General features: G+C 64.7%; 47 protein-coding genes and 1 pseudogene (2 of these 48 running past the window's edge). 23 read left to right on the top strand and 25 right to left on the bottom strand.

Going from position 1 to position 57,671, the window contains the following annotated elements; translation table 11 throughout:
- Positions 1–323: the 3' end of a tetratricopeptide repeat protein gene (locus LZC95_17480; protein ID WXA98611.1), read on the top strand. 1,270 nt of this gene lie to the left of the window's left edge; only the last 323 of its 1,593 coding nucleotides appear in the window; its start codon lies beyond the left edge, outside the window; it ends in the stop codon at positions 321–323.
- On the opposite strand, the gene LZC95_17485 is transcribed toward LZC95_17480, so the two are convergent.
- The gene (locus LZC95_17485; protein ID WXA98612.1) at positions 320–1,624 is read right to left on the bottom strand and encodes a porin; all 1,305 of its coding nucleotides are present in this window, start codon (positions 1,622–1,624) and stop codon (positions 320–322) included. The genes LZC95_17480 and LZC95_17485 overlap by 4 nt on opposite strands.
- A gap of 151 nt (positions 1,625–1,775) precedes the next feature.
- Positions 1,776–2,264, bottom strand: a complete 489-nt coding sequence (locus LZC95_17490) for a hypothetical protein (protein ID WXA98613.1) — start codon at positions 2,262–2,264, stop codon at positions 1,776–1,778.
- A 279-nt stretch (positions 2,265–2,543) separates the two neighbouring features.
- Between LZC95_17490 and LZC95_17495 the strand changes: the two genes are divergently transcribed.
- Positions 2,544–5,309, top strand: a complete 2,766-nt coding sequence (locus LZC95_17495) for a winged helix-turn-helix domain-containing protein (GenBank protein WXA98614.1) — start codon at positions 2,544–2,546, stop codon at positions 5,307–5,309.
- Here LZC95_17495 and LZC95_17500 read toward each other — a convergent pair.
- Entirely contained in the window at positions 5,306–6,769 is a 1,464-nt protein-coding gene (locus tag LZC95_17500; GenBank protein WXA98615.1) for an MmgE/PrpD family protein, read from the bottom strand. The genes LZC95_17495 and LZC95_17500 overlap by 4 nt on opposite strands.
- Before the next feature lie 314 nt (positions 6,770–7,083).
- Here LZC95_17500 and LZC95_17505 point away from each other — a divergent pair, with 314 nt between their 5' ends.
- Together LZC95_17505 and LZC95_17510 are read left to right on the top strand one after the other, a co-directional pair.
- The gene (locus LZC95_17505; GenBank protein WXA98616.1) at positions 7,084–7,518 is read left to right on the top strand and encodes a hypothetical protein; all 435 of its coding nucleotides are present in this window, start codon (positions 7,084–7,086) and stop codon (positions 7,516–7,518) included.
- Between the two features lie 49 nt (positions 7,519–7,567).
- A complete protein-coding gene (locus LZC95_17510; GenBank protein WXA98617.1) occupies positions 7,568–8,719 on the top strand; it encodes a hypothetical protein in 1,152 nt (383 codons plus the stop codon).
- Here the strand turns inward: LZC95_17510 and LZC95_17515 are convergent.
- From LZC95_17515 to LZC95_17525, 3 genes are all read right to left on the bottom strand, one after another.
- Positions 8,716–10,467: a feruloyl-CoA synthase gene (locus LZC95_17515; protein WXA98618.1), complete on the bottom strand. Its 1,752-nt coding sequence runs from the start codon at positions 10,465–10,467 to the stop codon at positions 8,716–8,718. The genes LZC95_17510 and LZC95_17515 overlap by 4 nt on opposite strands.
- An 86-nt stretch (positions 10,468–10,553) precedes the next feature.
- Complete coding sequence (locus LZC95_17520; protein ID WXA98619.1) at positions 10,554–11,144, bottom strand: porin family protein; 591 nt, start codon at positions 11,142–11,144, stop codon at positions 10,554–10,556.
- A 340-nt stretch (positions 11,145–11,484) separates the two neighbouring features.
- Complete coding sequence (locus LZC95_17525; GenBank protein WXA98620.1) at positions 11,485–12,033, bottom strand: porin family protein; 549 nt, start codon at positions 12,031–12,033, stop codon at positions 11,485–11,487.
- A gap of 248 nt (positions 12,034–12,281) precedes the next feature.
- Between LZC95_17525 and LZC95_17530 the strand changes: the two genes are divergently transcribed.
- Positions 12,282–13,547, top strand: coding sequence for a winged helix DNA-binding domain-containing protein (locus LZC95_17530; protein WXA98621.1), 1,266 nt, complete (start codon positions 12,282–12,284; stop codon positions 13,545–13,547).
- Here the strand turns inward: LZC95_17530 and LZC95_17535 are convergent.
- From LZC95_17535 to LZC95_17545, 3 genes are read right to left on the bottom strand one after another with little or no spacing between them, the layout of a single operon-like run.
- The gene (locus tag LZC95_17535) at positions 13,503–14,432 is read right to left on the bottom strand and encodes a 1-phosphofructokinase family hexose kinase (protein WXA98622.1); all 930 of its coding nucleotides are present in this window, start codon (positions 14,430–14,432) and stop codon (positions 13,503–13,505) included. The genes LZC95_17530 and LZC95_17535 overlap by 45 nt on opposite strands.
- An 18-nt stretch (positions 14,433–14,450) precedes the next feature.
- Complete coding sequence (locus LZC95_17540) at positions 14,451–15,380, bottom strand: carbohydrate kinase family protein (GenBank protein ID WXA98623.1); 930 nt, start codon at positions 15,378–15,380, stop codon at positions 14,451–14,453.
- Between the two features lie 13 nt (positions 15,381–15,393).
- Complete coding sequence (locus LZC95_17545; GenBank protein WXA98624.1) at positions 15,394–16,656, bottom strand: hypothetical protein; 1,263 nt, start codon at positions 16,654–16,656, stop codon at positions 15,394–15,396.
- A 59-nt stretch (positions 16,657–16,715) separates the two neighbouring features.
- Here LZC95_17545 and LZC95_17550 point away from each other — a divergent pair, with 59 nt between their 5' ends.
- The 6 genes from LZC95_17550 to LZC95_17575 all read left to right on the top strand — a co-directional run bounded on the left by LZC95_17550 (position 16,716) and on the right by LZC95_17575 (position 23,223).
- Entirely contained in the window at positions 16,716–17,660 is a 945-nt protein-coding gene (locus LZC95_17550; protein ID WXA98625.1) for a hypothetical protein, read from the top strand.
- A 7-nt stretch (positions 17,661–17,667) separates the two neighbouring features.
- A complete protein-coding gene (locus LZC95_17555) occupies positions 17,668–18,882 on the top strand; it encodes an amidohydrolase (protein WXA98626.1) in 1,215 nt (404 codons plus the stop codon).
- A gap of 113 nt (positions 18,883–18,995) precedes the next feature.
- A complete protein-coding gene (locus LZC95_17560; GenBank protein WXA98627.1) occupies positions 18,996–19,757 on the top strand; it encodes a DeoR/GlpR family DNA-binding transcription regulator in 762 nt (253 codons plus the stop codon).
- A gap of 51 nt (positions 19,758–19,808) precedes the next feature.
- Entirely contained in the window at positions 19,809–20,018 is a 210-nt protein-coding gene (locus LZC95_17565) for a hypothetical protein (GenBank protein ID WXA98628.1), read from the top strand.
- 78 nt (positions 20,019–20,096) lie between these two features.
- Positions 20,097–21,704 (top strand): S8 family serine peptidase, encoded by a 1,608-nt coding sequence (locus tag LZC95_17570; GenBank protein WXA98629.1) that lies wholly within the window; start codon positions 20,097–20,099, stop codon positions 21,702–21,704.
- A 52-nt stretch (positions 21,705–21,756) separates the two neighbouring features.
- Positions 21,757–23,223 carry a S8 family serine peptidase gene (locus tag LZC95_17575; GenBank protein ID WXA98630.1) on the top strand — a complete coding sequence of 489 codons (1,467 nt, stop codon included), beginning with the start codon at positions 21,757–21,759 and terminating at the stop codon, positions 23,221–23,223.
- Between the two features lie 155 nt (positions 23,224–23,378).
- Here the strand turns inward: LZC95_17575 and lepA are convergent, their stop codons facing one another.
- Together lepA and LZC95_17585 are read right to left on the bottom strand one after the other, a co-directional pair.
- Entirely contained in the window at positions 23,379–25,181 is a 1,803-nt protein-coding gene (gene lepA / locus LZC95_17580; GenBank protein WXA98631.1) for a translation elongation factor 4, read from the bottom strand.
- Positions 25,182–25,511: 330 nt separating this feature from the next.
- A pseudogene (locus tag LZC95_17585) lies at positions 25,512–25,670 on the bottom strand (ribbon-helix-helix domain-containing protein).
- Between the two features lie 332 nt (positions 25,671–26,002).
- Between LZC95_17585 and LZC95_17590 the strand changes: the two are divergent.
- Positions 26,003–26,839 (top strand): hypothetical protein, encoded by an 837-nt coding sequence (locus LZC95_17590; GenBank protein WXA98632.1) that lies wholly within the window; start codon positions 26,003–26,005, stop codon positions 26,837–26,839.
- Positions 26,836–27,654: a hypothetical protein gene (locus LZC95_17595; protein WXA98633.1), complete on the top strand. Its 819-nt coding sequence runs from the start codon at positions 26,836–26,838 to the stop codon at positions 27,652–27,654. The genes LZC95_17590 and LZC95_17595 overlap by 4 nt, the downstream gene beginning before the upstream one ends.
- A gap of 3 nt (positions 27,655–27,657) precedes the next feature.
- Here the strand turns inward: LZC95_17595 and LZC95_17600 are convergent, their stop codons facing one another.
- A complete protein-coding gene (locus tag LZC95_17600; protein ID WXA98634.1) occupies positions 27,658–28,530 on the bottom strand; it encodes a LysR family transcriptional regulator in 873 nt (290 codons plus the stop codon).
- Positions 28,531–28,612: 82 nt separating this feature from the next.
- Here LZC95_17600 and LZC95_17605 point away from each other — a divergent pair, with 82 nt between their 5' ends.
- Positions 28,613–29,617: an NAD(P)-dependent alcohol dehydrogenase gene (locus LZC95_17605; GenBank protein ID WXA98635.1), complete on the top strand. Its 1,005-nt coding sequence runs from the start codon at positions 28,613–28,615 to the stop codon at positions 29,615–29,617.
- Between the two features lie 31 nt (positions 29,618–29,648).
- Here LZC95_17605 and LZC95_17610 read toward each other — a convergent pair whose 3' ends face one another.
- On the bottom strand, positions 29,649–30,002 hold the full coding sequence (locus tag LZC95_17610) for a cupin (protein WXA98636.1): 354 nt from the start codon (positions 30,000–30,002) through the stop codon (positions 29,649–29,651).
- Positions 30,003–30,032: 30 nt separating this feature from the next.
- On the opposite strand from LZC95_17610, the gene LZC95_17615 reads away from it, so the two are divergent.
- Complete coding sequence (locus LZC95_17615) at positions 30,033–31,613, top strand: pseudouridine synthase (protein ID WXA98637.1); 1,581 nt, start codon at positions 30,033–30,035, stop codon at positions 31,611–31,613.
- Between the two features lie 126 nt (positions 31,614–31,739).
- Here LZC95_17615 and LZC95_17620 read toward each other — a convergent pair whose 3' ends face one another.
- The 5 genes from LZC95_17620 to LZC95_17640 form a co-directional block, all read right to left on the bottom strand.
- Positions 31,740–34,079 (bottom strand): benzoate-CoA ligase family protein, encoded by a 2,340-nt coding sequence (locus tag LZC95_17620; GenBank protein WXA98638.1) that lies wholly within the window; start codon positions 34,077–34,079, stop codon positions 31,740–31,742.
- Positions 34,080–34,135: 56 nt separating this feature from the next.
- Complete coding sequence (locus LZC95_17625; protein ID WXA98639.1) at positions 34,136–37,135, bottom strand: prolyl oligopeptidase family serine peptidase; 3,000 nt, start codon at positions 37,133–37,135, stop codon at positions 34,136–34,138.
- A 35-nt stretch (positions 37,136–37,170) separates the two neighbouring features.
- Complete coding sequence (locus tag LZC95_17630) at positions 37,171–37,557, bottom strand: hypothetical protein (protein WXA98640.1); 387 nt, start codon at positions 37,555–37,557, stop codon at positions 37,171–37,173.
- An 89-nt stretch (positions 37,558–37,646) separates the two neighbouring features.
- Complete coding sequence (locus LZC95_17635; GenBank protein WXA98641.1) at positions 37,647–38,189, bottom strand: hypothetical protein; 543 nt, start codon at positions 38,187–38,189, stop codon at positions 37,647–37,649.
- A gap of 28 nt (positions 38,190–38,217) precedes the next feature.
- On the bottom strand, positions 38,218–38,625 hold the full coding sequence (locus LZC95_17640; GenBank protein WXA98642.1) for a hypothetical protein: 408 nt from the start codon (positions 38,623–38,625) through the stop codon (positions 38,218–38,220).
- A 61-nt stretch (positions 38,626–38,686) separates the two neighbouring features.
- Between LZC95_17640 and LZC95_17645 the strand changes: the two genes are divergently transcribed.
- The 3 genes from LZC95_17645 to LZC95_17655 all read left to right on the top strand — a co-directional run bounded on the left by LZC95_17645 (position 38,687) and on the right by LZC95_17655 (position 43,386).
- Positions 38,687–39,997: an aminopeptidase P N-terminal domain-containing protein gene (locus tag LZC95_17645; GenBank protein WXA98643.1), complete on the top strand. Its 1,311-nt coding sequence runs from the start codon at positions 38,687–38,689 to the stop codon at positions 39,995–39,997.
- A 58-nt stretch (positions 39,998–40,055) separates the two neighbouring features.
- A complete protein-coding gene (locus tag LZC95_17650) occupies positions 40,056–41,003 on the top strand; it encodes a tyrosine recombinase XerC (GenBank protein WXA98644.1) in 948 nt (315 codons plus the stop codon).
- Between the two features lie 91 nt (positions 41,004–41,094).
- Complete coding sequence (locus tag LZC95_17655; GenBank protein ID WXA98645.1) at positions 41,095–43,386, top strand: sulfatase-like hydrolase/transferase; 2,292 nt, start codon at positions 41,095–41,097, stop codon at positions 43,384–43,386.
- Here the strand turns inward: LZC95_17655 and LZC95_17660 are convergent.
- Both LZC95_17660 and LZC95_17665 read right to left on the bottom strand, forming a co-directional pair.
- Positions 43,383–44,057 carry an HAD-IA family hydrolase gene (locus LZC95_17660; protein ID WXB00349.1) on the bottom strand — a complete coding sequence of 225 codons (675 nt, stop codon included), beginning with the start codon at positions 44,055–44,057 and terminating at the stop codon, positions 43,383–43,385. The genes LZC95_17655 and LZC95_17660 overlap by 4 nt on opposite strands.
- A gap of 74 nt (positions 44,058–44,131) precedes the next feature.
- Positions 44,132–44,983 (bottom strand): RNA polymerase sigma factor, encoded by an 852-nt coding sequence (locus LZC95_17665; GenBank protein WXA98646.1) that lies wholly within the window; start codon positions 44,981–44,983, stop codon positions 44,132–44,134.
- A gap of 780 nt (positions 44,984–45,763) precedes the next feature.
- Here LZC95_17665 and LZC95_17670 point away from each other — a divergent pair.
- From LZC95_17670 to LZC95_17680, 3 genes are read left to right on the top strand one after another with little or no spacing between them, the layout of a single operon-like run.
- Positions 45,764–47,038, top strand: coding sequence for an adenylosuccinate synthase (locus LZC95_17670; GenBank protein ID WXA98647.1), 1,275 nt, complete (start codon positions 45,764–45,766; stop codon positions 47,036–47,038).
- Positions 47,039–47,050: 12 nt separating this feature from the next.
- A complete protein-coding gene (locus LZC95_17675) occupies positions 47,051–47,980 on the top strand; it encodes a hypothetical protein (protein ID WXA98648.1) in 930 nt (309 codons plus the stop codon).
- On the top strand, positions 47,977–48,990 hold the full coding sequence (locus LZC95_17680) for a tetratricopeptide repeat protein (protein ID WXA98649.1): 1,014 nt from the start codon (positions 47,977–47,979) through the stop codon (positions 48,988–48,990). Before LZC95_17675 ends, LZC95_17680 begins: the two co-directional genes overlap by 4 nt.
- Before the next feature lie 120 nt (positions 48,991–49,110).
- On the opposite strand, the gene LZC95_17685 is transcribed toward LZC95_17680, so the two are convergent.
- The 4 genes from LZC95_17685 to LZC95_17700 form a co-directional block, all read right to left on the bottom strand.
- Entirely contained in the window at positions 49,111–49,266 is a 156-nt protein-coding gene (locus LZC95_17685) for a hypothetical protein (protein ID WXA98650.1), read from the bottom strand.
- Positions 49,267–49,286: 20 nt separating this feature from the next.
- Positions 49,287–50,306: a tetratricopeptide repeat protein gene (locus LZC95_17690; protein WXA98651.1), complete on the bottom strand. Its 1,020-nt coding sequence runs from the start codon at positions 50,304–50,306 to the stop codon at positions 49,287–49,289.
- Between the two features lie 4 nt (positions 50,307–50,310).
- On the bottom strand, positions 50,311–52,179 hold the full coding sequence (locus LZC95_17695; GenBank protein WXA98652.1) for a protein kinase: 1,869 nt from the start codon (positions 52,177–52,179) through the stop codon (positions 50,311–50,313).
- 95 nt (positions 52,180–52,274) lie between these two features.
- A complete protein-coding gene (locus LZC95_17700) occupies positions 52,275–53,522 on the bottom strand; it encodes a serine/threonine protein kinase (protein WXA98653.1) in 1,248 nt (415 codons plus the stop codon).
- Between the two features lie 40 nt (positions 53,523–53,562).
- Between LZC95_17700 and LZC95_17705 the strand changes: the two genes are divergently transcribed.
- Both LZC95_17705 and LZC95_17710 read left to right on the top strand, forming a co-directional pair.
- Complete coding sequence (locus tag LZC95_17705; GenBank protein WXA98654.1) at positions 53,563–56,307, top strand: glucosidase; 2,745 nt, start codon at positions 53,563–53,565, stop codon at positions 56,305–56,307.
- On the top strand, positions 56,304–56,906 hold the full coding sequence (locus tag LZC95_17710) for a class I SAM-dependent methyltransferase (GenBank protein ID WXA98655.1): 603 nt from the start codon (positions 56,304–56,306) through the stop codon (positions 56,904–56,906). The genes LZC95_17705 and LZC95_17710 overlap by 4 nt, the downstream gene beginning before the upstream one ends.
- A gap of 82 nt (positions 56,907–56,988) precedes the next feature.
- Here the strand turns inward: LZC95_17710 and LZC95_17715 are convergent, their stop codons facing one another.
- Positions 56,989–57,671, bottom strand: partial view of a lysophospholipase gene (locus tag LZC95_17715; protein ID WXA98656.1) — the 3' portion only. Its footprint extends 274 nt past the window's final position; only the last 683 of its 957 coding nucleotides appear in the window; its start codon lies off the right edge, out of view — the gene reads right to left on this strand; it ends in the stop codon at positions 56,989–56,991.

Raw genomic sequence — 57,671 nt, forward strand, 5'->3', positions numbered from 1 at the left:
CGGTGCGCACGTTCAAGGTGCTGCTCGCGCGCGAGATCGGACGCTTCAAGACGGAGGACGCCGCGGGCGGCTTTGCGCTGACGATGCAACGCTCGCTGGACACGATGACGAATACACTGACTCGACTTGGTGCCGACCGCTGGTACAGCCCGGCGTGGTTGTTCCTACGAGCCTTCGAACGCGTGTTCGCGAGCATCTCGTCGGGAGCGCGGCAACTGCAGGAAACCCTCGCCGAGCGGGAGGCCGCGCTGGCCTACGGTTCGGCGTCGTTCGAGCGGGCCATCGACGACGACCATGACGTGAGAAGCTTGTTCGTCGGCTAAAAAAGAGAGAAGAGCGCCGTCGTCGTGATGCGGTGCATGGTTCCGATTCGAGAAGGCGCCGTGACGCTGCCGAACGTGTGCCGCTGCGAGAACGCGTACTCGAGGCCGAATTCGACCTGCTTGGTCAGGGTCAAGAACGTATTCAGGAACAGCTCTTCGATCCGCTGGTTCACGAAGGGATCGATCAGGGTACCGGTTGCTGGATCGACGGTGGGTTCATACGGCGCGGCCGCGGTGCTCGCGCCATTGTTCGCCATGAGCGTTTGGCTCCAGATGACGTTGGAGCGCAGTTGCGGATTCCATACATGCGTATAATTCACGTGGTATGCGAACGCATTCCACAGGACGAAGCTATCGCCCGTATTCGTCGCACCCTGTCCCGTTGTTCCCGCAGCAACGATGTACCTTCCGATACCGCGTCCACCTGCGACGGTGGTTCGGAACGTATCGTCGAAGATTTTGAGAGCAGCCGCTGCGCTCACACCCCATCCATACTTCGAATACGAATCCGCGTTCGGCGCCCCCGCGTCACGGTATTGCGTGGCAACGGCACCCACCGACGCGGTGCCCCAATCGCCGGCCATCGAGAAACGACCGATCACATCGGGGATCCGCTGCACTTTGCGGGTAAACGGCTGCTTCGTGCCCGGTCCATCGGTGATCCCGTTTTGATCGGTTCCGGGCGCGTTTTCGATGGCCAGCGCGAGGCTGGAACGGGCGGGAAGGGGGATGACGTAGCGGATCATCGGCTGGCGGATGGCCGCCGTGGAGCCCGGGCCAATCCAGTCCACGGTGTCGGGGAACGCGACGAGGTCGAGAAAGGTCGTCCACGTTTGGCCGACCAGCAAGGTTCCGTAGCGGCCGCTCAAGGTGCCATAGGCATGGCGCAATCGGAAGAGGACCGAATTGGTGAAGGTCTGGCTCGATAGCAGATTGCCGGACCAGAAATCCGCCTCGATGCGGCTCCCGATTTCGGCCCACCCGGTGTCCGTCATCGTCGAAATGCCCAGGCGGCTCGTGCGGGCCGTCATGTAGAGCTGCCCCGTTTTCTGCCCCTCGGCGCTCGAATTCAACGGAAGACGCGAGGTCGTCGTGCCGAAATCTTCCCCCGTCACGAACGGATTCCGGCTCTTGAAGTCGTACGTCACATCGAGCCGCGCGAAGCCCGATAGCGTGAGCCTCGTCGTCGTGCCCGGGATTCGGAATGTGCCGGGTGGCAACTCCTCGTCGGCCGCCGCGGGAGCGGAGACCGATACCGCCGCAATCATCACCAAGCGCGCAGCCGTCCGTCGAAGCTTCAAGACGAGCCCCCTTGTTCGAGTGGGATCCATCCATAAAGGAGATTTAGCCGGGCATCCAGCCGATTTCGACGAAATGAGCATTTTTGTGTCGACTATAATATTGTCGACAATCTTCAATAATCAGCTCAACCGTGTCCGCCCCCGATGGCGTTTACGGCTTCGGCGGCAGCGTGTAAACGGCATTCCCCTTGGCGTCGAGAAATTCGATCCGTGGAACGTCGTTGGCGTCGACCGCAAGGCGAATGCGTGGTTTTCCGTCTTTGCCGTTGAGCACGATCTTCGACTCACCGTGGTCCACGCTGAACGCGAGGCGCTCGTTTCCAGCGCCCGTTCGATTCGGACCCGATTCGGGATCGTTGACATACACGCCGGCAACATGGCCGTCTTCTTCGACGATGCACAAAGCCTCGCTGCCGCCATGGGCCGTGCCGGGTTTGGGCGGATAGTCCAAGCAGAAGGCGTTGTTCTTTTCGTGCATTCCCACCCCGCCCACCTCCTTGCCCGCGGCATTGTTGAAAAGCAGGGCCGCGCCGCCCACCTTGCGCCCCGCGCCGGGAGGATCGGCGAGCCTCGTGTCGGAGGTGAGCACCAATTGCGGTGTGCCTTTTTCGTCCACGATGCGAACCTGTCGCACGTCCATGCTGTCGGGGGCCTTGGCGGTAGGAGCACATGCAGTGAGAACAAGGGCGAAGAAAGAGAGGGAAGAAGTTTTCATGGCGGCTGCGGACTGCAATCGCCGTACCGCAATGAGAGGGCATTCTCGCGTCGGCGCATCGCTTGGTGTCCGGACAGGTGTCCGGTCATCCGTCCGTCGATCGGCTCGGCGTTCGAAGCAACGCCGCGGTCGGTTGGGACGGACACGATCGACTCCGCAGCCGTGCGGCGATAGAATCTTGGCGAGGGCCCCAGGGGAAAGGAATTGAGATCGATCGGCTATGCATTCGGTGCTTTCCGGCTTGCACTCGAATCGCGCACGCTGCACTTGCGCGATGAACAGGTTCGCCTCGGCGCGCGTGCATTCGACATTCTTCGCGTGCTGGTCGAGCGCGCAGGCACCGTCGTCTCGGCCGACGAGCTGATGGCGCTGGTCTGGCCGGACGTCGTCGTCGACGACACCAACCTGCGTGTTCAAATCGGCGCTCTTCGCAAGGTACTTGCGCGCGGAGAACAGGGGCAGCCAGCCATCGAAACGATGCCCCGGGGCTACTACTTCGCGCTGCCCGTCTCGCCGTTGCACACCGACGTGACGACGGCGGCTCCCCGTGAAGTGGGCACGCACAACCTCCCCGCGCAGCTCGCAACCACCGTTGGACGCGCGGACACGATCGAACTGCTCGCCGGCGCATGGGACGGGAAGCGTCTGATTACCATCACCGGCCCTGGCGGCATCGGTAAGACCACGGTGGCCATTGCGGTGGCGCATCGTTGCTTGCCGCGCTTTTCGGACGGCATCTGCTTCGTCGAATTCTCGTCGCTCTCCGATCCGGATCTCGTGGCCAGCGCCGTCGCCTCGGCGCTCGGCATCGGCCTGCTCCCCGACGAGCCGATCGCGGGTCTGCTCTCGCATTTCCGTGGCAAGCGCATGCTCCTTCTGCTCGACACGTGCGAGCACATCGTGGAGTCCTGCGCTGGGCTCGTGGAGTCCCTTTTGTCGGAGCTCCCCGAGTTGCGCATTCTCGCGACCAGCCGTGAAATTCTGCGCGCGGCAGGGGAGTGGGCGTACCGCCTGTCGTCGCTGCCGCACCCACTGCACACCGAAGGATTGAGCGCGACCGACGCCCTGTCGTACGCCGCTGTCGACCTCTTTGCTCAGCGCGCGCGGGCGAGCGCCGATGGGTTCGAGTTGCGAGATGCCGACGCTTCCAACGTGGCGGCGATCTGTCGCCGCCTCGACGGAATGCCGCTCGCCATCGAGTTTGCCGCCGCGCGCGTGGGGGAACTCGGTTTGCGCCAGATCGCCGCTCGCTTGGACGATCGATTCCGGGTGCTGACGCAGGGCCGGCGGACGGCGCTCCCGCGCCACAAGACGCTCGAGGCGACGTTGGCCTGGAGCTACGATCTTTTGCCGCCGGAAGAGCAGATGATGCTCCAGCAGCTTTCCGCCTTTCGCGGGCCCTTCATGGGGAACGCCGCCGCGGCCATCGCCGAGCCCGAATGGCCACGTTCCGAGGCCATGAATCATCTGTCCAACTTGTTCGCCAAATCGCTCGTGACCGCGGACATCGGCGGTGAAGCCCCTTTTTATCGATTGTTGGACACGACGCGCGCATTTGCAGCCGAGAAACTCGCGGCCGCGCCCGCCCGCGATACGGTTGCGCGGCGTCATGCGGAGTACATTCTCTCGGTGGTGCGGGAGGCGGAGATCGAGTGGGAGACCGCGGATCCCAAGGCCTGGACGGAGCGCCATCGATACCTGATTGACGATTTGCGTGGGGCGCTCGAGTGGGCCATGTCGGACCGTGGCGATCCTCTCCTCGGCGCTCGGATCCTCGCGCACTCCGCCGTGCTCTGGTTCTTTCTGGCGCTGCTGGACGAATTCGAGCGGCACCTGCAGAGCGCGTTCGCCGCGCACTCCGCGATGCTCGAGACCGATCCGCTCCTGGAGATCCGTCTGTGGGAAGCGTTCGCCTATACGGTGTTGCACGTCCGCGAGCGCAAATCGCGCCTGGTCGCAGCGGACGCTTTCCGAAGGGCACTCGGGACGGCGCGGCGGGAAGGGCTCGTCGATGCGCAGCTCCGGACGCTCTGGGGGTTGCAGATCTGCGTGGTGCACAGCGGCGACTACGCGAGCACCATGGACGTCTTGAAGGAATTCGACGCGCTGGCGACGAACCTCGGAAGTTCTCCCTTTACGCTCGTGGGCACGCGCATGGAGGCTTTGGTCCGACATTGCTCCGGCGATCATGCGACCGCACGCCTGCGCGCGAACGAATTGCTCGAGCACGCGGCCGTCGCATCGGGGGGAGTTCGCTACCGCGTGATTCAATTCGACACGCGGATCTCCGCCTATACGATCCTCGCCCGCGTCCGGTGGATCCAAGGCTTCCCCGAGGAAGCAAAGGAGTACGTTCGCGAAGCCGTTGCACGCGCACGCAGCGTCGGCCAAGCGCTTCCTCTCGGCTACATGCTCTCGCTCGCGGCGATTCCCGTTTCGTTCTGGACGGGTGATCGCGCCGCGGCCGAGCAGTACACGGCGGAGTTGTGCACCAGCGCGCTCAAGCACTCCCTCGCCACCTTCCATACGTGCGGCCTGGCGTACCAAGACATCTTGGACCGGAAACGCACCGGCCACGCCGAACGCCTCGAGGACACGGTCCTCTCAGAGACCGTCGCCACGGTGGACGAAGCGTTCGCCAGCGATACCGTCATCGCCCGCGCAGAGCAGGGCCTCGCCGCCTGGTGTGCGTCCGAGCTCCTACGGCTCCGAGCCATGCACATTCTGGAACGGGGCGGCACCGAGCAAGAGGCCGAAACCGTTCTCCTGGAGGCGATTCAGACCGCACAGCGCCAGCAGGCGCTCGCCTGGGAACTTCGCGCCACGATGTCCCTCGCCGAACTCTGGATGCGCCAAAGTCGACATGCCGAAGCGCAGGAGCGCCTCTCCGCAGTCCGTGCGCGCTTCACGGAGGGTTTCGACACGGCCGATTTGCGCCGAGCCGATGCACTGCTGCGACGAAATCGTTAAAGAGGCACGGCCGCCTTGGCGATCGCGCTGGCGCTCGGTAGTTTCTCGAGGTTCCAGCAGAGATCCACCAGTGTCCGAATTTGCGCCGGAGAGAGGCTCTCCTTGGCGAGATCGGTGAACTTGGATTCGATATCGCCATCCGTCATCGGGGCCTCCAAAGTCCCTTTGGCGTGCTGGATGGATTTGACCAACTGCCGACCGTCCTCGAGGACCATCGTCATCTCCACTTGCGATAGCTGGATATTCGTATCGATGACCGGAACGACGCGGCTGCGTAGCTGGACGATGGTTGGATCGTGGACGGCCCGATCGCTGAACTGCCTTTCACCCGCTGCACCTTCGACGATGGCGACGGCAACCGCATGGTAGATGCTAAATTTGCCTTCCAAACCCGTCGTAGGTGTCTTCTTCCCAGTCAACTCCAACACCAACGGGTTTACGCGAAGATGGACGCTCTGGACTCGACCCGCGTTGACCGAATATTGGTCACGCAATTGAATGGCGGCATCGATCGCCGGGTGCATCACGATCCCACAAGCGAAAGCCTTGTAGGTGTTCAACGTCGATTCGTAGTGTTTCCCCAGACCATCGATGATCTCTTTGTAATCATGTTTCGTCGAGATGGTGGTGGCCCAACCGCGTTTGGCCTCGATCATCTGATCCGAGCTGGTGAAATTTTTCGAAGCGAGAAATGCAGCAAACAGTCCGTTGCTGGCAGCTCGCCCTGGATTGAAGCTCTTGTTCATCGAGCCAAACGATTCTCTGAAGCCGACAGGCTGCGATGCGGCCAATCCCAGAGCCCAAATCATTTGTTGCTCGGACAAACCCAAAAGCTTCCCGGCGCTGGCCGCAGCCCCGAAAACACCTGCAGTCCCCGTGATATGCCAACCTCGATCATAATGATCCGGATAAACCGCGTTACCGATTCGGCATTCGGTTTCCACTCCGAGGACCAGCGCGTTCAAAAAGTTTCGACCATCGGTGGGTCGATGTTCCGCCAATGCGAGAATGGCAGACACGACCGGCCCAGCCGGGTGGATGATGGTCTTCGGATGCGTGTCGTCGTAGTCGAAGATATGCGAAGACACACCATTGATGAACGCGGCGTTCATGGCGTCAAAACGTTCTCTGCGGCCGAGAATCGACGCTTGCGGCGGTCCAGAAAAGGGTGCGAGGGCCTCAACGGCAATGTTCACCGTTTCATGACGAGATCCCCCTACGGCCACGCCTACCCAATTCAGCAACGTTCGCAAACCTTCCTTGCGGACATGGGCCGGCAAATCCTCGTAGCGGGCCGATACGATGTAGCGCGCCAGTATTTTGGTCACTTCCGGTGGGGTCGGAGCCGGCGCAGCCAAGTCGTTTTCCATGGACTTCACGGCTAAGTCCGGTGTCACGGCCCCCGCGACGACGGCGGTGGTCGCGGTGCGAAGAAATGTCCGTCGATCGAAAGTCGCCATGGCGATGCTCCTCCTGACCGTGGTCCGACATGAGGCACCCGTTCGATGTAGGGGCAATCATCATGGAAGTCCTTCCTTTCTCGAACCAACCGTGAGATCGTCCGCTTCGACGTCGCAGGCGGACTCGATATTCGAGATACCGAACTTGCCTATGACCATCGAACGAGCGGCGTGTACCTCGAGGAGGCTTCGTGTTTGGTGACATAATCGTACTTGGTGTTGGCCATAGTGGAACCTCGTTGTTGACGAAGATGCTCCACACACTCGGATGGCAAAAAAACGACGCCGACGAACCCTTTGCCGAAAGCGTCCGGATGCGTGAACTCAACAGCGACATCCTTGCAACGGGCTTCACGTCGAGCATCGAAGCCGCACAACGAGCCTATTTCGAGTCGCTGGAGCGGCCGTTCGCACTCAAAGACCCTCGGCTCGTCGAGACACTGTCTCATTGGATATCGGCGATCCACGAGTTGAACGAGACGCCAACGCTCGTGATGATCATGCGCGATCCCGCGGCCGTAGCCCAGAGCTACATCGATCGAGGTGAGCTGGTCGACGGACAGCCCGGAACTCGCGGTCGCACGGTTCCCGAATTGCTGGAACTTGCCGCCAAGCAATATGATCAATGGCCCTTTCGCAAAACAATTTTGCATTACGAAAAGTTGGTCGAAGCTGCGCTGATTGTGAAACGAGAGCGTAGGATGAGGCAGGATGGAGGACTCTGGCTTTCGTCGGCGTTCGATCCGTGATGTTCTGCCCGCAGATCGGCATTCCGCGGGCAGTTGGAACGGGCGCACCATGGGACCGCGAGACGCGTACGATCTACGGCCATCGCCCCTCGAGGAGCACTTTCGGGCTCGCTACGTCATCCCTTCACCCGAGGCACTGTTGGCGGCGAGCTCGGAGCTCCCGGTCAGGCATGACCGGCTCTGGGCCATCGTCCCCATGGCCGAGCAGCAGCCGGCGCTCGCGGAGACCGTCGCACGTGCCGCCCACTACTTGAGCAGCCGGCTGCCGCGCGGGCGCGTGCTTTTTCTCGACGGCGGCTCCTGTCGCGAAAATGTCGCGGCGGCACGCGCCGGAGGGGCGATCGTTCTCGAGCAGGACACGATCTTCGACGCGATCGACTGGGGAAGACTCCTTCCGATCCTGAACCTCCGGCGTCGGCCGGTGGGGCGATCGGGACAGGGATTCAACGTTTTCGCAGCCCACATCGCGCTCGCCGCCCTCGGCATGCGCGACGACGATCTCGTTTTCCAATGCGACGCCGACGTTCAGAATTACGAGGAGCTCGCGCCGCTGGAACGGCTCCTCTCCGCATGGTCGCTCGAAGCGAACGTCCGGCACGCCAAGCTCGCGCAACCCGGGCGCAACAACGAGATGACCATGGCCGCTCGTGCCATGCAGCAACTCTTCTATTGCCTCGAACTCTCCTGGGTGCCCTCCACCGTGAAGCAGCTCGCCCGCGACGTGTTCATGGCCCTGGCGCCAGACAAGTGGCTCACGTGTGGTCTCTACATCGTCACAGGCGCGGTCGTGCGGTCGAGACCCTTCGCATCGGGATATCTCGACGCGATGATGCAAGCAATTTGGGCGACGAGTGCCCGCGAATGTGGATGGCGGAACATCCGCTACGTCGAGTGTCCCGTACGCTGCCGAGACTCGGTCAATACGAGCACGAAGGAGACGCTCATCTTGAGCAGCGTCGCTTTGCACCTTCAAAGCATCGTGATGCACGGCATCGCACCGCACGAGTGGGATCCGGGTCTCATCACGCAGCTCAATTGCGGCATGATGCCCAGGCTCTGCGACATCCCGGAGATCGGTGATGCCGCGGGACCGGTGGCCATCCACCACATCGATCAGGACCGACTCATCCCATCCGTGGATGCGCTCTGCGAGGCGAAGATCATCGACCTGGCCCGCGTGAAACGGATCATCGATGGCTAGACGTCGCTGATGCGAAGAACCTCCGCACCGGCATCGGGGCGAAAGAGCAAGTCCACCAAGGCCGCGCGGCGATCCAGGACTGCGCGCTGGTTGATGTAGCCCTTGTCCGTGATTTCGCCCGCGTCGATGGACGGGGGTTCGTCGAGGAGCAAGGCGCATCGCACGATTTGGCTGGTTGCGCCGTCCGCGCGCTCATTGTGGGCGCGCAGGCCCTGCTCGATTTTGTCCCGCGAGGCTGCGGCCGCCGGAAAGAGAAGCACCGCGACGTAATCGCGATCGTGGCCCGCAATTACCGCGTCTTGAACCATGGGCGACAGCGCCGCAATCACGGCGAGGCGCAATGCACCGGTGTGCACCCAGGTGCCGCTGCTCAATTTGAAGTTCTCGCTCACGCGACCATCGAAGACGATGCCGCGGTTCGGATTGACGGGATCGGCGAGGCGCACGGCATCGCCCGTGAGGTAGAAGCCTTCGTCGTCCAGCAGAGCGCGAAAGCGGTCCATCTCGTGCAAATAGCCCGGTGTAACCTGGGGCCCTTTCACGCGCGCCTCCAGCTTGGTGCCATTGGGGGCCAGCTTCAAGGTGGTGCCCGGCGTGGGCACGCCGATGATGCCCGGGTCGTCGATGGGAAAATGCACCTGGGTGACGAGCGGCGAGGTTTCCGTTGCACCCCACGCGCTCACGAAGGGCACCGCCTCGCCCCGCGTCCGCTCTCCCAGTCGAACCAGCCTATCCCAAATGGGCCGCGGCAATGCCGCCGCGGCATAAAAGAGCAAATCGAGATCGCGAAAAAACGTCTCGGCGAGCGCGGCGTCGTTTTCCAAATAGGGCAAGAGCGCATCGAAGCCGCGCGGTACATTGAAATACAGGGTAGGGGAGACGTGGCGCAACACGTTCACCGTGTCCTCGATGCGGCCAGGAACGGGCTTGCCGCGATCGACCCACAGTGTGCCGCCATGCCACAGCACCAAATTGAAATTGTGATTGCCTCCAAAGGTGTGGCTCCAAGGAAGCCAATCGACGACCACCGGCGGCCGATCGCCCAAGAAGGGCCAACCCATGGCCAGCGCCTGCTGATTCGAGCACAGCATGCGATGCGTATTGATCACGCCCTTGGGCGCACCGGTCGAACCCGACGTAAAAAGAATCTTCGCCACATGGTCTGGACCCATGGCATTCAGCGCCGCATCGACATTCGCCGAACTCGAGCCTGCGGCCTCCAATAGGCCAGAAAATCCCACCGCCACGCGGGTCGTCGGATCGAGGGGCAGCGCGGCAATCGCGCGCGTGTACGCGTCGCCATCGGCGAACACCCAGCCGGGGCGCACCATCGCATGCAGCGCGCGCAGCTTCTCGTGATCGCGCGACATGAGCGAGTACGCTGCGGAGATCGGCACAACGGGAACGCCGACCACCATGGCCCCCAACGCCACCAAGGCATGGTCCACGGAGTTGTCCGATAGGATCATCACCGGTCGCGTGGGGCCAAGCCCGTCGTCCAGCATGAGGGCTCCGAGCCGTCGTGCCGTTCGATAGGCCTCCCCATAGGTCACTTCCCGGGTGCCGCCCTCCTTCGTGCGCTCGGCCAGAAATACGCGATCCGGCGCGCGCTCGGCCCACGCACGAAGCACCGCGCCCAGATGCGCCGGGTAGTCTCCCAGCGCGCCTTGGGCGAAAAGAAGCATGCTGCCGTCGGGGCGTTGCTCGATCGTGATCGCGGGATCGGCAAATCGGGGCGCACGAGCCATGGCGTCGATCCTAACGTCATCGCACGCCGCGCGTCACGTACGGCGAAGCGGCCCCTGCGGCCGCCTCGCCCTGAATTCGCGCCTCTCTAGAAGCGGTAGCCCACCGTACCGTAGACGCCAATCGCGTTCGCGTTTCCGCTGCCCGGCCCCAGATCGGTGAAAATGAAGGTGTAACGCGCGTCGATGCCGGCATAGAGCTGGTCGGTGACGTTGTAGAGGCCTTGCACACCCGGCCAGACCGAGAACTTCACCTTGTTGTCGTTCGTATCGAGGCCTTTGAGGTCGCCGCCGGCGATTCCGACGCCCGCGCCCACGTACGGACGAATGGTGAACTGCGCCACGTCGAAGTTGTAGCCAACCTCACCGCCGACGTTCATGACCTTGCCCCTGCTCTTGGTGCCTTCGAGCTCGCTACCCAAGTTGTATTGGAACATGCCGCCGAGATAAAGTTTCATCGGCAGGGTGTATCCGGCGCGCACGCCGAAGCCCGCGCCATAAAGATTGAAGCTATCCTTGGCATTGCTATCCAATGCATTGTTGAAGCCGTAGCCACCGAAGGCGGCCACGCTAATGGGATGATCGGTGCTCGGCGTCGGTGAAGTTTCCGCTGCGTTCGCGCTGGAGGCGGCCGCAACGAAGAAGGTACCTGACAAAAGCCCGACTAAGATTTTTCGCATGATTGAGAGATCCTTATGTGAATAAGTGCGTGCTGCGTTATGCACGGGCCATAATGCATTTTGCTTGCCGCAGCCCCGCGAGCCGCCAAAACAGCGTTTTTGGCGAAATTTTGCAGCCACCACCACTGCGTTCGCCGTTACGCGTCATCCAATCACTACGGCCGGCCACGTGAAGTGGAAGTCACACCTGTCTCTCTTCACGGAACATGCGCGGCGAATGGCGCGATCTGCTCGCACCCAGCGTGCGCCAGGCGGCGCGCCATCCCACCTCGCTGCTCCGTGTTTGCTCAATTCGAGCAACTATCCTGCGCGAAATGCCGATGCACGATGGCTGACGAGCTCAGAAGCGGTAGCCCACCACGGCGTAGCCGCCGAAGGCGTTCGCGTTTCCATCGCCCGTCCCGTCCTTCGTGAAGATGAACGTGTAGCGTATCTCCGTGCCCAAATAGATTTGATCCGTCGTGTTCCACAGGAGTTGCATGCCCGGCCAGATGGCGAAGTTGAAGCTATCGCCTTTGTCGTTGAGATTCAGGTCGCCGCGTGCAATGCCGGCGCCCAGGCCCAGGGACGGACGAACGGTGAACCTCCCCGCGTCGATATCGAAGCCAATCTCGGCACCGGGCGTCATTACGCGGCCGGTGTACTCGGTGTTCGGGTCGTATCTCCACGTGCCGCCCAAATTGTATTGAAACATGGCGCCCAAATAGAGCTTCATGGGCAGGGTGTATCCCGCACGCACGCCGAAGCCCACGCCATAGAGATTCAAACTGTCATTGGTATGGCTATCAAGAGCATTGTTGATGGCGTAACCACCTAAGACGGCCACGCTAATGGGATGTTTGGTGCTCGGCGAGGGCTCCCCGGCATACGCGCTCGATGCAGCGGCCATCAAAGAAACGCAAGACAAGAGCCCAACTAAGATCTTTCGCATGTTCGAAGTGTCCTTGTGTGAATAAGAGTCCGTTGCTCTATGCTGGGCCCCTAGTGCATATTGCTTGCCGCCAACGTGCGAGCGCGGGCGGGCCCCTCATACCCGGAAATGCGCGTGAAATCGGGGATGCGCTGTGGCCTCACCGTGGGGTGCGGCGCGAGATCGTCCCTGGATCGGATGTTCGCCTGTGCTACGAATGGCACGATATGCTCGCATTGAGCGCGCGGCAGGCGCGCAATCTCCACCTCGCTGCGCAAGGCCTGCTCGTACCGCCCCGCGGCCGTGCCACGAAGGCCGATGTACTGTCCGCCATCGCGCGCATGCAGCTTTTGCAGATCGACACCATCCACGTCGTCGCGCGCAGTCCGTACCTGGTTCTCTTTTCCCGGCTCGGCGACTACCAGCCCGCGTGGCTCGAGGCGCTCCTGGCGGAGGGGGCCATCTTCGAAACGTGGGCACACGAAGCGTGCTTCGCGCCCATCGACGACTACCTCTTGCACCGACGCCACGTCGACGGGCGCAACCATTGGGCACGCCGCAGCGCCCAGCGCATGCACGACAACCACCGCGAGGCCATGGACCGCCTGCTCGCCCACGTGCGCGAGCTCGGGCCGGTGAAGTCGTCCGATTTCGAACGCAAAGACAGCGGGGGCAAGGCCGCCAAACCGGGTTGGTGGGGTTGGAAGTCGGAGAAGCGCTGGCTCGAGGCCCTGTTCGTGCTGGGCGAATTGATGATCGCCCGCCGCGACAAATTCCAGCGTGTCTACGACTTGACCGAACGTGTCCTCTCCGTCGCCGCCCCTGGCCTCGATCCAGCTGCGATCCCCACCGAAGAAGCGATGCGCCGCGCCTTCATCGTCCGTGCCGTCCGCGCCCTCGGCGTCACCCAGGCGCGCTGGATCGCGGATTATTTCCGCCTCGGCCGCCGCCTCAAAGACGCGGAGCTCGATCCATTCGTCGAGGCCGGCGAACTCGCCCGCGTCGAGGTCGAAGGATGGACCAACCCCGGGTACGTGCATCATGCACATACCGATCTGCTCCAAAGCCCGCTCCGCGCGACCCACAGCACCCTGCTTTCGCCGTTCGACCCCGTCGTGTGGGACCGCGAGCGCGCCGCCGCCATGTTCGATTTCGATTACCGCATCGAATGTTACACTCCGGAGGAGAAACGCCAATACGGCTATTACGTATTACCCATCTTGCGCCGGGGTGTCCTCGTCGGTCGTCTCGATGCCAAAGCGCACCGCGCGGACGGCGTTTTCGAGGTGAAATCCGTGTACCTCGAAGGCGGACAACGCCCCAGCGAGGCCCTCACCCGAGACGTGGTCGCCGCCATTCAGTCCTGCGCCGATTGGCACCGCACGCCCAAGGTGCAAATTCGAAAAAGCGATCCCCGCGCCTGGGCCAAATCGCTCCGCGCCGAGCTCTCAGCGCGAAAACGGAAAGGTGCGGACCTTGACCAGGGGGAATAGCTTTTCCACGTCCTCGCGGCGGAAGAAGCCCGTCTCGCCGGTGAGCGCATTGGCCGCACCGCAGGCCACGCCGAGGCGGAACGTGGCCTCGAAGGACCAATCGCGTGCGAGGCCCACGGTCATCCCGCCCACCAGCGCATCGCCGGAACCCACGGGGTTGATGCACGCATCGATGTCCACGGAGGCGTGAAGGCACACGCCGTGGGAGAAGGCGAGGGCCCCTTGGTCGCCCAGCGACACGACGACCAGCGCAATACCCTCGTAGGCCATGCGCTGGGCGGCGGCGGCCGCGGCCTCGAGCCCGTCGATGGGCATGGAGAGCCATTTTTCCGCTTCGTCGCGATTCGGCTTCACCATGAAGGGGCCGGCCGCAATGGCATGCCGCAACGGTTCCCCGCTCGCATCCACGATGCAGCGCGTGCCCAGCGACTCCACCAGCTTCGCGTACGTCTGCTCGGAGATGCCCCGCGGAAGGCTGCCCGAGAGTACCGCCACCCGCGAAGCATCGGCCAGCTTGCGGAATGTCGCGAGCAGCTCGCCCTCGATCCGCGAATCGATCTCCGGGCCCGCTTCCAGAATTTCCGTGATGCGCCCGGACTGCTCGCGGATGGCGAAACACGTGCGGATCGGCTGCTCGATTTCGATGCCGTGAAAGGCGACGCCGCGCGCGCCAAGCCAGTCTTCGAAGGTGGTTCGGTAGGCCCGGTCGATCAAGCCCACCAAGGCAACGGGTTCGCCCAGGGCGGCCACGCTGGTGGCCACGTGCAAACCTTTGCCGCCGGGGTACGCCTGTACGCCGGTGGTTCGGTGGACCTTGCCGAGTGAAAGTTCCTCGAGCTCGATGAGCTCGTCCATCGACGTATTGAATCCACCGACCGTAATCACCGTCCCGTCCTCGTCTCGTCAGTCCGTTTCACGTCGTCTCAGCACGGCGAGCGCTTCGTCGCGTGTCGCCTGGGCCGCCGTGCCTCCGATGCCCAGTGTGGAAAGAGATGCACAAGCCGCGCCGAACCGCATGCTGTCGACGAGGCAATCGCCCGCCAACCACGCGTGGAGAAAGCCAGCGTTGAACGAATCGCCCGCGCCCGTCGTATCGACGGGCTGCACGGGAAAGGCCGGCACGCGCATCACCTCGCCGCGATGCAAGGTGATGGCCCCCTCCGCCCCGAGCTTGGCCACCGTTTTCGCGTGCACGTTCTCCATGACGTGCAGCGCCTCGACGACATCGTCGCGTCGCGCGATGCATCGAAGTTCCACCTCGTTCGGGAAGAAAAGATCCACCTCTCCCAACGTGGCCAGTAGATCGTCCGCCCAGTGTTCGCTCGGGTCGTAGCCTGGATCGAGCGACGTCGTCAGCCCGGCGCGGTGGGCTCGCTCGAACAACCCGCGGCAGCCGGGTCGAAGTTTTTGCTGGAGGTAGTACGACGAGACGTGAAGGTGCGCCGCGCCCTCGAAGGCATCGTCCCCGATGTCGTCGGCGCCAAGCTCGGCCGAGCTCCCCAAGAAGGTCACCAGCGCGCGATCGCTCGGTCCCGAGATGGCCACGGTCACACCGGTTTTCAGCCCTGGCTCCGCGACGATCCGCGCAATGTCGACGCCCGCGCGCCCCATCGTCTCCGTGCAGAACGAGCCCCACGCATCGTCGCCGACCTTGCCCGCGAAGGCGACCGGTGTTCCAAGCCGGGCGAGCCCCATCGCGCAGATCGCCGAGGCGCTGCCCAGCACCATGCCGAGATCGTCGACCACGACCTCTTTGCCTGGCGCCGGAAAAATCGGACACCCTCGGAGCACGAGGTCGACGTTGATCTCGCCCGCGACCAAGACCTTCTTCATGACAGGCCCCCTTTCACGACACACTCAGTGGAGGGCTATGGATCTGGAATTTCTCGACGACGCGGCGAATGACGTTGTCGGGTGAGGGCGCATCCGGGCGGAGGCCCAGCGCCCGGCACTGAAAGAAGGCGAGAAGCTGCCCCACCAAGGTATCGAGCACCGGCAGATCGCCGTCGTCGACCATGGGCATACCCGTGTCCACCACGACGTCTTGCGGGCCCACGATGGATTCGGGCACCTGGCTGCCCACGAGGACCTTGGCCAGGCCGAGGCCCTTGCTTCCGAGCTCCTCCAGGAGATCCATTTCGTACGCGCGCCCGATGGGATCCGACGACAGGAAACACACGAGCAACGTGTCGCGTTGCACCGCGCACATCGGTCCGTGGCGAAGACCCAGATATGTTTCACCAAAGGTGAAAACTTGGCCTCCTGTCATCTCGAGCATCTTGAGAGCCGACTCCCGCGCCGCGCCGAAGCGTGCGCCGCTACCTAGATAGATGGCCGAGCGGAACTCACTTCGTGCAACATTCGCGAGCGGGCTGCACTCGGTGAGAATGTCGGCCGCCACACGGGCCACCCGCTCCACGCGGCGAACGTACGACGCGGTGTCCTCCAGGCTCGTCAGGGCGTGGCCGGCAAGGAATAGATTGGTGAAGCTCGAGGTCATCACCAGGCTGCGGTCGTTCGTCTTTTTGTCGAGCACGACGCAGGTCACGCGTGCATCGGTTCGGTATTTCGTGGCGAGCGCGCCCTCCGCATTGCAGGTGTAAATCAAATGCCGCGCCCGCGGATGGGCCCGCAGAAAGTGGTCCACCAGCGCGGTGCTCTCGGGGCTGTCCCCGGAGCGCGCAAGCGAGACGACCAGCCCGGGGTGCGCGAAGAGCGATGCCTCCGACGGGTGCGTGAGCACATTGCCCGCCGGCACGGCGAGCGCGGGCACGCGAAAGGCCTGCTGGTACGTGGGTGCGAGGCATTGCGCAATGCAATGCGAGCTGCCCGAGCCCGTGAGGAAGAAGGATCCCGAGCCATCGCCTTCGCGAATGCCCACTTCGGAAAGCAGGCGCACGAGATCGGGCGCGCCCTGCGCCGCCGCCTTCGCCGTCTCGAGCCAGGTGATTGGCTGCTGCGCGATCTCGCGCAAGGTGTGGAAGTACCCCGCATCCTTCCGGTCGCCCTCCGAGGGCGAGAGAAGCGTGCCCAATTCCCGGGTACCCTTCAATTGGTTCAACCAATCATCCAATGACGGCGTCTCGCCTCGCAGCGCGCCAATTGACATGAGAAACTCCTCCTTGTAAGGAAACGAAAGGAAATCGAAAGCAAACGAAAAGTAACAAAATGAACCGACAAGAGCAACCAGTGCGTCCAAACCCCGATCACGGTGTCCGGACTCCGCGCCCCCGGCTCGAAAATCTTTCCCTTTCGCTCGGCAAGCGGGTGCGGCTTCATCGGCTGTTGTATGCCAGCGGGCCCAAGAATGGGAATTTGCTCGTCCTTCCCCTCGACCAAGGACTCGAGCATGGCCCGGCGGACTTCTTTCCCAATCCGGCTGCGCTGAATACCGATTACCCATTCCGCCTGGCAGTGGAGGGGAATTATTCGGCCATTGCCTTGGGCATTGGCCTGGCCGAGAAATACATGGAGCAGTACGCGGGGACGATTCCTCTCATCCTCAAGCTCAATGGCAAGACGAACATCGCCGACGATGCCGAGGCGGTGTCGCCCATGTTTGCCAATGTCGAAGATGCGGTGCGCCTGGGGGCCGATGCGGTGGGATATACGCTTTACATCGGCTCGCCACGGCAAGATCACGAGATTCTCCAGTTTCAGCGGGTTCGTCAGGATTGCGCGCGATTTGGAATGCCCATTGTGATGTGGGCCTATCCGCGCGGACGCGCCATCGATGCGAAGGGCGGAAAGGGAACCTTGTACGCCCAAGACTACGCCGCCCGCGTCGCCGAGGAACTAGGGGCCGACATCGTGAAACTGCATGAGCCGGAGGCGGACAACGAGCGCTCCCCGGAGCCGTACCGTTCGCTGCGCGAGGACACGGCGGAGCGGTTGCGCCGCGTCGTCCGTTCCGCTGGAAAGACGATGGTGCTCTTCTCGGGAGGGGAGAAAAACGACGATGATGACGCCGTGGTCAACAAGGTGAAGCTCTATATGGAAAGCGGCGCCACCGGCGTGATGTTCGGGCGCAACATGTGGCTGCGTCCTTACGATCGCGCGCTCGGTCTCACCCAGCGCGTGCAAACGATGATGAAATCTCGTTTCGGGGAGTGATCACGCAATGAATCGACGCCAGTGGTTGACCATGATGGGACTCGGGCTTCTGGGCTGTAGCTCTCGGAAAGGCGTCGGCGTTGGGGCGGCCGAAGCGACAGCGGCGGGTACCAGCACGCCGAAGCTCGCCCTGGAGGACTTTCGCCCCAAGAGCATGCTCCACGTCGCGCAGACGAAGGTGGCGAAGTCGAAGTTCCCGGTCATCGACGTGCATACGCACATCACGTGGTCCAAGACCATGCGTAAAGGCGTCGCCGTCGGCGAAGAGAACCAGTTCTTCTCGGAGCCGCGCGCGCTTCTCGAGGTGATGAACCGCAAGAACGTGCAGATGATGGTCAACCTCACCGGCGGCACCGGCAAGGGCCTCGAGGACACGATCCGAAAGCTCGATCGCACCTACGAAGGCCGCTTTGCCACGCTCACGGAGCCGTCGTACGGCCACTGGCTCGAGCCCAAGTATCCGCAGCTCCAAGCCGACGCCATCGAGCACGCGCGCAAGGCTGGCGCGAAAGGCGTCAAGGTGCTCAAGACCCTCGGCCTGTACTTGCGCGAGCAGATCGACAGCGGTCCGCTGGTCAAAATCGACGACCGCCGCTTCGACCCGATGTGGGAAGCTTGTGCCGCCAACAAGATGCCGGTGTGGATCCACATCTCCGATCCGGAAGCCTTTTTTCTCCCGACCGATCGAAATAACGAGCGCTACGAGGAGCTCTCGAACCACCCCGATTGGTCCTTTCACGGCAAGGATTTCCCCTCAAACGCCGAGCTTCTCGAGGCGCGAAACCGGGTGATTGCGCGACACCCGAAGACGCAATTTCTCCTCTTGCACGTAGGAAACGCTGCGGAAAATCTCGGTTATGTGTCGCGCTGCTTGGACCTCTATCCCAACACGATGGTGGAGATAGGGGCGCGCATCGGCGAACTTGGGCGCCAACCGCGGACATCTCGCAGGTTTTTCGACGCATATCAAGACCGTATCTTGTTCGGCACGGATGCCATTCCGCCACCGGCCGGCAACGAAGTGCCACAGCAGGTATTTGGCGACGAGCTCTATGAGATTTACTATCGGTTCCTCGAGACCGAAGATGAGTACTTCGATTATGCGCCGGCACCCGTACCGCCCCAAGGTCGCTGGGCCATCTATGGCCTCGGCCTTCCCGAGCCGATTCTCCGCAAGGTTTATCACGACAACGCCGCGCGCCTTTTGGGGCTGGTTGCATGACGCGCTCGTCTGAGGGGCCCAGGTCACAGTCAGGTGGCGGGGGTGGGGGCTCCTCAGGCTCGCGGTCGCAAGCGTCCAAGAACGCTGCGGCTGCTACGAACAACGCAAACCGTATGCTGGTCGAAGAACGCCGCCGCAAGATTCTGCAGATGCTCGACGAACAGGGCAGCGTCATGGTGGAGGAGCTCTCCGAGCGCTTCTCCGTCTCCACCGTGACCATCCGGGCCGATCTCGCCTCGCTCGAGCGCACGGGCAGGCTGGTGCGTTCGCACGGCGGCGCGGTCAAGCCGCAGGTTTACGACATGCCGCTCGGGGTCAAAGAGACCCTCCACCGCCGCGAAAAGGGCCGCATCGGCCAGGCCGCGGCGAAGATGATCCGCGACGGCGAAACGGTGCTGCTCGACTCCGGCACCAGCACCGCAGCCATTGCCCGCGAGGTGAAGGCGCTGCCGCTTCGCGCGCTCACCGTCATCACCAACGCGCTCAACATTGCGATGGAGCTCGCGGGGTTGCGGCACATCCGGGTCATCATGCTCGGGGGCATGCTGCGCGAGATGTCCTATTCCCTGGTGGGCCCCCATGCCGAGCAGATCCTCGAGCGCTTCCACGTCGACCGGCTCTTCCTTGGCGTCGACGGTGTCGACCCCGAGGTGGGCCTCACCACGCCGGACGTGCTGGAGGCCAAGCTCAATGCGCTCATGATTCGGGTCTCGCGGCAGGTCGTCGTCGTGGCCGATTCGAGCAAGTTCGGCCGGCGCAGCCTGTCCAAGATTGCCGACCTCGATGCCGTGCACAAAGTCATCACGGACCGGAAAATCTCGGCCGACATGGTTCGCGCGCTCAAGGCGGCCAACATCGAGGTCGTCATCGTTTAATCGCCCGCCTCATGGCTTGCGGTGCGACGCCTCCGCTCGCAAATTTGCGCCATGATGTTCGACCTTCGGCTCAGCGAAAGCGAAATGCGTCTGATGGCAAGCGCCCTCGACGAGCGCGTTCGTCAGCTGTTCGAAGAGCTCGTGCACACCGACGACCGCGCGCTCAAGCGCGAGCTCGCCCAGAAGCACGCCGACTTCGAACGACTCGCGGGACGTGTTCATCAATTGATCGATTCTCCACCGCTTCCCGCATCCGCATAGCTCTTCGCGTCATCGCGTCACGTTGAGCAAACCCAGCATGCACCCACCCACATCCCAGAGGAGAGGGGGCGCGGGGGGATGCTGCGTTGGGTTCGCTGGGCGTCGTTGGGGCTGATCTCTGCCTTGGGCGGCTTGCCCATCGCATGTTCCGAATCGGCCAAAACCGAAAAATCACGTGTGCCGTCGTCAGGGGAGCCGGAGGCGTTGGAGCAAGCCCTGGCCAAAGTCGTCGACACACCCTCACGCGATGCGTGCCCGTACGTACCGGGTACCGTGCGCTGCTATGCCAAGCTGCAAACGGATTCGGCGGGCAACGTCGTCGCCGCGGCCTCACCCCGCGGCTATGGTCCCGACGAATTGCGGCAGGCCTACCGCGTTCCATCGTCCGGAACACGCACCGGAACGATCGGCATCATCAATGCTTATGACTCACCCTCGGCCGAGTCGGATCTGGCCACCTACCGCGAGCAATACGGACTTCCGCCGTGCACGACGGAAAATGGCTGCTTCAAGAAGGTGAATCAAAACGGTGCACCGTCGCCGTTGCCGAAATCGGGCCATGCGGGCTGGGCCTCCGAGATCGCGCTCGATCTCGACATGGCGAGTGCGATGTGCCCGAGCTGCCGACTCTTGCTCGTCTTGGGCAATACGCCGACGCTGACGGATCTCGGCACCGCGGTCAACACGGCGGTGCGCTTGGGCGCGGACGTCGTTTCGAACAGCTACGGTGGGGTCGAGGCCGAGGAAGAAAACGACGCCAGCCCGGAGGAAATCCGCGACGCCGATCGGCTTTATTTTTCGAACCATCCCGGGGTTGGCATCTTTGCGGCCTCCGGCGACTGGGCCTACGGGCATGGCACGTCGTATCCCGCGTCGGGCAAGAACGTGATCGGTGTCGGAGGCACGCGCCTCGTGCGTTCTCTCAGCTTGCGCGGCTGGGCGGAGGTGGCGTGGTCGCAAACAGGTAGCGGATGCAGCACGCGCATTGCGAAACCGTTGTGGGCCAACGACGGCGATTGCCCGAACAAGACGGTGGCCGACGTTTCGGCCGTGTCCGATCCGGCGACCGGCGTCGCCGTTTACGACACGTTCGGTGGCGGCGACGCAGGATGGATGGTGATCGGCGGTACCAGCGCCGCGACGCCCATCGTGGCCGCCATCTTCCTCATGGCAGGGAAGGCGTCTGCGACGGGCGCCTTCGTCTGGCAGAACACGAGCCGCTTCTATGACGTGACCAGCGGCGACAACGGCAGCGGTACGCCCGAGGGCGGGATCTCCTGCATCGCTGGGGAAAACGGCTCGTACTTGTGCAACGCGAAGGTCGGCTTCGACGGCCCCACCGGCTGGGGATCGCCGAACACCAGGGCCCTTCTCGAGGCCACGATCGACGATGCGGGAGCGGTCCCCATCGAGGACGACGCCGGCCCCGCGGACAGCGGCACGGGCACGGATGCATCGATGGTTGATGCAAATGTCGTGATACCGCCATTGATGGACGCATCGTTCGGCCCGAGCAAAGCCGACGCGAGTTCGGCACACGGTGCCAGCTCGAGCACGGGCTACGGCGGTGGGAACTCGGGTTGCTCGGTTTCCACGGGCGCGGGCGAGCACGCGCCCACCGCGGGCGTTTTGTTTGCAATGACGGGTATCCTCGCGGCGCGGAGGCGGCGTAAACTGATGCGCTGAGATGTCGATTCAAGGCCCTTGGCTTCGGGCAACGTCATCGGCCTTCGCGGCGATGACCCTCACGGTTTCGCAGTTGGCTGCGGCCAATTCTCGCGATGTTTGTGCACCGTCGAGTGTTCCCGATACGGCGTGGTGTTTGGCCAAGGTGCAGACCGACGCCTATGGAGTGCGGCCCACGCTCGCCGGGCCAAGCGGACTTGGTCCCGCGGATCTTACGTCGGCGTACAGCGTTCCATCCAGCGGCACATCGACCGGCATCATCGCCGTCGTGGATGCGTACGACAATCCCAACGTCGAGTCCGATCTTGCAACGTACCGGTCCACCTTCGGACTTCCTCCCTGCACCACCGCCAATGGCTGTTTCAAAAAGGTGAATCAGCGCGGCGCCTCCTCGCCGTTGCCTGCTGCCGACAGCGGGTGGGCCACCGAGATGGCCATCGACACGCAGCTCGCCAGCGCCATGTGCCCGGCCTGCCGCATTCTGCTCGTCGAGGCGGACGGCGCATCGATGGCCAACCTCGGCGCGGCGGTGGTGATGGCGGTGCGCCTTGGCGCAAGCGTGGTGTCGAACAGCTGGGGAGGCGTCGAAAGCGCATCGTCGGCGGGCTACGATCGCGATTACTTCGCGCACGACGGCGTGACCATTTTCGCCAGCTCCGGTGACTTCGGTTACTCGCAAGGGGCACTGTATCCCGCCGCCGGCGCGCGGGTCATCGGGGTGGGCGGCACCACGTTGGCGCGTGCCTCCAATGCGCGCGGCTGGACGGAAACGGTATGGGGCGGGAGCGACACGGCTTCCGCCGGTACGGGCAGCGGCTGCAGCAGCTACATCGCGCGCCCATCCTGGGCCGATCCGGCGGCGAGCCCGCGATGCGCCATGAAAACGGTGAACGACGTTGCCGCCGTCGCGGATCCGAAGACCGGGGTGGCCATTTACAACACGTACGAGAGCACGGGCTGGGCCGTCTACGGCGGCACGAGCCTGGGCGCGCCCATCGTGGCGGCCATGTTCGTGCTCGCGGGCAAAGGTGCCGCGGGCGGTTCGCTGATCTGGAAAAACCGCGCCGCGTTCTACGACATCACCGCCGGCACCAACGCCAACGGCACGCCATCGGGCGGCGTCACCTGCGTCCCCGGCTCGGACAACCTGTGCAACGCCGTGGCCGGCTTCGACGCCCCGTCGGGGTGGGGCACACCCATCGCATCCGCATTGCGCGACGTCCCCTTCGACGGGGGCCCGCCACCCGACGCCGACCCCCCGCCCGATGCCGATCCCCCGGAGGAAGACGCGGGCCCCATTTCCGACGCCTCGCCCGATGCCCCCATCGATGCAGGCACCGACGCGGGCGCACCCGTCCCCAAGTCCGACGCCGGCAACGGCCGCGAACCCGCCCCCACGAACCCAACCGACGGCAGCAGCAGCGGCTGCACCATCGCCGACGCCAGCGCCGCAAGCGCCGGCACGAGCGCGCTAGCCCTCGCCCTGCTCCTCTTACGCCGCCGCCGCGCCTCCCGCTAACTCAGGAGAGAATTTACATGAAGGCGGGAAGGCGGGAAGGACTTACGGCGCTGGCGGCGCGGAACGCTTTCTTTGGGGTTTTCAATTTGCCCGCTGGCTGATTTGAAATCCCAAAAAACCTTCCCGCCTTCCCGCCTCCCTGTGAATCTTCTTCTTCAGTCGACCTTGAGGATCGCGAGGAAGGCCTTCTGGGGGATTTCCACGCTGCCGACTTGTTTCATGCGCTTTTTGCCCTCTTTTTGCTTCTCGAGGAGCTTGCGCTTGCGCGAGATGTCGCCGCCGTAGCACTTGGCGGTGACGTCTTTGCGGAGGGCGCGGACGGTTTCGCGGGCGATGATCTTGCCGCCGATGGCGGCTTGGATAGCCACCTCGTATTGCTGCTGCGGGACGAATTCCTTCAGCTTCTCGGCGAGGCCACGTCCGCGGACGGCGGCGCGCTCGCGGTGGACGATGATGGACAAGGCGTCGAGCGGATCGCCGTTGACCAGGATATCCACCTTCACCAAGGTGTCCGGGTTGTAGCCAATGAGCTCGTAGTCCATCGAGGCGTAGCCGCGGGAGATGCTCTTCAATTTGTCGTGGAAGTCGAAGAGAACCTCGCCGAACGGCAGCTCGTACGTCACGATGACGCGGTCCGAGCTGGAGTACGTCAGCGCCTTCTGCACGCCGCGCTTGTCGTGGCACAAGGCCAGCACGCCGCCGACGAACTCCGCCGGCACGTGGATGGACATCTTGACGATGGGCTCCTCGATGCGGTCGATGTACTGCGGCGACGGAAGCTTGGCCGGGTTCTCCACCCGCATCATCGATCCGTCGTTCTTGTACACGTTGTAGACGACGCTCGGTGCCGTGGTGATGAGGTCCAGGTTGAACTCGCGCTCGAGCCGCTCCTGGATGATCTCCATGTGCAGCAGCCCCAAAAAGCCGCAGCGGAAGCCGAACCCCAGCGCCTCCGACGAGTCGGGCTCGAAGGAGAACGCCGCATCGTTCATGTGCAGCTTCTCCAACGCATCGCGCAGATCCGGGTAGTCGGCGCTGTCGGTGGGGAAGACGCCGGCGAAGACCATGGGCTTCACGTCCTTGAAGCCGGGCAGGGGAACCTCGGCGGGCTTGCCCGCGAGCGTCACGGTGTCGCCCACCTTGGTGTCGTGCACGCTCTTGATGTTGCCCGCGAGGAAGCCGACTTCCCCGGGACCGATCTCGTCCAGCGCGACGGCGAAGGGCTGGAACGAGCCCACCTCGGTAACCTCGTAGTCGCGCTTGGTCGCCATGAAGCGAATTTTATCGCCGCGGCGGAGCGTGCCATCCACCACGCGCACCATGATCATGGCCCCGCGGTAGCTGTCGTACCAAGAGTCGAAGATGATGGCCCGCAGCGGCGCATCGGGATTTCCCTTGGGCGGCGGCACCTTCTGCACGATCTGCTCGAGGATCTCCGCCACACCCTCCCCGGTCTTGCCGCTGCAAGAGAGGGCGTCCGAGCAGTCGAGCCCGATGGTGTCCTCGATCTGCTGCTTGGTGCCGGCGACATCGGAGGAGGGAAGGTCAATCTTGTTGAGGACGGGAAGGACCTCGAGCCCCTGGTCGATGGCCAGGTACACGTTGGCCAAGGTCTGTGCCTCGACGCCCTGCGTGGAGTCGACGACCAGAACGGCGCCCTCGCACGCGGAAAGGCTGCGCGACACCTCGTAGTTGAAGTCGACGTGGCCGGGCGTGTCGATCAGATTGAGCTGGTAGTTCGTGCCGTCCTTCGCCGTGTATTTGAGGCGGACGTTCTGCGCCTTGATGGTGATCCCGCGCTCGCGCTCGATGTCCATCTTGTCGAGGAACTGCTCGCGCGCTTCACGTTGGGTGACGGCGCCCGTGACCTCCAGGATGCGGTCGGCCAGGGTCGATTTGCCGTGGTCGATGTGGGCGATGATCGAAAAATTGCGGATGAACTCTTGCGGCGTGGACATGGCGGGGAAAACTCGGCTCGCGTTCTGACACGTGCCTGTTACCTGACAGATGCGTCTAGGCCGGGATGGAAGTTGCGGCGCTTGCTATTTTTTGCTGCCAGCGGCGGCCTTCTCGTCCTGGCTTCGAACGCGCTCCGCAGGAACGGAGGGGACGTCGTCGACAGTGTCGAGTGCTTCTAGCTTACTTGCCGACAGGCGCTCGGCTTTTTCAGCACGAACCGCCGGCCGATCTTGAATGGCGGCGGGGGCGGGCGCAGGAGCGGGGGCGACCGGAGGGCGCGGAGAGAAATCGGCCGCGGCCGTCGGAGGCGGCGGGCCACCCAAAGGAAGCTGACCGGGCAGAAGGTGCGCGTAGTGACGCAGCACCAAATCGATGCCTTCGCGGATGTAAACGGCGACGGGGACCTTGGTCCGTTCGTGAAGGAGCTTGAGTTTGTCGTTCTGCTCCGGGGTCACGTAGATCGTCGTCGAGATTTTCTTCCGCGACATCGCCAGTGCCTCATCGAGAGCAAGAACGCCAAAAACCTTGAATCTTCACGTACTACGCGTTGCCATCCGCGAAAAAAGCAGCCCGCCCGCGAACCTCCAGTACTCGACGCGGATGCCTGCCGCCATCCCCTTGTTCGAAATCGAACCCCCGCCCCAGCGGCAGCAACATACACTACGTGAATATACGTGACAGTTCAAGGGCCCCGGTGCAGATGGTACGGATGAGCTTGGCGCACTCGGAAGCGAGGCCAGGATCTAGGGCGTCCCAAGCGCATCCGGACAGCCAGCTTGCTCGGGGGTCGATCCGCTCGGTATGGTGGGCCCGGGCCACAATGAGAGTTCGCTTTCTTCGATGGACCGGCGTTGCGGGAGGGGTTGGCGCTGGGGTCGCAGCTTTCACGGTCGCGCTGGCTGCTTGCGGCGGCGGCGATTCAGGGGTTTCCAACTCGAAACTCCCCGCAGGTGCGCGCTCGGAGGTCATCCAGCACGAGCCCTGCCCGGAGTCCGGGGCCAAGGTGACCCTGCTCGACGCCAACGGCGACGGCAAGCCGGACATTCGGCGGGTGGCCGACAACGGCACCGGCAAGGAAGTCTGCCGGGTGACGGACCTGAACTACGACGGCCGCCCCGACATGTTCCAGTACTTCGACAAAAATGGGCAGCTTCGCCGCCGGGAGGCCGATTACGACGGCGATGGCGTGGTCGAAGCGCTCGAGTACTACGAGAACGGCAAGCTGGTACGTCGTGAACTCGACATCTCCGGGCAGCACCGGCTCGACACGTGGGACTTCTTCGATGCGAGCGAAAAGCGCATCAAGCGTGAGCGCGACACCGACGGCGACGGCCGCGTCGACCAGTGGTGGACGTGGAGCGGCGACCAGGTGACCATCGCCTTCGACAAGAACAACGACGGCCAGCCCGATCCGAATGACACGATGACGTTGAACGCGTCGGGGGCCGCCGTTACGACGTCGGCCACCCTCGATGCGGGGGCGGGCGATGCCGGTCCTCCTCTAAGTACGGCGGCCGCCTTGGGCGCCGGTGTCGATGCCGGCGCCGCGTCAAAGCCGGTGAATCCGCAGGGAGCCGACACGCAGCTTCTCAACGCTGCGGGGGCCAAAGACGGAGGGGCACCGAAGGACGCTGGAAAAGGCGGAGGAAAGAAATGAAGTCGCGCACCTGGTTCGCAGGGATCGCGTTGGGCGTGGCATCGAGCGTGGGCCTCGTTGCGGCGGGTTGCGGCGGCTCCGGGCCTGCGCCACAAAGCGCCAAGGTGACGCCGGGCGGGTCGAAGGATCCGAGCCAGTGGCCCAAAGACGACCGCACCATGTGCGACTGGCGCAACAAGCCCGAGTTCGAGGTGAGCGAAACGGCGGGCACGGGCGCGCTGAAGCCGAACATCCGCCGCGTGTTCAAGACATTCGGGGAAGGGGAGACGCGCCACAAGACGCTGGTCTGCCGCGAGGTGGACACGAACCTCGACGGCATCAAAGACGACGTGCGCACCTTCAACGAGAAGGGCGAGGCGCTGAAGGAAGAAGCCGACACGGACTACGATGGCCGCGTCGATCTGTGGATGGCGTTCGTGGGTGGCCGCCTGGCCGAGGAGAACGTCGACTCGAACCACGACGGCAAGCCGGATATCTGGAAGGTCTACACGGACGGGCAGCTTTCGCGCATCAAGCGCGACCGGAACTACGACGGGAAGCCCGACATCTGGGAGATCTACGCGCGCGGAAAGCTCGAGCGCATGGGGCTCGACGAGACGGCCGACGGTCACGTCGATCGCTGGGATCGCGACGAGATGGTGCGCGTGCAGCTCGACGACGAAGAGCGCAAGGCGCGCGAAAAGCTGGGGCAAGGCGAACCCACGGCCGCCCCGGGGCAAGACGCGTTCATCAAGGACGCGGGCGCGCCCGCCGCCGATGCGGGCAAAGCGCCTGCGAAGACGGCGCCCGCGAAGGCCGCGCCCAAGAAGAAGTAGGCCTTACGTCGAGGCGAGCGTCCGTCCCAACCAAGCCAACAGGGCTTTGACGCGGGCGCTCGGGTACAGATCGGGGTGGGTTACGGCCCAGACCTCGGCCTCGAGCACGACCCGCGGAAGCACCTGCTCGAGGCCGAAAAAATGCTTCGTGAAGCACGCCGGCGCCATGGCGATGCCGTGGCCTGCGGCGCACGCGGCGAGTACGACGGTGGTGCTGTTCGAGCGCAACACGCACCGCGAGGCCGTCGCATGGTCGTGCATCCACCGCGAGGGCGGTGTGCGATCCAGCGACGCGTCGAACCCCACCCAGTCGTGCCCTGCGAGATCGCGAAGCTTGCGGGGCTGCCCTGCGCGGCGCAGGTACTCCGCGCTCGCGTAAAGATGCAACGCGAGCGCGCCCACCCGCCGCGCCACCAGCGAGGGCTCGCGCGGCCGAAAGAGACGCACCGCGACATCGGCCTCGTGCCGCGCCAAGTCCAAGGTGCGGTTCTCTGCGCAAAGCGAGATGCGGATGCCCGGGTGCTCGCGGCGGAACTCGACGAGCCGCGGCGCGAGCACGTAGCTGCTGAGCCCCTCGCTCGAGGTGATGCGCAGCACGCCCTCGAGGCGTGAATCCGCCCCGCCGAGCGCACCCTCGGCCGCGAGCACCTGCGCCTCCACCGCCTCCGCCCGAGGCGCCAGCGCCAACCCCGCCGGCGTGAGCACCAGCCCATTGGGCCCTCGCGCAAAGAGCCGTGCATCGAACCGCCGCTCCAGTGCGCGCATGCGCCGCCCGACTGTGGTCGCGTCCACGCGAAGCGCCGCCGCCGCGGCCGCGCGTGTTTTGTGCCGAGCAATGGCGAGGAAGAAGCGCAAATCGTCCCAGGATTCGGTCATGGTGAGCGTCGGGCATTTTTGCACGATGTGCGGGCGGAGACGTCATCTTTGCAGCACGGCGGGCGGGCGCACATTCCGGGGCATGAAAACCGTGATTTCCAATGCCCGCGGCTTCGACGGACTCACCCTCGAAGAGCGCTCCGTGCCCAAGCCCGATGCGCACCAGCTTTTGCTTCGCATGCGGGCCGTCTCCCTGAACTTCCGCGACATCGACGTGGTGCGTGGCGCGCACGGCAACCAGGACGCCCTCGTGCCATTGTCCGACGGCGTCGGCGAGGTGGTCGAAGTCGGCGCCAAGGTGTCGCGCTTTGCCGTGGGCAATCGCGTATCGCCTACGTTTTTCCCGGATTGGATCGATGGGCAGGCCACCGCGGAAGCACGCATGGGAAGGCTGGGATGGCCGCGCGACGGCGTCCTTTCCGAATACGTCGTGGTGGACGAGCACGCCGCGGTGCGTGCGCCGTCGAACTTGAGCGACGTGGAAGCGGCCACGTTGCCATGCGCGGCCGTGACGGCGTGGGATGCGCTCTTCGTTTCGGGTCGTGTGGTGCCCGGCGACACGGTGGTCGTTCAGGGCACGGGCGGCGTGTCACTGTTCGCGCTGCTGTTTGCCAAGATGGCGGGTGCGCAGGTCATCGTCACCTCGAGCCAGCGGGCCAAGCTCGATCGGGCCCTTGCGCTGGGCGCAGCCCATGGCATCGACTACCGAGCCGAACCGGAATGGGACAAGGCCGTGCTCGAGCTCACCGGCGGCCAAGGCGCCGACCACGTGGTGGACGTCGCCGGCGGAGAGGGCCTCACGCGCTCGATCCGCGCGGCGCGCGTGGGCGGTACGGTGAGCCTCGCCGGCTACGTGGCCGGACGAGTGGGCCAATTCGACTTGGGCACCGCATTCGTCCGCAAGACGACCTTGCATCCGCTGGGGGTGGGCAGCCGCCGAACCTTCGAAGCGCTGGCACGCGCCATCAAGGTGCATGACGTCCGCCCGGTGATCGACAGCGTTTTCCCGCTGGAGCGGACGCGTGAGGCGTTCGAGCGCCTCGCGAGCGGGGACGTCTTCGGCAAAGTGGCGATTTCGCTCGTGTAGCGACGGCGAGACGCGAAGGAGGCCGGTGAAGTTAGGGCTTGCTCGTGCCTTCGCGGCCGTAGCTGTCTTCCAATCGGACGACGTCGTCGAGGTCGTTGGTGGAGACTTCAACGACGTCGACGTCGGTCACCGCGACCATGCGGTGGATGGTCTTTGGCAGGCAGTGGTAGGTGTCAAGCTTCTTCATCCGGATGGTCTTGATGTCGGCGCCTTGGCCGATTTCCAGATCCATCTCGCCGTCTTGGATGAGAAAGGTCTCTTCCTTCCGATTGTGGTACTGACGCGACAGCCTCTGGCCGGCATTGATGTGCAGAATCTTGCCCACATAACGTTCGGCCTCGGCCCAGATGATTTCGTACCCCCACGGCTTTTCCACGCGACGCATGGTGGAAATTCATAAGAGAAAGCAGCTCGCATGGCTACCTACCGTCTTCAGAAAATCTTGGCGCGGGGCGGACTCGCCTCCCGGAGAAAGGCCGAAGAGCTGATTTCGGCGGGGCGGGTGCGCGTCAATGGCCGGATTGTCACCGAGCTGGGCGCGAAAGCCGACCCGATCCGGGACAAAATCGAGGTCGATGGCAAACGCGTGGTCGCCGAGCCCTTCGTTTACGTGGTGTTGCACAAGCCGCGGGGCGTGGTTTCCACGATGAGCGATCCCGAAGGTCGCCCCACCGTCAAAGACTACCTCGCGCGCGTGCCCGGCCGCGTCTATTCGGTGGGCCGGCTCGACTTCGCGACGAGCGGTGTGCTCCTTGCGACGAACGACGGCGATTTCTCCGACGCGCTTTTGCACCCGCGCAAGTCGGTGCCGAAGACGTACGTGGTGAAGGTTGCCGGCGAGATGCAAGAAGAGGATCTGGAGCGCTGGGCCAAGGGCGTGCGCCTCGACGACGGCATGACGCGCCCCGCGGATCTTTTGTTCCTCCGTCACGAAGACGGAAAAACTTGGTTCGAGCTGACCATCCGCGAGGGCCGCAATCAGCAAATCCGCCGCATGGGCGAGGCCACGGGCTTCCCTGTGATGCGTCTCGCGCGCATCTCCTTCGCGGGCATCACGAGCGAGAATCTCCGCCCCGGCGACTTCCGCCATCTCACGCGCGACGAGCTGATGGAACTGCGCAAAGAGCACGGCGTTCCGAAGAAGCTGCCGACCATGCCTGCCTCCGCGCTCGAGAACCGCAAGCGCCCCGCCCGCACCCCCATCACCGACCGCCACGGCCGCGCCGCCGCCGCCCCCCACCGCGAAGATCGCGCCCCCCGCCCCGAACGCGGCGGCCGCCCCCGCGATCGCGAAGACCGCTCCCCCCGCGGTTCCCGCTCCCCCGACGGCTCCCACGTCCGCGAAGCCATCGCCCGCACCTTCGAAAAGCCGTCTCGCCTCCCCACCGAGCACCCCCCGCGCGATCGCGCCACAAGAGAGCGCCCCTCCCGGGAGCGCCCCCCCACCGACCGCACCCCGCGCGATCGCGCCCCGCGCGAGCGCCCGACAAGGGAACCACGCCCCTCCACCGACCGCGCCCCGCGCGAGCGCACCTCGCGCGAGCGCCCGTTCAACGAACGCCCCGCAAGAGAGCACCACCAGCGCGAGCGCCCGACAAGGGAACCACGCCCCTCCACCGATCGCGCCCCGCGAGAGCGCCCGACAAGAGACCAACGCCCCTCCACCGATCGCGCCGCCCGCGAGCGCCCGACAAGAGACCAACGCCCCTCCACCGATCGCGCCGCCCGCGAGCGCCCGACAAGAGACCAACGCCCCTCCACCGATCGCGCCGCGCGCGAGCGCCCGTTCAACGACCGCGCCGCTAGAGAGCACCACCAGCGCGAGCGCCCGTCGAGCGACCGCCCGTCGAGAGAGCGCCCGTCGAGCGACCGCCCATCAAGAGAGCGCTCGTCAAGAGAGCGCCCACCGATGGAGCGCCGGCATCCTGCCGGCGGTCCGCCGGCTTCCAGCCGGCCTGCCCCCACCGAACCGCGTCCCCGCCGCCCCCGCCGATAATCAACGAATCGCGATCTTGTCGAACCGCCAAGACGCCGAGAGATTTGTGAATAAGGGGGTTCTCGGCGCCCCAGCACATCCATCTTGGCGTTCTTGGCGCCTTGGCGGTTAAACTCCCTCCCGAGACTAAGTCGTCCGCTCAATAAACCGCGCCATCGCCTCCAAGGTCACCTCCCTCTGATCCCGGTGCGGACTATGCCCGCAATCCGCAAGCACACGGCGCGTGACGGGCCCTTTGACCTTCCGCTCGATCGCATCGAGCTGCGCCAAAGTGCCATATTCGTCTTTCTCCCCCTGGAGCAACAGCACCGGTATCTCGATGTTCGGCAAACCCGACTCGATATTCCATTTGCGGAATTCCGGATCCAACCACGCCCGATTCCAGCCCCAAAAAGCACCATCGACATTGTCGCCATGGTGCTTCATGAGCCGCTCGCGCAAATCGCCCTTTTCGTATTGCGTTCGCGCTTCGCCGATACTGCGCACCGACACGTCTTCGCAAAAGACGTGAGGAGCCTCCAAAATCAGACCCACCACCCGACCTCGGGCCTCTCTGCTGGCGGCGTGCAACAACGCAATGGACCCGCCGTCGCTATGCCCGATCAAAATAGCCTTCTCGACCTGACAGGCATCGAGCACCTCCGGCAGCACCGCCGCCTCGTCGTGCATGTACGTCAGCGGGCGCGGAAGGGTCACCGGATCCGAGCCGCCGTAACCCCAGCGGCTGTACACGATACAATCGCGGGCCGTGCGCCGGGCCAAAGCCTCGGGGAAATCGCGCCAGAGCGAAATGCTGCCGAGTCCCTCGTGCAAAAACACCAGCACCGGCTGTTCGCTCGACCCTAGGGTGTGCCGCTCCACCTCGAGCCGATGGCCGCCCGCCACGATGGCGCTTCGCTTGGCACGCAGCCGGAAACGCTGGATCTTCCCCGTCGCCGTCTTGGGCAAATCTGGAACGAATTCGACCCAGCGCGGATACTTGTAAGGTGCAAGCTTGCTCTTCACGAAGTCCTTGAGCGCATTCTCCAATGCCTCGCTCGCGAGGTGCCCCTCGCGGAGCACCACGTAGGCCTTGGGCTTCACCAACCGATCGCCGTCCGTGTGGCCAACCACCGCCGCTTCGAGCACCGCGTCGTGTTGCGCCAGCGCCGATTCCACCTCGAAGGGAGACACCCAGATGCCCCCCACCTTGAGCATATCGTCCGAGCGCCCGAGGTACGTGAAATACCCCTCGGCATCGTGCACGTAGCGGTCGCCGGTGCGCGTCCACGGCCCATGGAACGTCGCGAGACTCAGCTCGCGCTGATTCCAATAGCCCATGGCCGCCGACGGTGCCTTCACCCAGAGCGAACCTTCCTCACCCGCAGGCACGGGCTGTCCGTCGTCGCCGAGCAGCTTGATCTCGTAGCCCGGAACCGGCTTGCCCGACGTGCCGTAGCGAACGTCGCCGGGTCGATTCGATAGGAAAATATGCAAAAGCTCGGTGGTTCCGATGCCGTCCAAAATATCGGTCCCCATGCGCTCGCGCCAAGCCTCGCCGACATGCTTCGGCAACGCCTCTCCCGCGGACACGCAGACGCGCAGCGCACGCGATGCGGCCTCCCGCGTGATGCCCCCTTGGGTCGTGTCGGCGAGCATCGATGCGAACAGCGTGGGCACCCCGCAGAAAATGGTCGGCTGGTGCTCGCGCAGCGTGCGCAGGACCGATGCGGGCGTGGGCCGCTCGGCCATGAGGATGGCCGTGGCGCCGACCGAAAGAGGGAAGGTGAGCGCGTTGCCCAGGCCATAGGCGAAAAAGAGCTTCGCCGCGGAAAAGACGACATCGTCCTCGCGAATGCCCAGCACACCTTGGGCGTAGAGCTTCGCCGTTTGCATCAGGTGCGCGTGCAAATGCATCGCCGCTTTCGGCGCGCCCGTCGAGCCCGAAGTGTAGAACCAAAAGCCTACGTCGTCCGGCGTCGTCGGGAACGCCTCGAGCTCGTCCGACACCGCTGCCAGGTGCGCCTCGAGCCGCTCATGCCCGATATTTCCCTCGGGAGCACGCGAGACGAGGACATGGTGCAGACAGGGCGCGCGCGCGATTGCCGTGTCGACCTTCGGCAGCAACGGCTCGCTGACCACCAGCGCACGCGCCCGGCTGTCGATGAGCATGTGCTCGTAATCGGCCGGGGTGAGAAGCGTGTTCACCGGAATGGGCACGATGCCCGCCTTGATCGCGCCGAGGAACATGACGGGAAAATCGGTCGTATCCTGAAGAAGCAACACGATGCGCTGCTCCGGCTCGATGCCCAGCGCCAGGAGCGCATTCCCCGCGCGGTTCACTTGCCGTGCGAGCTCGCCGTAGCTCAACGCCCCCCGGTCGTCGCGAAAGGCGATTCGGTCCTGTCGCCCTTCGGCGAGGTGCCGATCCACCAGATCCACGGCGGCATTGTATTGACGGGGAAACTCGATCGTGGGGACGCCCATGTTCGAGAGCATAGGCCCAATTTTCTCTCCGCTAACCCCTAATCCCCAACCCCTATCTAAGGCAGATACGGCGTTGCGTCATGCTCCGTGCGAGCCGCCGGGCGTACGATGCGCGCCAAAGGGTCCGCCGTATTGGCCGGAATGGACCAATCGTTGCGAAAGAAACCGGCCGCCAGGACGGCTCCGTTGTTCAAGAGAACTTGCCCCCGTGCTGGTGCGACCTTCTCGTCGTACACCACGAAATCCGGAATCAAGTCGGGCAGCGAAAGCGAGCGCCAGGTCCCCATCGCATCCGCACCCTCGACGACCACCACGTAGCGGTCCGCGCGTTTTGGATTGGGACGAATGAACGCCGCGCCGAGCTGGTTGCCCTTGAATACCTTGTCGCCCACCACCACCGTATCGCCATCGATGCGAATCGGGAAATCGGCCTCCAAGCTGCGAACCACGCGATTGGACTTGGCATTCCCCACCAAAAAGAGAGCCCGCGAATTGGCCAGCACTTCACCTTTCGCGAAGAACTCCGCATCGCTCATGATCGGGTAACGAACCTCCACGCCTCCGCTCACGCGCGCCCACGCACGGGCGACCTCTTCGTTCGCGCGCGTCTGCGTCGGATCCTCCGATCCGTATACGAAGAGCAGCGGCTCGTGAAACGCATCGCGCAATGGCCCGGTGATCTTGCCGCGTTTGAACACCGCATCGCTCGGCCGCTCGCGTTCGCCGGCCTTCCACGCAGCGCCCTCGCGATGCATCACCAGCGGATCCCCCGGGCCGAACGTCAATGTGCTGCCATCGATGGCCACCGTGATGGGCTTTTGCGCATCGACCAGCTTCTCATCGCGATCCAGCGACAGCGCGGCCACGCCCTTGGTCGTCGCCTCGAACGCCGTGCGGCTTTTCACCCGGGCTTCGACCTCGCCCCACACGTCGGGCGCCGTAAATTCCTGAATATGCAACCATGCATTCCCATTTTCGCGCAGCCGCATGGTGCGGAATCGAATCGATGCAGGATGCAGATTCTTCGTCTTGCTCAATAGCCAGTTCGCACCTTTGAAACTCTCGTACGTCGTGGCCCACACGTTGTGCCCCAATTTGGGGTGCTCGTGGATAATCGAATATTGGAGCTCTTCGTACCGTTGAATCAGCACGCCGCTGTTGATCTCGGGCCAATCGAGCGTGCCATGCACCACGAACAGCGGTAAATCCTTGCCATTGAAGGCCCACTCCGAATTGGACCGCTCCGCCGCCAGCGCGCGCTCCCAGGGTCGCAATGGCTTGCCCACGAAATCGCGGCGCACGAAATAGCTGTGGTATCCGCATAGCGGGGCCGCCGCGGCGAACATGTCCGGGTGCCGCAAGGCCAAGGCCGCCGAGCCGCTGCCGCCCATCGATGGCCCCGTGGCCGTGACCCGCGTTGGATCGATGGGATACAGCGACGTCACTTCGTCGATGGCCTGGAGTACGTCCACCATGCCCAGGTGGCGGTACATCGTATTGCCGTGGCCAGTGGGCGCCACCACGAAGGCTTCGAGTGGTGGAAATCCCATGTATGTCGGCGACGTCGCATGGCGGTCTTTCCACTCCGAATCGTGCTGCTGGTCGTCCAATCCGAAGAGCACGCGCAAAATAGCCATCGGTTTGCCATTGAGCCCGTGCATGATCACGATGAGTGGGTACTTCCGTGTCGTTCCTGGCTTGTAGCTCGGCGGAACGTAGAGGCCGTACTCGGACAGGTGCCCATCTTCCGGCGCAAGGTACGCGCGCCGCTGCGGGCCCGTGCGGCTCGCGTAGGGGTCGACCTTCTTGTCGAGCATGGTCACCGCGGCATCGAGCTCCGCGGCGTCCTCGCGCTGGATGTCCAGATCGTTGTCCCCACGCGAGGCGTAATTCGCCAGGCGATCGCGCAGGTGCGTCACGCTTTCCAACGTGCCGCGTTTCAGCCACGACGGCGGCACGAGAGGTTCCCCCGGGGTGGGCGCCGCTGCCAGCGATGCCAAGGTGCGGTCGGCGTGCGCAATCGCCTCGCGCACCACGTGCCGCGGCGCGAACGGCGTCCGCACCGTGCGTTCGCCCACCGTGGTCTCGAAGGTGAGATCCTGGTCCTCGAACTTCGCTTCTTCGGGACGGAGCACCGGCAACGTCACCACCATCTCGCCGAGCTCCGGCGCGAGCACCCCCGCCTGCACGTCGAACTGGCCAGGCAGAAGCCGCGTGCGAACGGGGAGGGGAACACCCAGCGGGGTTCCCTCCGGATAGCGCACGGTGAGGCGTGGATGGTACCCATCGCCACGCACGCCGCGGTCGATGGCCACGGACGACATTTTCGTGGCGAGCGCCCGCGTATCGTTCACCGTCGTTCCGGGCAACGTCACGTACGCACCCGCCGGGGGTGCGAGCTGCGCATCCACGAGGCGCACGTGCAGCGCCCAACCGCCGTCGCGCTGATGCAGCTTCATCGAGATCGGGTGATCGCCGGCGGTCAGATCGAGCGCCACCAGATCGTCGTCATCGCGCTCGGGACGCGGCTCGTCGTGCGCGAGCACCGTCTTGCCGTCGATGTTCACGCGGATGCCGTCGTCGGCGCCCACGAGCAAGTAGTAACGCCCCGCGCGCTCCACGTGCAGCGTGCCGCCTGCATACGCGATGACGTTGCCCTCGCGTGCGCCCAGCACTTTGAGCACATCGATGGGCCCATCCCCGCTCGAGCCCAAGGTCCATCGCGCGAAGCCCGCAACGCGCCCGAGCTCCGGCGCCAGCACTTTCTCGTCGACACCCGGCGGTGGCACCGCCAGCGCGTCGACACCAATCGGCGCCGGCGTCCCTTTGGGAACGAACGTCGCCGAACGGAACGGCCCTAGGAACAGCCATGCCCCGAGGCTGCCATCGGCCCCCGGGGCAATTCGCGTCGGTCCTGCAACCGGAGCCGTCGGCGCGGGATTCGCCGGCGCTGCTGCGCCAGCGGAGGCGCCGGACGGCTGCGCACGCGAGATGCCAAGCGGAGAGAAACCTGCGGCGCTCGTACCGATCGCCAGCAGGGCCACAAATGGGATCACGCGTGCCTTCAACAGCTTCAGCACAGTTAACTAAATCACTCGATCATGCCTTGTGCCAGCGTGCGAGGCTCATCGCGGAAAAGAACCTCCACCTTGCGGGGATCGAGAACACGTGTGACGACACCGTCCCCGAACTTCGCATGGCGGATCAAATCGCCTTCTTGGAACGTCTGCGCCACGTTGTAGCGGCGGAAGTCCGACACGCCGCGACCGGCAATGGCCTTCTCCCACGTCTGCTCGCGTGACACTTTGGCTTGCTCGGCGCGCGCAGCGCCCGACACGCGGGCGGGGCGGGGCGACGAGATACCGCTCGCTCGGCTGCGGACCGTCGGCTCGCCCTTGTCGCCTGGAGCACGCGGTCGAAAGTTGTGATGCGAGCCACACGTCGAACACTCGACCCTCACCGGTCGGGGCCCGACCATGGCGATGACTCGGTGGTTGAGCACGAGACGACATTTCGTGCAGTAACTATCAATTTCTCCTCCGGCCCGCGGTCCCTTCGTCATTCCCTTCATTCCTTTGAACGCGTGCGGCGCTCTCGCCGCTCCTCGCGCTTAACGTAGATGTCCGTCTTCACCTCGGGTTTGGGCAAATTGGCGATTGGGCCTTCCTCGCCCGAGGATTCGTCGTCTTCTGATGGCGCGTCGGAGTCTTCGCGCTTGTCACGACCGTTGTCGCGACCGTCGCGGCTCTCCCGAGCGCCGGTGTTGGGACGGAACCGAATCGTCGTGTTCACCTCGAACTGCAGCGACGTCAGGATCTTCTGCGCCTCGCCTGCCAAGTTCGTGTGCTCGAGGAAATCGCGGACCTCATTGGCCACGACCCGAACGACGCCGTTCTTCGTCTCGTCGATTTGAGCAAGCACGTAGCCCGCCATGCCTTTCGGCAGCTTGAGCTCGCTCATGATGTGCTTCACGGTGTCCGGAGCCTCGGCCGCCTTTTCGACGCCAATCTCCACGGCCCGCTTAATCAGATCAGGGATGACACCTTCGAGCCGGCGACGCCGGCTGCTGCCACCCCCCCCACCACGTTCGCCCTGATCATTCTCACCCATCGCTCACCCGCGACAGGGAGTAGCACCTCTACGCGGCGGAGAGAATGCGTGAGATGCCTTGGGCTGCGTGATCCATCGCCAACGTAGCTGCCGCGCCGCCTTCGCTGTGGCCGCGGGCACATAGAAAAACGTTCTGACCGGAGATCGTCAGCTCCCGCACCTCGACTTCGCTTCGCATCGCGAGAATGCGCGACATCGAGCCATCCTCTGTGCTGCTCTGGGTCTCCGGACGCGGGATGCGTGCAAAAAGAGGAGCGTACGCCGCGAGCTCTTCGCAGGCCGCCCATGAGCCAGCCCCGGCCACCACGACCCCCGAAGGATCGGCGAGCACGAGGGTTTCGAGGGAACCGTCGCTTCGCGCGTGAGAAAGCTGGTAGTGAAGGGCAATGAGCGGATCGGAGCTACGCTTACGGCGGCGGTCCTCGGTCTGGAGCATGGGGTGAGTTTCGTCTGTGGGTAGATGTGGGCCAACTTTTCAGAAGGGGCAGGAGACGTTGATGCGCGAGAATTTTCGTCGTCGCCGCGAGGACTTGTTCGACCGGATGACCCAGGAGCGGGGCGAGGACGCGGTGGCGGTGGTTCCCGCCGGGCAACCCCAATTGCGCAACAACGACACGGAGCACCCCTTTCGGCAGGACTCGGATTTTTACTACCTCACCGGTTTCGACGAGCCGGATGCCGTTCTGGTGATGGCCACGCGCGAGCGCAAGACGACGATGTTCGTGCGTCCGCGTGATCCCGAGCGCGAGACCTGGGATGGCCCGCGCGCCGGCGTCGAAGGCGCCAAGTCCGACTACGGCGCGGACGAGGCCTTTCCGTTGGCCGAGCTGGATGCCCATCTGATCAAACTGTTCCAGAATCAGCACCGTTTGTATTACCGCCTCGGGCGCAACCGCACCTTGGATGGCCGCATTTTCGCGGCAATCGAGCGCGGCATGATGCGCGGGCGCAGCCCGTTCTATTTTCCCAGCGAGATCGTGGACCTCGCCAGCTTGCTGCACGAGCAGCGCCTGGTGAAGAGCGAGGACGACCTCGCAAGCATGCGCAAGGCGCTGGCCATCACCGGCGAGGCCCACGTGAAGGCCATGGCGACGGCGCGGCCGGGGATGAACGAAGCGGAAATCGAGGGCGTGCTTCTCGAGACGTTTCGCCGGCGCGGGGCCAAGCGCGTGGCCTACCAGAGCATCGTGGGCTCGGGCCACAACGCGGCCATCCTCCATTACGTGGCGAACGATCGCGTCATGCAGGAAGGCGAGCTTTTGCTCATCGATGCCGGCTGCGAGTACGAATACTTCGCCAGCGATGTGACGCGTACCTTTCCGATCTCGGGCACCTTTTCGCGCGAGCAGCGGGCCATCTACGAGGTGGTGTTGGAGGCGCAGCTCGAGGCCATTTCGGCCTGCCGCGTGGGCGCGACGGTCGACGACGTGCACAAGAAAAGCGTGGCCGGCATCACACGGGGGCTGGTGAAGCTCGGGTTGCTCTCCGGCGAGCCGGAAAAGCTCATCGAGGAGGAGAAGCACAAGCCGTTCTTCATGCACCGCACCAGCCATTGGCTGGGCATGGACGTGCACGACGTGGGTTCCTACTTCGTCGGAGGCAAGCCGCGGCCGCTGGCCCCGGGCATGGTCCTCACCGTCGAACCAGGTATCTACCTATCGAAGGACTTCGCGAACGTCGGTCCCGAGTGGCGCTCCATCGGCGTGCGCATCGAGGACGACATCCTCGTCACCGAAAACGGTCCCGTGGTCCTGAGTGAAGCCATTCCCAAGATGCCCGAGGACGTGGAACGCGTTTGTAGGGGTTAGGGGTTAGGGAAGAAGGATTCTTTTAGCTTTTGGCGTCGAGGCGTACTCTCCAAACCCTATGGACATCGAGGACGCGCTGGACGGCTTCATCGCGCACCTTCGGGACGAGCGGCGCGCGTCGCCGCATACCGTGGCGGCGTACCGGCGTGACCTGAGCACCTTGGTGACGTTTTTCCGAGAGCGGCACGAAGGAAAGAAGGCGAACATCGAGGACGTCGACGTCTACCTCCTGCGCGGCTGGCTCGGGCAGCTGGCGCGTACGGTGACGCCCAACTCCATGTCGCGGAAGCTTGCGGCCCTGCGCACGTGGATGCGGTGGATGCGACGGCGCGGCATCCTCGAGAAGAGCCCCGCCGACGAATTGGCCAGCCCCAAGGTGCGCAAGCCGCTGCCGACCTTCGTCTCCGTCGATGCGGCCAAGCAGGTCGTCGAGTCGCCCGACGTCTCGGACGCCGCGGGCAAGCGCGATGCAGCGCTTCTCGAGTTGCTCTACGGCTCCGGCCTCCGTGTCAGCGAAGCCTCGGGCCTCACCCTGGACCAGCTGGATTTACCGGGCGCGACCGCGCGCGTCCTCGGCAAGGGCTCGAAAGAGCGGTACGTGCCGCTCGGCAGCAAATGCGTGGAGGCCCTCGCCGCGTACCTGGCCGTGCGTCGCGAACTACGGCACCGCCGCACGCAGTACATCGATCCGCACGCCGTGTTCGTCAGCACGCGCGGCGCGAGGCTCAACGTGCGCGCGATTGAACGCGCCGTTTCCAAGTACGGCGCCCTGGGCGCCGGGCGAGCCGATCTGTTCCCGCATGCCCTGCGCCACACCTGCGCCACGCATCTTCTCGAGGGCGGCGCCGACTTGCGCGCCATCCAAGAGATCCTGGGCCACTCGTCGCTTTCCACCACGCAGCGGTACACGCACGTGTCGATGGACCACTTGATGAAGGTCTACGATGCCGCGCATCCGCTCGCCCGTGCGCGGAAGGCGCTTCGCGGGAGCCAGGAAACCGACTGACTTTCCAGCCTGCCCTTACTTCCCAGTCGCGACTTTCGCACCGAGAATTCAAGACGGATACGAGATCCAAGTCTGCTAACAAGTCAAACCAATGCTTCTCGCTTGGTTCAAACGGCTCACCGTCGCGCTCGCGGGCGGGGCTGCTGCGGCCGTGCTGGTGGCGGCCATGGAGGCCCGATCGTGCGTCTCCGCGGGCACCGGCGCCAATGCTCCGCGCTACGCGGACCTGTTTTTCGCGGATGCGGCCGTCCTTTTGCCCGTCGCGCTGTTCGTGGCCGCGGGGCTTGGCGTGCTCATGTCCTTCCTCGAGCCGGATCGGCCGTACTCCTGGCGCGAGCACCTGGCGACCTTGCGCGCCCAGCCGGTGCTGATGCGCTCGCGCACGGCGGCCATCTCGCCGCTGGCGGTCTTCGTGGGCCTCTTCTGGATCGTGCTCATCGCCAATCTCGCGCGCCAGCTCTTTTCGCGTGGCGCCGCCCTCGAGGTGGGCATGGAGCTCGCGCTCGCGGGCATGGTCCTTCTCGCCGGCCTGGCATCGGTGGCGCTGTCGTTCGTGCCGCCGCTGCGACGGGTGCTGGCCACGGGGGCGGCGAAGCAACCATGGCTCATCGATCCGGTGGCCACCGGCGGGCTGGCGCTCCTCGTTTCCTTGGCGGTTCTGGCCGCCGGCATCTCGGCAGGTGACACCGGTGGGGAAGGAGGCGGCGCCCTGGGCATCTTCGGCGTGCTCAAACGCTCCGAACTGGACCTGCGTCCGGTCGTCGATCTTCTCGCCATCAGCGCGGGCGCCTACACCGCGCCCATCGCGCTCGCTCGGCGCAAGGTCAGCGCCCTTCGCTGGCTCGTCGCGGCCGTCGTGGCCTTCGCGCCGCTCGGTATCACCGTGCGCGAGGCGCGCGCCCTCAACGACGCGCCCCAGGTCACGCGCAGCATCGAGCGAAACGCGCCGCTCGGCAGCATCGCGCTCGCCGTCTCGCGCAAGGCCACCGATCGCGATCACGACGGCGCATCGGCCTACTTCGGCGGCGGCGACTGCGACGACCACGATCGCACACGATCACCGCTGGCCATCGACATCCCCGGCAACGGCATCGACGAGGACTGCTCCGGCAGCGACACCCCGCTGGCACCGCTGGCCTCGCCCGTGACCACACCGGCCAGCGCGGAGGCCACCAAGAGCGCCACCAAAACGGCGCTTCCCGAGGGCTTGAACCTCGTCTTCATCACCGTCGACACCTTGCGGCCCGATCTCGGATTCATGGGCTACGACAAGCCGGTCACGCCGAACTTGGACAAGCTGGCCGAAAAGGGCGTCATCTTCGACCACGCCTACTCCTTCGCCTCGTACACGGGAAAGAGCCTCGGCCCGCTTCTCATCGGCAAATACCCGAGCGAAACGCTTCGCAACGGCTCGCACTTCAACAGCTACGAGAAGGGCAACGTCTTCATCGCGGAGCGCTTCCAGCAGGCGCACATTCGTACCTTCGGCGCGGCGTCGCACTGGTACTTCACGCCGCGCAGCGGGCTCACTCAGGGCATGGACGAGTGGGATACGTCAGCCAAGCCCGCGACCGGGCAGGGCGACACCGACACGTCGGTCACCAGCAAGGAGCTGAGTGATGCGGCCCTCAAGCTTTTGGCCAAGCCGGAGAACACGTCAGGCCGCTTCTTCATGTGGCTTCACTACTTCGACCCGCACGCGCAGTACGCGGCGCACGAAGGCGCCCCCAATTTCGTGCCCGAGGGCACCAAGAGCCCGAGCAAGATCAACAAGGGCGCCTACGACGGCGAGGTGTGGTTCGTCGATCACCACATTGGGCGGGTACTCGATGCCATCGCCGCGCAGCCTTGGGGCAAGCGCACCGCCGTGGTGGTCACCTCCGATCACGGTGAAGCCTTCGGCGAGCACCATATGAACTGGCACGGTCACGAGATCTGGGAAGTGCTCGTTCGTGTGCCTCTTCTCGTCTACGTGCCGGGCCTCACACCGCACCACGTCCCGGTCAAGCGAGGTGCCATCGACGTGGTACCTACGCTGCTCGATATCATGCACGTCGAGGCGCCTTCGGGGGAGCTCTCGGGCCAGAGCATGTGGGACGATCTCACCGCAAAACCGGGGGCAACCTTCGCCGAGAGGGACGTGTATGTCGATATGCCCATCGGACCTTATACGGGCATGCGGCGGGCGATCATCCACGGACCGACGCCCGGGATGAAGTTGATTCACTTCGGTGGGAGCAACTACAGCCTCTTCGATCTGTCGTCCGATCCCGACGAAAAAGAGGATCTCGCCGACGACAAATCGAAGTTCCGCCCCATGCTCGAGGCCCTGCAAGCGCAGCGCGCCCGCATGAAGGAAATCGACGTCAAGCCCGAGCCCTAGCTCGAGACGCCGTCGCGCAAAAGCGCGGGGAGTTCGTGCAGCGACTTGAGAACGACGTCCGGACCCGCCGCGTAAAGGCGCGCCGGCGGCAAAAAGCCTTCGAGCACTGCGATGGTGGCGGCGCAGGCGGCCGCTTTTCCAGCGCCCACGTCTTGCGGGCCATCGCCGACCATCCAGGCCCGCGACGGCTCCACGTCCACCTCTTTCAGCGCCGAAAGCAAGGTGTATGGGTGCGGCTTGAGCGGACCATCTCCGCCGCCGCGAACGGTGTCGAACTCCGCGAGAATGCCCAGCGCCTCCAGGATGAGAAGCGTGGTTTCGCGCGGCTTGTTCGTCGCCAGAATGCGCTTCTTCCCGCTGGCCGCGTCGAGCGACTCGCGCGCGCCCGGAAGGAGCGTCGTGTGAACCACCGGGTTCGCACGGTAATACGTGTGAAATGCCTCGAGCGGCGACTCCAGCTCGGGTGCATCGGGCTTCACGCCGAACGCGCGCGAGAGCAATACGCGCGCGCCATCTCCGACGAAGCTCCGAATCACGCTGTCGGGCAAACGGGCCCGATCGTGCGTCTCGAGGGCGTGGTTGCAGGCCGCGGCAATGTCGGCCTGCGAATCAATCAACGTACCGTCCAGATCGAACAGGACGGCATCAGGGGCGGCGTATCGGCGAGCCATCACGCTCGAGCCTTTAGCACGCCGCCACCCCCCTTTCCCTCACTTCATGTGCCAGTGAATCGCGAGAAATCCGACTAAGCGGCGTTCTCGAGCGACGGGCCGCTGGCGGCCGGGGCCGGAACGGCCGGCTCGGAATCGGCGGTCTCGTTGACCGCGACGGTGCTGATGGGCGCCGCCTCGACGACTTCGGCCGATGCCACGGCCTCCATCGCAGCCGCCGCCGCTGCAGCGACCAACTCTTCTTGCGCCATCTCTTGCACCACTTCGGCGGCTTGCGCGGGTGCAGCTGCCGCCGGGCGGCTCACACGGGCGCGACGCGCACGCGCTGCCTCTTCACGGGCCTCCGCAGCGAGCGGCGTGGCCTCGAGCATGGTGCGCAGCCGCGAGCGGGCGCGGTGCAAGCGCGAACGAACCGCGCTCTCACTCAGCTCGAACCGGTCGGCGATTTCCTGCAGACCGAGATCCATGTGGTAGTGCGCGACGACGACGTTGCGGTAGTCCTCGGGCAGTTCTTCGAGGGCATTGCGCACGCGATGATCGCGCTCGCTGTTGGCCGCGCCGATGTCGCCGCGGGCAGCGAATTCGCCATCGTTGGACGCCGGCAGAGAGCCGAGCTCTTCGAGGTCGAGACCTTCGACCAGTCGGGCGCGGTGTCGGCGCTGCGATCGCATCATCATGAGGGCTTCGTTCGCGGTGACGCGAAAGAGCCATGTCGAGAAGCTCGAATCGCCTCGGAAGGAGCCGAGACGTCGGATGACTTGCATCAACGTTGCCTGTAGTAGATCGCGCCGATCCTCGTCGGCCACCGGATAGCGGAGAAGCTGCCGCTCGATGTGTGGCCGTAGCTCCTGTACAAGCGAGTTGAGGGCGCTCGTCTCGCCGTCGACGGCGCGCCGGAGAAGGGTGCGATCGATCGCAAATGCCATGGTCGTTCCTCGGAGTGGTGCGAGCCAAAGGCTCGTTAGGGACGGCACCGACGACGACGATCGCGTTGCGCGATTCCGTCGTCAGCACGGCGGAAGAGAATGCGAGTCCCGTGCCGAGGCGGCCTCGGGACTCCTCACCACTCCATGTAAGCGCGCACGCGCGTGCGCGGCTCCGACGCGAAATCGCGATCATTCTCGATGGATTCGCAATCGGCGTGCACCCGTCGTGGCCCTCCACGGCATCGCGCCCACGCGACACCACCCCTTAAGGCAACCCGACGTCGGCTTCGAAGCGTGAGAGTACGAGCTGAACGTCGCCTGCGATCGGCTTCGCTTCGTTGCGTCCCCGCCAACGTACTGTGCGTCAGCCGTAGAAACGCCCCCGTGCGCGTGTCGCCTTCCTGACGAAGGCGCGCATCGCCGCTGCGTCCGGCGCCCGCAAACACCGAAAAATATAGGTGTTTCACGAGGTGAACCTTTTTGTCGTTCGCGCTCGCGGACCCTCGATCCGCGTCTCACACGAACATCGTTGGCGGGTACAACAATGCCACACCCCGGCGAAATCGCCACGCACTTGCCCCTTTGCGGGGGGCCTCGCGGGATGCGATCACCTCGGTAGCACTGCTCGCGTCTGCCTGACCTGCCCCGTGCTTGGACGCCGCAGGGTGGATGCCCCTAAGCATCGTGAAGGGGTCATAACTCTTGGATGGCCCGGGAACGCGCGCGTTTCGCGTGTTGAACGCTCCCAAAGCGCGAGGGATGTTGGTAGGCTCCCGCGAAATGAGTGCTGTCGTTGTGGTTGGGGCGCAGTGGGGTGACGAGGGTAAGGGCAAAATCGTCGACATTTTCACCGAGCACGCCGAAGTCGTGGTGCGCTACGCAGGGGGTCCGAACGCGGGCCACACCCTGGTCGTAGGCGACGACAAAGTGATCGTGCGGCTGGTGCCGAGCGGCATCTTGCGGCCGCACACGCGCTGCGTTCTCGGGCAAGGCATGGCGATCGACCCGACTTCCCTCATCGGAGAGATCGACGAACTGCAGCGCCGCGGCTATGCGGCCGATGGGCAGCTAGTGGTCAGCGAGCGGGCTCATACGATCCTGCCGTACCACATCCTGGTCGACACGTTGCGCGAGCAACAAGCTGATGCCATCGGCACGACCAAGCGGGGTGTCGGTCCCTGTTACGAGGACAAGATGGCCCGCCGCGGCGTTCCGCTTGGGGCATTCCGCGATCGCGCCCGCACCGAGAAGCTCGTGCGTCGCGCGATGGAGGCCTGGCAGCCCACGGTCGCGGCGCTCGGTGGCGAGCTTCCGACCTTGGCGAAGGTGATGGAGGGCATCGACGCGGTTCGTGACCGCATCGTGCCGCTCCTGGTCGACGCCTCGGAGCTGCTGGAGGACGCTCTCCAGGCCGGCAAGAACGTGCTCTTCGAGGGCGCGCAGGGAGCCCTGCTGGACATCGACCACGGGACGTATCCCTACGTCACGTCGTCGAACTCGACGGCCGGCGGCGCGGCCACCGGTACGGGCGTCGGCCCGACCAGGCTTGGCAAGGTGATCGGCCTGGTCAAGGCGTACTCCACGCGCGTGGGCGGCGGACCGTTCCCCACGGAGCTCAACGACGAGACGGGTGAGCGCCTGCGAAAGATCGGGGCGGAGTTCGGCTCGGTCACCGGGCGGCCGCGCCGCACGGGCTGGCTCGACGCCTGCGCCGTCCGCTATGCGGCCCGCGTGAATGGGCTCGATGGCCTCGCGCTGACCAAGCTGGACGTGCTGACGGGCCTGCCGGAGATCAAGGTCTGCACGGGTTACCGCATCCGCGGCGTCGCGCGCACCTCCTTCCCGCTCGAGGACATCGAGTTGGCGGAGCCCATCTACGAGACGCTCCCCGGCTGGGGCCAGGACATCTCCGCGGCGCGCAGCATCGCGGACCTTCCGCCGGCGGCGCAGCGCTACATCGAATTCGTGGAGCGCGAGACCCGCTGCAAGGTGGTGCTCATCAGCGTCGGGCAGCGGCGGGACGAGACCATCCTCCTCGAAAAAATATTCGGCTAGTATTTGCTGGGCATGGCCCTGATCTCCGCCGCGGTTGCTCTCACCGTCGTCGCGCTTCACGCGCAGGCGGTGGGAAGCGTGCGCCCGCAGGAGTGCGGGGCCATCGAGGGGCCGCAGTCGGGGAACGTGTGGGAACGGGCGAAAACCCCGGAGCTGCGCAAGTACTGCGATCTGCTGGCCAGTGGCGCGTCGAAGCTGGCAGGCTTCGCGACCATGGCCCATGAGGTGATCGCCATCGCGAACGAGGCCGACACCTTGGTGCCCAAGCATTCGGCACCGGCGGTGCTCCGCGGGCGCGCCTACGCGAAGCTCGGGCGCTGGCTCGAGGCGTACAAAGAGATGAACGAGGCGCGCATCCGCGATCCGCGTGCGCTCGACGAGCCGGTCGCGCTGCTGACCTGGGCGCGGGTCACCGTGCGGGCCGGGCACGCGGACGAAGGCTACATCGCCTACCGCACGCTGCTTCCCCGCGCGGCGATGCTTCCGCTGGCCGAGCGGGGGCCGGCCTATGTGGAGGCGGGCTTCGTGTCCATGTCGCGGGGCCCTGCGGGGCTCGACGAGGCCATTTCCGTCTTTCGCCAGGCCCGGCGCGATGCGCAGGACACGGCGCAGGCGGTGGCCATTCTCGGGCTGGCGCTGGCGCTGGATCGCATGGGTGCCCGCGAGGAGGCTCGGGCGGTGCTGCTCGAGCGCCAGCTCGCCAACCCATGGCCGACGCTGTCCGATGCGCGTGCGCGTCAGCTTCTCGTGGGCCCCGGGGCCGAGCGTGAGACCGATGCGCTTGCGGCCATCGCGCTGGACGTCAGCGATCCCGCGAAGGCCAAGGCCTCGTGGCAGAAGTATGCCGACACCGCGGGCAGCAGTCCGTGGGTCGCCCACGCCCGAGCCCGCGCGCACGAGCCGGTGAAACGCATCGCGAACGTGGAGAAGAAGCCACGATGAAGCGCACCCTCGCTCTTGCGGTGGCCTTGTTCATGGCGCTCGGTTTCGGTGGCCGCCCGGCCCATGCCGATACGCCGCCCAATCCGTGGGACGTGGCGAAGAATCCGCAGATGCGCGGCACCTACGAGGTGCACGTGCGCGCGCGCGAGCGGATGATCCAGACCGAGTCGCTGCCGCTCGGCCGCCTCGAACGCGACAAGCGCTACGAGGAAGCTCGCGCCATCCTGGAGGAGGCCCACGCCGCGGAAAGCCCCGACGTGCGTCTGCGTTTCGATCTGGGCACGGTGTACGAGTCGCTCAACCGCCATGCGCAGGCGGCCGCCGTGCTGGAGAAGGCGCTGGCGATGGCGCCGGATCATCCTGCCGCCGAGGACGCGTGGCTGATGTTGGCGTACGCATACGCGCACGGCAACCAGCCGCTGAAGGAGCGCGAGGCGTACATCCGGTACCTACAGCGCGCGACCTACGGCTCCGGCCGGGTGACCGCCACCTTGAATCTCGCCGAGGCGGAGATGCGTCTCGGGCACCTCGAGGAGGCCATCGCCGGTTACCGGGAGGCCATTCAACTGGCCACCCTGGTACCCAGCGCAGGTGACACCGGGGTGCTCGCCGTGTGGGGCCTGGCCGTCGCCCTCGATCGACATGGCGACACGTCGGGCGCGATGGCCGAGGCCAAGTGGGCGACGGAGATCGACCATCGCCGTGTGATCGAGGACACCGTCAACGTCTTCTTCGTGCCGGAATACGAGCGCCTTTGGTACTTCGGCCTGCGCGAAATGGCACTGGGCCGCAACGGCAAGAACGCCCTCGAATCCGCGCTTCATTTCCGCCGCGCCGAGTCCATGTGGGCCGAATACGTCGACAAAGCCGATCCCGCCGACCCCTGGCGCGCCCGCGCCCGCATCCACCGCGACTCCGTTAAGAAAGAACGCGAAGAAGCCGAAAAGCGGATCAAACCGGGCAAAAAAGGCGCCGTCGAGCCCCTGCCGCACGACGAAGTGACGTTCTAAGAAGAATTCACAGGGAGACGGGGAGGCGGGGAGTTTTTGGGGTTTTCAATCGGCCCATTGAGCCAATGGAAAACCCAAAAAACTCTTCTTTCAGATCTCCCCGCCTCCCCGCCTCCCTGTTCAATTCTCTTCTTCGCCCTCGACGGCCTCGCCGTTTTCTTCCGTGTCGAGGCGCGAAGTGGTTGCGGAGCTGTCGGGGCCGGCGTCGCGGCGGGGTTTGAAGACGTCGTAGTCGTGGGTGCAGGCCGAGAGGAGGAGGGAGGCCGCTGCGACCATGATTGTAAGATGCATCTTTTTCAAAACGAGCCTCGCAACGAGATGCCCGTGGCGCCGAGGACCACTTGGGTGCGCGCGGCTGCCGGTGCTTGTGCGGAGCTGCCCTTTTTTGGCTGGCTCAGGACGAAGAGGGTGACGCCCGCGCCGGCGCCGAGGAGGCCGACCACCAAGCCGATGTTGGCGATGGTCTGCTGCGTTTTCCCTTTGCTGATGTCGTCGTTTTTCGACTCGGGGCAGGGGCCCTTGCCGCACGCATCTTCCAAGCTGCCGTAGGTACGGTTGTTCATCAGGCCGGCCACCACGAAGGTGATCAATCCGGCCGCGCCGACGCCGCCTGCGATGTATGCGCCGGTTCGCAGGCCCGAGCGATCATCGTGCGCCGCGGGGGCAGGGGCGGGGGCCTCCACCGTGGTCGATGTGCCGCTCTGCGCGTCGAGGCGCGTGTGCTCCGTCTGGCCGGCGGCCACCGTGACCGACGTGGTAACGGGCGCGCGGCCGGGGGTCTCCACCTCGATGGTGGTCGTGCCCGGGACGACGGGGGCGGGCTCGCTCCACCCCGCGCGGCGAATGCTGTCGCCGCCGATTTTTAGCGTGGTTTGCTCGGTGGGATTCTGCACGTCGACCACGACGAACCCGAGCTTGCTCGCCAGGGCATCGCGCTCGATGGTCGCCGCCTCGCCGGCCTTCTCGTAGCGGGTGTCGTCGCGGGCGAGCTCCTTCGCCTCGACGCGCGCCTTGTCGAATTCGACGTACGCGGCCACGAGATCGCCCTTCTGGCGCAGCGACCGCGCGAGAAAAAGTAGCGAATTTGGGCTCGCCACGATGTCGTGCGATGCGCGAAATTCCTCCGCCGCGCCCGCATAGTCGCGCGAATCGTAGAGCTTTCGCCCTTTGAGAAAGCGCGATTGGGCCTGCTCGCGCTGCACGGGCGTCGCCTTGCCGGGGTCCACGCCGGCGGCGAAGGCATCAGGGCTCGCGAGAAACGACGTCGTTAGGCTGAGGGAAAGGATGGCGGAGAGCCAAAACTGAGGAGAACGCATTCGGTTAGATCCCAAGCGGCACGTACGTGCTGCGCTTCGGGCGCGGCTTCGCAGCAGGTGCAGCACGGACGGCGGGCGGAGGCGGAGGGCTGGACTTCGGTGGCGCCGCGGCTTTGGGGGCCGCCGGCGCGGGTGCGGCATTGACCTTCGGTGACGCTGCGGCAGGCGCGACGGATGCTGCGGCCCGGCGCACCGGGGCAGCTGCCGCGGCACGCGCCGGAGAAGAAGGAGCAGAAGAAGTAGAAGGTGCGGCCGCCGTGGTGGCGGGCGGCGGTGGGGCAGCCGCGGGCTCGGGCGCCGGGGCAGGTGGCGGCGCGGCCGGCGTCGCAACGGCCAACGCCTTGGGCGCCGGCGCCGATTCCACGGGCTTGGCGGATGTCGCCGGCGTTTTGCCGGCGAGAGGCGCTTTCGCCGGGCGCAGAAGCAACGTCGTCGTGCACACGCTCACGAAGAGCAGGAGCGCCGCAAGGAACATCACGATGAGGATCTGCCGCTTTCGCCGCGGCGAGCGCGCCTGCAACTCCGTGATATCGCTCGGTCGCAGCGGGCTCGACTCCGGGGGCGCCGGCGTCCCATGGAGGGCCGGCGTCCCGCCGGCGAGAGGCGGGGCAGGGGTCATCCGCAGCGGCGCGTGATGGAGCGGCGGTGGCGGCGCGGCCATCACGTGCACCGGCGGCGGCGCCACAAAAGCAGGAGGGGCAGGAGGAGCAGGAGGAGGCGCGGGAGGAGCAGCAGGAGGCGCAGCCACGGGCGCAGGTTCCGGCGCCAACGAGGACCAGCGATCGTCGATGGACTCCAACTCCGCCGGGGGAGCCTCGGGCTCGATGATCTCCGCGAGTTCCTGCTCGAGATCGACCTCCTCCTCCAGTTCCTGCTCCACCGGTATGAGCGCAGGCTTCGTGGGCAGTGGCGGCGGCGCGGCCAGTGGCGGCGGCGCGACCATCTTTCTCGTCCCCGGCTTCCCCAAGATCCCCGCGACCTGCCGAGCTACCTCCGACGCCCCGGCGACCCGGTGCCCGGCCACATTGCGAATCGCCATAGCTAGATCAATGGCCGTTGCGTAGCGACGCTTGGGATCGACCGCCAGGGCGGCCGCCGCAATTTCGATGAGCGGTTCGGCCCACGCCACCGACGTGGTGGCCGCGGGGAGGTCGCCGGCGAGCTGCCGTGACAGCATTTCCGCGACCGTGGGCTGCGTGAAGAGGCGCTTTCCCGACAGCGCCTCCCAAAGCATCACGCCGATGGAGTACACGTCGGCGCGCCCGTCGGCGGTTCCGTCGCCCAGCAGAATCTCCGGCGCACAGCGCGCGGTCCGCTCGGCGAGGGGGCCGGTGGGGGCATGCAACGGTACCCGGTGAATGCGCAGCAGCCGCGCCACACCGTCGGTCCCCACGAGGATGCTCGAGGGGGCCACGTCGCCGTGAATCATCGAAGGAACTTTGGCCCCCGTCGATGTCGAACTCCACCCCGGCTCGCGCAGCGCATGGAGGGCGGCCAGCGCCGAAAGCGCGTCCAGCAGCAGCTTCAAACGCACTTCGAGCGAAAGCGACGGCTTGCGCTGGGACTCGGCCCGCGCATCGAGGCTCCCCCAGCGCTTGCCCTCGATGAATTCGGTCACCACCACGGCGTGCTCCGCCGTGGTGAACACGTCACGCACACGCGGCACGTTCGGGTGGCGCAACATGGCGATGCGCCGCGCGCGCCGGGTGAACGCGTCGAAATCCTCCGCGGTCACGTGGGTGCGCAGCACGCGCTCCAAGATCAACCGAGGGGCCGCTTCGCCTGCGGCCTCCGCGCGCACGATGTAGCTTTCGACGCCGGTGGAATCCGGCCCTGCATGCACGCCTTCCTCGGTCCCAAGAAAGCGCACCACGGCGTACTTCCCTATGGACAACGGCACCAACGGAGGAGTGGGCGCTGCGGCCACCACGGGCCCAGTCTAGCTTATTTTTCCTTCTGATTGCGTCGTCACGTATCGCGAAACAAATCGCGATTTTGCCACGCGGGCAGTGCGCGAAGATCCGCCCATACCTCCCGCGCCGATGTGTAGCGATATGCTTCGCGGCGCCGCAGCATCTTGGCAATGAGATGCCCGAGTGGTGTTCCAATCTGCTCCGCACGGCGACGCGGCTCACCACCACCCACTTGTCGAATCAGCTCTTGATAGGGCAATCCCGCGGCGAGTGCCGGAGATCCCGTCAGCATCCAATAGAGGAGGAGACCCACCTGATAGAGGTCGCTTTGCTTGCTCGTGTACCCCGCTGCAACCACCTCGGGCGCCATAATCTTGTGATGTACGACATTGGGTCGAATGGCCGACTGCCCGCGCAGCTCGTGGCTGATTCCAAAGTCGCTGATCTTCACGATGGGTCGGTCGGCATGCGAAATGAGCACGTTGCCCGGGTGGAGATCGTCGTGGACGATATCGTTGTCGTGGAGGAACTGCACGGCGGCAAGGAGCTGGCGCGCGAGCTCGATGACCAGGCTCTCTTGCATCGGCGGACCGAGCATCGCCGTGAGCGGGTGATCACAGCGCTCGAGGGCGAGGTAGTAGAGGAAGTTCTGCTCGAACGCGTCGTAGATGAACACCACGTTGGGGTGGCGTAAGAGCATCAAACGCTGCACCTCGCGCGCCCACTCGGCGTGCACCTCTCCGTGCGGGCGATTCGCGGGGCGGATCATCTTCACCGCGTAGACTTGGTCGAAGGGGCCGACGCACTCGTAGACGGCGCCGAACTCGCCCGAGCCGACGATGGACCTCACCTCGTAATTGCCCCGCGCCGAGGTGAGCACCGCGCCGACCTGCGGGTACTGCACGGTGATGCGCGGCATCGGCATCGGCGGCGTCGTGTGAAAGCCGTGGCCATGCAACGTGGGCGAGCCTTGTGCCCCCGCTCCTGGGTGATGCGTCTGCATGGGCGGCATCCCCGCGAGGGTCACGCTTCCTACGCCTCCCACCGGGTGCTGCGCTGCGAAGTTCTGCGATGGCGGATGCGTGAGCGGCTGCGTGGCCGAATGGCGGGGCGGAGGAGCAGCCCGCGGCTGACTCGACGGCGGCGGACCCGGGTTGCTTCCTGGATGGGGATGCGGGTGAGGCGGGTACGGCACGGGCGGGGTCGGCGGTGCCAGCGGCGCCTGCGGGCGCGGAACCGACGGCGGCGGTGCCGAAACGGGAGGCGGTATCGTTCCAGTCTTCGAGGGCGGGCCGCCGGTCACGCGTTCGATAGTAGCATTGCCGTGGTAGTCCTCAGCAACGATGACCCGCCCGGTCCCTACCAAGAACGAATGCGACCGCCTCCAGGAGGCCCGCGCAGGGCGAAAATGGCGGCGTTGGGGCACGTACCTCAGCTTGCGGCAGTGGGGGACGGTCCGTGAGGACTACTCGGCCAGCGGCGACGCCTGGCGCTACCTGACCTACGAAGACGCCGTCTTGCGCGCCTATCGCTGGGGCGAGGACGGCCTTCTGGGTATTTCCGACAACCGCGGCCTCGTGCACTTCGCGCCAACCCTGTGGAACGAAAGCGATCCCATCTTAAAAGAGCGCCTTTTCGGCCTGAGCGGGCCCGAAGGCAACCACGGGGAGGACGTCAAAGAGGTCTACTACTTCCTCGACGGCACCCCGACGCACTCGTACGCCAAGGCCATATACAAGTATCCGCAGCGGCGGTTTCCCTGCGAGGCCATCCGCGAAGCCGCCGCACGCGCGGGCCGGAACGTGCGGGAGCCGGAGATTTGGGACTTCGGCGTGTTCGACGACGATGCGTATTTCGACGTGTTGGTCGAATACGCCAAGGTCGACGTGGAGGACTTGATCATCCGCCTCACGGTGACCAACCGAGGCCGCAACGCCGCCCCCGTGCACCTGTTGCCCACGATTTGGTTTCGCAACACGTGGAGTTGGCAGGAGCCGGTATTGGAGGACAGTTTTTTTTGGGCCGAGTCCCCGAAGCGTGGCTACCGGACCATCGCCATGCAGCAGACCCACCTCGGTGCGCGCCGTCTGTACATCGAGGCGCCGACTCAGGATGGCCCCGAGCTTCTCTTCACCGAGAACGAGACGAACTTCGAGGCCCTCCATGGGACGCCGAATCGGACGCCCTACACCAAGGACGCGTTCCACCGCTACGTCGTTTCGGGCGAAACCGCTGCGGTGAACCCTGAAAAGCGCGGAAGCAAGGCCGCGGCGCACGTCCGTTGGGTGCTCGGGCCGGGCGAATCGAAAGTGATGCACCTTCGTTTCACCGACACGCCGCTCGAGGCCCCCTTTGCGAACATCGGCGCGCTCTTCGAAGAACGCATCGCCGATGCCCATGCCTTTTACGACGGCATCATGCCGAGCGGACTCTCGCAAGAGGAGCGGGCCGTCTACCGCCAAGCGATGGCCGGTCTGCTCTGGACCAAGCAATTCTATTGCTTCGACGTGGATCGCTGGCTGCGCGGCGATCCGGCGTACCCGGCGCCGCCCCAAGAGCGTATGAATGGGCGCAACCACGATTGGCGCAGCCTGTACAACAGCGAAATCCTGTCGGTTCCCGACAAATGGGAATTCCCTTGGTACGCGGCGTGGGATCTCGCATTCCATTGTTTGCCTTTCGCGCTCATCGATGCCGAGTTCGCGCGCACGCAGCTGACGCTCTTGTTGCGTGAATGGTACATGCATCCCAATGGACGCCTACCGGCCTACGAATGGGCCTTCGGCGACGTGAATCCGCCCGTCCACGCGTGGGCCGCGCTCCGCGTTTACCAGATCGAGCGGCGCATGACGGGCAACCTCGATCGCGCCTTCCTCGAGAGCGTCTTTCATAAATTGATGTTGAACTTCACCTGGTGGGTGAATCGCAAAGACGCCGACGGGAAAAACGTCTTCGAGGGCGGCTTTCTCGGATTGGACAACATCGGTGTCTTCGACCGGAGCAATGCCTTGCCCGAGGGCGGGACGCTCGAACAGGCCGATGCCACGAGCTGGATGGGCATGTACTGCCTCAATCTGCTCGCCATGTCCCTGGAGCTCGCGCGCGAGAATCCCAGCTACCAGGACGTGGCGAACAAATATTTCGAGCACTTTCTCTACATCGCACGCGCGATGAATGGGAATCCGTCCTCGCGGCTCGGCAAAGACAAGAAAAAGAAGATGCGGGAGGGCGAGGATTCGGTCTGCCTCTGGGACGAGGAGGACGGCTTTTTCTACGACGTGCTCCGTCTGCCGGGCAATCAATACGCGCCGCTCAAAGTGCGCTCGATGGTGGGCATCATTCCGCTCTTTGCGGTGGAGACCATCGACGACGAGCTTCTGCAGCAGTTTCCCGCTTTCGTCAAACGGGTGCGTTGGTTCGTGGTGAATCGGCCGGAGCTGGGCGCGTACGTGGCGCAATTCCAAGGCTTCGGGCATTCCCGTCCCGGGGGGCGACACATTCTGTCGCTGGTGGGACCCGAGCGCCTCGCGCGCATTCTGCGGCGTGTGCTCGATGAAAACGAGTTCCTTTCGCCTTACGGGATCCGCTCTCTGTCGCGCGTGCACCTCGAAAAGCCGTATTCGCTGGCCATCAATGGCGCCGTGCACCAAGTGGCCTACGAGCCGGGCGAATCGGGGAGCGGTCTCTTTGGCGGCAATTCGAATTGGCGCGGGCCAATTTGGTTTCCCGTGAATTACCTGCTCATCGAAGCGCTGCAGAAGTATCACCACTTTTACGGGGACGAGCTCAAGGTGGAATGCCCCACGGGCTCCGGAAAGTGGATGAACCTCTGGGACGTGAGCTCCGAGCTGTCACGCCGCCTGGCGAGCCTTTTTCTACGCGGCAAGGATGGGCGCCGCCCCATCGATGGATCGCAGGAAAAGCTCGAACGCGATCCGCACTTTCGCGATTATCTGATCTTTCCCGAATATTTCCACGGCGACACGGGCGCAGGTTTGGGGGCCAACCACCAGACGGGTTGGACTGCGCTGGTGGCGAAGTTGCTTCAGCAGAGTCCTTTGTGGCGCGATCGCGAGAAAGAAAAATGACGAGCAAGAACGGTGGCGGCGAACGTTTCGACGAGGCTTATTATCAGCGCTTTTACGAATCCAAAGAGACGCGTGTTTATGGCAAAGACTCCATCGCCCACCTCGCGCGGGGCGTGACCGAGATGATTGCCTGGTACGGGGGCGATATTCGCTCCGTGCTGGACATCGGCGCCGGCACGGGGTTGTGGCGCGATTGGTTCGCCGCGAACAAGAAGAACGTGCACTACCTCTCGACGGAGGTCAGCGAGCACGCGTGCAAGAAGTACGGTCACAAGCAGTGCGATATTTCCGTGTGGCGCACGCGCGAGCAGTTCGATTTGGTCATCTGCCAGGGCGTTCTCCCGTACCTCGACGCCGACGCCGCCACCCGCGCCATCGAGAACATCGCCTCCATGAGCAATGGCTTCCTCTACCTGGAAGCCGTCACCAAATACGATCTCGAGGAAATCTGCGACCGCGACTTCACCGACACCACCCAACGCGCCCGCACCCGCAAATGGTACCGCACCCGGTTGGACAAGTTTTATACGCCCCTAGGATGCGGGCTTTACTACTCCAAACGCGGGCATTTGACCTTCTACGAATTGGAAAAAGCGTGAGATTTGAACCGCCAAGACGCCAAGAGCGCCAAGATAATTTGTAATTTATTTTTTTTCTTGGCGTCTTGGCGGTTTTCCTTTTTCATCTCGCCAAGAGGAAGCTGGCCAGTTTTTCGAAAACCTTTTCCTGGCAGCCGGTCGATAAGAATAGATCGGCGTGGGCCATGGGGAAGGTGGGGTCGCCCACGGCGAGGAGCTCTTTGTCGTCGGAGCCGATGCTGTCATACGGGGCGCGGGCGGTTTCGGGGGGGACGATGCCGTCGTCGTTGGCCACGATGCACAAGAAGGGATGGTGCATGTCTGCGAGGGCGCGCGAGACGTTCACCCCGCGCAGGATGAGATCGCGTTCGGCCATCCAGCGGGCGATATCCATGTTGACGTAGGGATTCGGGTCTTCCACCGTTTGCACCATCGTGGCCGCGTGGCTCGTGTCCGTGGAGCTCGCGTTCATGTAGACCGAGAGCACCTTCGGTGCATATTTGGCGAGCACCGGCAGGGCGATGCCGGCGAGTTTTCGCGTGCCGCGCATGCGGACGAGGCCGATGAGGCGGCTCGAATAAAAGGCCGCGCGCACGGCCGGGTGGATCTTCACCCACGTGACCAGGCCACCCACGTTCACCAGGCAGCGCACGGGCGCGTCTTTCGTGCGTGCCATGTAGCCGAACATCAACGCCGCGCCGAGGCTGGCGCCGATCAGATCGACCTGCTTGGCCCCCGTTTTGGTGTGCGTGAGAACGTGGTCGATGGCCACCGCCGTGTCGTCGA

The organism is Sorangiineae bacterium MSr12523 (genome assembly GCA_037157775.1).
GTDB lineage: Bacteria > Myxococcota_A > Polyangia > Polyangiales > Polyangiaceae > Pendulispora > Pendulispora brunnea.

Bases quoted from the DNA above. Each gene is read 5' to 3' on its own strand.
- LZC95_17675 (WXA98648.1), top strand. From the start codon at position 47,051: ATGGCCCTGATCTCCGCCGCGGTTGCTCTCACCGTCGTCGCGCTTCAC.
- LZC95_17570 (WXA98629.1), top strand. From the start codon at position 20,097: ATGCTGCGTTGGGTTCGCTGGGCGTCGTTGGGGCTGATCTCTGCCTTG.
- LZC95_17670 (WXA98647.1), top strand. From the start codon at position 45,764: ATGAGTGCTGTCGTTGTGGTTGGGGCGCAGTGGGGTGACGAGGGTAAG.
- LZC95_17615 (WXA98637.1), top strand. From the start codon at position 30,033: ATGGCTACCTACCGTCTTCAGAAAATCTTGGCGCGGGGCGGACTCGCC.
- LZC95_17550 (WXA98625.1), top strand. From the start codon at position 16,716: ATGAACCGACAAGAGCAACCAGTGCGTCCAAACCCCGATCACGGTGTC.
- LZC95_17515 (WXA98618.1), bottom strand. From the start codon at position 10,467: ATGGCTCGTGCGCCCCGATTTGCCGATCCCGCGATCACGATCGAGCAA.
- LZC95_17575 (WXA98630.1), top strand. From the start codon at position 21,757: ATGACCCTCACGGTTTCGCAGTTGGCTGCGGCCAATTCTCGCGATGTT.
- LZC95_17565 (WXA98628.1), top strand. From the start codon at position 19,809: ATGATGTTCGACCTTCGGCTCAGCGAAAGCGAAATGCGTCTGATGGCA.
- LZC95_17630 (WXA98640.1), bottom strand. From the start codon at position 37,557: ATGGTCGGGCCCCGACCGGTGAGGGTCGAGTGTTCGACGTGTGGCTCG.
- LZC95_17680 (WXA98649.1), top strand. From the start codon at position 47,977: ATGAAGCGCACCCTCGCTCTTGCGGTGGCCTTGTTCATGGCGCTCGGT.
- LZC95_17540 (WXA98623.1), bottom strand. From the start codon at position 15,380: ATGAAGAAGGTCTTGGTCGCGGGCGAGATCAACGTCGACCTCGTGCTC.
- LZC95_17525 (WXA98620.1), bottom strand. From the start codon at position 12,033: ATGGCCGCTGCATCGAGCGCGTATGCCGGGGAGCCCTCGCCGAGCACC.
- LZC95_17665 (WXA98646.1), bottom strand. From the start codon at position 44,983: ATGGCATTTGCGATCGATCGCACCCTTCTCCGGCGCGCCGTCGACGGC.
- LZC95_17660 (WXB00349.1), bottom strand. From the start codon at position 44,057: ATGGCTCGCCGATACGCCGCCCCTGATGCCGTCCTGTTCGATCTGGAC.
- lepA (WXA98631.1), bottom strand. From the start codon at position 25,181: ATGTCCACGCCGCAAGAGTTCATCCGCAATTTTTCGATCATCGCCCAC.
- LZC95_17520 (WXA98619.1), bottom strand. From the start codon at position 11,144: ATGCGAAAAATCTTAGTCGGGCTTTTGTCAGGTACCTTCTTCGTTGCG.
- LZC95_17560 (WXA98627.1), top strand. From the start codon at position 18,996: ATGCTGGTCGAAGAACGCCGCCGCAAGATTCTGCAGATGCTCGACGAA.
- LZC95_17605 (WXA98635.1), top strand. From the start codon at position 28,613: ATGAAAACCGTGATTTCCAATGCCCGCGGCTTCGACGGACTCACCCTC.
- LZC95_17620 (WXA98638.1), bottom strand. From the start codon at position 34,079: ATGGGCGTCCCCACGATCGAGTTTCCCCGTCAATACAATGCCGCCGTG.
- LZC95_17645 (WXA98643.1), top strand. From the start codon at position 38,687: ATGCGCGAGAATTTTCGTCGTCGCCGCGAGGACTTGTTCGACCGGATG.
- LZC95_17635 (WXA98641.1), bottom strand. From the start codon at position 38,189: ATGGGTGAGAATGATCAGGGCGAACGTGGTGGGGGGGGTGGCAGCAGC.
- LZC95_17505 (WXA98616.1), top strand. From the start codon at position 7,084: ATGCGTGAACTCAACAGCGACATCCTTGCAACGGGCTTCACGTCGAGC.
- LZC95_17545 (WXA98624.1), bottom strand. From the start codon at position 16,656: ATGTCAATTGGCGCGCTGCGAGGCGAGACGCCGTCATTGGATGATTGG.
- LZC95_17490 (WXA98613.1), bottom strand. From the start codon at position 2,264: ATGGACGTGCGACAGGTTCGCATCGTGGACGAAAAAGGCACACCGCAA.
- LZC95_17655 (WXA98645.1), top strand. From the start codon at position 41,095: ATGCTTCTCGCTTGGTTCAAACGGCTCACCGTCGCGCTCGCGGGCGGG.
- LZC95_17710 (WXA98655.1), top strand. From the start codon at position 56,304: ATGACGAGCAAGAACGGTGGCGGCGAACGTTTCGACGAGGCTTATTAT.
- LZC95_17690 (WXA98651.1), bottom strand. From the start codon at position 50,306: ATGCGTTCTCCTCAGTTTTGGCTCTCCGCCATCCTTTCCCTCAGCCTA.
- LZC95_17640 (WXA98642.1), bottom strand. From the start codon at position 38,625: ATGCTCCAGACCGAGGACCGCCGCCGTAAGCGTAGCTCCGATCCGCTC.
- LZC95_17590 (WXA98632.1), top strand. From the start codon at position 26,003: ATGAGAGTTCGCTTTCTTCGATGGACCGGCGTTGCGGGAGGGGTTGGC.
- LZC95_17610 (WXA98636.1), bottom strand. From the start codon at position 30,002: ATGCGTCGCGTGGAAAAGCCGTGGGGGTACGAAATCATCTGGGCCGAG.
- LZC95_17595 (WXA98633.1), top strand. From the start codon at position 26,836: ATGAAGTCGCGCACCTGGTTCGCAGGGATCGCGTTGGGCGTGGCATCG.
- LZC95_17500 (WXA98615.1), bottom strand. From the start codon at position 6,769: ATGGCGACTTTCGATCGACGGACATTTCTTCGCACCGCGACCACCGCC.
- LZC95_17650 (WXA98644.1), top strand. From the start codon at position 40,056: ATGGACATCGAGGACGCGCTGGACGGCTTCATCGCGCACCTTCGGGAC.
- LZC95_17530 (WXA98621.1), top strand. From the start codon at position 12,282: ATGCTCGCATTGAGCGCGCGGCAGGCGCGCAATCTCCACCTCGCTGCG.
- LZC95_17555 (WXA98626.1), top strand. From the start codon at position 17,668: ATGAATCGACGCCAGTGGTTGACCATGATGGGACTCGGGCTTCTGGGC.
- LZC95_17705 (WXA98654.1), top strand. From the start codon at position 53,563: ATGACCCGCCCGGTCCCTACCAAGAACGAATGCGACCGCCTCCAGGAG.
- LZC95_17510 (WXA98617.1), top strand. From the start codon at position 7,568: ATGGGACCGCGAGACGCGTACGATCTACGGCCATCGCCCCTCGAGGAG.
- LZC95_17600 (WXA98634.1), bottom strand. From the start codon at position 28,530: ATGACCGAATCCTGGGACGATTTGCGCTTCTTCCTCGCCATTGCTCGG.
- LZC95_17685 (WXA98650.1), bottom strand. From the start codon at position 49,266: ATGGTCGCAGCGGCCTCCCTCCTCCTCTCGGCCTGCACCCACGACTAC.